Below are 55558 nucleotides of genomic sequence, written 5' to 3'. Positions count from 1 at the left end.
GGCGGCGGCTGCCGGCCCGCGGCCTTCCCGGCCGCCCGGGTTTCGGTTATAAAGTGAGCTGACGATCAGCTCAACAAGGGATGGAGACGAATTCGATGGGCAAGCACCCGAACACCGTGGCACGCCGTGCCTTCCTTGGCCTGGCGCTCGCGGCCTCGCTGTCGGCCCTGGCGCCGCGCCCGGCCCACGCAGCCGACCTGCTGGCCGACGCGAAGGCGCGCGGTACCCTGCGCATCGCGATGGAAGGCACCTACCCGCCATTCAACTTCAAAGACCCGAAAAACGGCCAGCTGGCCGGCTACGACGTCGACGTCGCGCGCCTGGTGGCGGGCAAGCTCGGATTGAAGCCCGAATTCGTCACCACCGAGTGGGCGGCGATCCTGGCCGGCCTGGCCGCCGGCAAGTACGACGTGATCGTCAGCCAGGTCGGCATCACGCCCAGGCGCGAACAGGCTTTCGACTTCTCGCGTCCCTATACGTATTCCTTCCCGCAGCTCATCGTGCGCAAGAACGACCGCGCCAGCTACGCCAGCCTGAACGACCTGAAAGGCCGCAAGATCGGGGTGGGGCAGGGCAGCGTGTTCGAGCAGCAGGCCAAGGCGGTGCCGGGCATCGAGGTCAAGAGCTACCCGGCGGCGCCCGAGAACCTGCAGGACCTGGCCTTCGGACGCATCGACGCGGCCCTGAACGACAGCCTGATGGTGGCCTACCTGCTGAAGAATTCGCAGCTGCCGATCAAGGCCGGCGCCCGCGTCGGCGCGCCCGAGCGCATGGGCATCGCCTTCCGCAAGGGCAGCCCGCAGTTCAAGGCGGCGGTCGACAAGATTCTGCTCGATGCCACCAACGACGGCAGCCTCAAGGCCCTGTCGCTCAAGTGGTTCGGCACCGACGCCAGCCGTCCGGCCCAATGATTGGGTTTGCGGGAACGACCGCGTGGAACTGATCGCGCTGCTGCGCGAAGCGGCGCCGACCCTGCTCACCGGCGCCGGCTACACCCTGCTGTTCGCGCTGGCTTCGATGATCGGCGGGCTGGCGATCGGCGTGCCGGTCGCGCTGATGCGGATCTCGGCGTGGGCGGCCGTGCGCCTGCCGGCCAGCCTCTACGTCAGCGTGATGCGGGGCACGCCGCTGCTGGTGCAGATCTTCGTGATCTACTACGGCTTGCCGAGCGTGGGTATCGAATTCACGCCGGTCACGGCGGGCGTGCTGGCGCTGTCCCTGAATGCGGGCGCCTACCTGTCCGAGAGTTTGCGCGGCGCGATCCGCGCGGTAAGCGAAGGGCAGTGGCGCGCCAGTTTCAGCCTGGGCCTGGGCTATTGGCAGACCCTGCAGCACATCGTGCTGCCGCAGGCGCTGCGCATTGCGGTGCCCTCGATGAGCAACACGCTCATCAGCCTGATCAAGGATACCTCGCTGGTGTCGGTCATCACCATGACCGAGCTGATGCTCGCCACCAAGGAAGTGATCGCCGTGAGCTTCCAGCCGCTGCCGCTCTACATCGCGGCGGCCTGCATCTACTGGGCCCTGAGCCTGTTCTTCGAAGCGATCCAGCGCCGCGCGGAGCGGCGCCTGAACCGGGCGCACGCCGCGCGCTGAACGCGGCGCCGTCCGGGGTGGGATGGCTCAGCGCTTGTCGCGCTCGCTGTTCTGCTGGTCGAAGGCCTCGGATGCCTGGCGCGCGCTTTCGCCCTGCTGGCGCTGATCCAGGTCGTCCAGCGCCGGGGTGCCGCCGGAGGCGTGCTGGCCGCCGTGCTGCTGACTACCCTGCTGGCCCGATTGCTGGCTGCCCTGCTGGCGCTGGCCCGACTGTTGGCCGCCTTGCTGCTGGCCGGACTGCTGATTGCCCTGTTGCTGGCCGGATTGTTGACTGCCCTGTTGCTGGCCGGACTGCTTTCCCTGGCCTGCGGTGGCGGTCAGGTCCTTCATCGGATCGTTCACTTGCTTATCCGGCATCGACTGTTTCTGTACCATGATCGTCTCCTTGCTTCGGTAAGTGAGCAACCATCTTACTCCTCTGGCCGACACTCGCAATCAGCCTGGACCCGGCTGTCACGTAGGACCGGTCGCACGCAATGGTCCAGGAGCATGCTTGCGTCCGCACCAAAAAGCGACGCGCACCGTGGGGCCGTGGCCCGCGCCGGTGCGCGTCGCTGGGAGGTGATGCGCGCCTGAAGCGCCCGGGTTCAACGATTGCCGCGCTGCTGGTCGCCCTGGTCCTGGCTCCAGGCCTGCGAAGCCTCCTGGGCGGATTCGCCCTGGCGGGAACCCAGGTCGTCGAGTGCCGGGGTACCGCCGGAGGCATGTTGACCACCGTGTTGCCGATTCCCCTGCTGGCCCGACTGCCGGCTTCCCTGTTGCTGTCCCGATTGCTTGTTACCTTGTTGCTGCTGTCCCGTTTGCTGCCTGTCGCCCTGGGCGACCGTGCCGCTCGCGGTGTTGCTGCCGAGCTCGTCCACGTCGTTGTCGTGGCGCGGCCCCTTGATGCCATGTCCTTTGTTTTCACCCATACGGTTCTCCTTGTTTGAGTGCCGATGTCCCGATCATAGACCTCTGGCAGGAACGGGCAATCGGAATGGCGGAGGAGCTGCCGTAGGACAGCTCGCACAAAGTCATCAGTAAAAAAGGGAAGGCTAGCGCTTGTCTCGCTCGGAAGGCGGCTTGGGAGGCTGCTCCGCCGACTGTTGCGAACCGGGATGCCGGTCGGTCTGCAGATGGTCGGGCCGGCTGCGTTCCAGCCGTTCGCGCTGGCGGTTCACGTCGAAATCGTCGAGCTGGACGTCGCTCAGGCTCCGGTCGCCGGCATCCTTGTTTTCAGGCATGCTCGCCTCCTTGCGTCAGATGTGATGGAAGTCTCATCTTAGGCTGTTTGGCGCAAACGGGGCGCCGCCGCATGGGATGCGGCGGCCGGCGACCGGGAACGACTCAGGGCTGCGCCGGTGCGATACCGAGGCCGCGCAGGAAGTCGCGTGCCGCCTCGAAGGCGGCCACCTGCTCGGCGGGCGCGAATCCGCCGTGCCCGCCACCCTTGACGGTGTACAGCACGTTCTTCACTCCGGCCTTGTCCAGCGCCGCCTTCAGGCGCACGCCGTGCGCATACGGTACCAGCGGGTCGGCGTCGCCATGGACCGTGAACACGGGCGGTCCGCCCGCGCGCACGTAGCTCAGCGGCGACAGCGCGCGCGCCAGTTCCTGGCGCCCGGGCAGGCTGCCGAACCAGGCCACCGCATAGGACCGCTGGTTCGGCCCCTGCAGCATGTCGGCGACGTCGGTGATGCCGAACCAGTTGACCACGGCCGCCACCTTCGGCGCGGGGTTGCGGTACGGCCCGCTCCAGGTGGGTTCGTTGGCCGCGCACTGGTGGGTAAAGGGCGAATCGGCCGGGATCATCGCGGTGGCGAGCGCCAGGTGGCCGCCGGCCGAATTGCCGGTCGTGACCACCTTGGACAGGTCGAAGTTGTACTTCTTGGCGTTGAGGCCGACCCACTGCAGCGCGCACAGCGTGTCCTCGACCGCCGCCGGCGCCAATGCGGTATTGCCGAGCCGGTAGCTGACGTTCACCACCGTGAAGCCCATCTGCATCCAGGGCAGCACCGACAGCGCCGAGCTTTCGCGGCTGCCCGCGACCCAGCCGCCGCCATGGAAGCGCAGCACCACGGGACGCGGCTGCGCGCCGCGATCGTCCGGCAGGTAAACGTCGAGCTTGAGCTCCTGGCCGCTCGCCTTCAGGTACGTGACGTTCGCGTCGACCCCGTGCAGGTGGTCGAGCAGGACCGTCGCGCGCAGGCCGTCGTCGGCCGCCTGGACGGCAAGCGGGAAGGCCAGCGCCAGGGCGCCGGCCAGCAACATGCAGGGAGAGCGCATGGCGGCCCTTACATGTTCGGGTAGTTCGGGCCGCCGCCGCCTTCCGGCGTCACCCAGACGATGTTCTGGGTCGGATCCTTGATGTCGCAGGTCTTGCAGTGCACGCAGTTCTGCGCGTTGATCTGCAGGCGGTCCTTGCCCTCGTCGGTCTTCACGAATTCGTACACGCCGGCCGGGCAGTAGCGCTGTTCCGGACCCGCATACTTGGCCAGGTTGACGTCCACCGGAATGTTCGGGTTCTTCAGCGTCAGGTGGACCGGCTGGTCTTCGGTGTGGTTGGTGTTGGAGATGAACACCGAGGACAGGCGGTCGAAGGTCAGCTTGCCGTCCGGCTTTGGATACGCGATCGGCTGGAACTGCGAGGCCGGCTTCAGGCACTCGTGGTCGGCGTGCTTGTGGTGCAGCGTCCACGGCGCCTTGCCGCGGAAGACCATCTGGTCGATGCCGGTCATGAGGGTGCCGAGGTACAGGCCCTTGCTCATCCACGGCTTGAAGTTGCGCGCCACGTGCAGTTCTTCGTGCAGCCAGGACTGCTCGAAGGCGGCCGGGTAGGACGCCAGTTCGTCGTGCTGGCGGCCTTCGCCCAGCGCGGCAAACGCGGCATCCGCGGCCAGCATGCCGGTCTTGATCGCGGCGTGGCTACCCTTGATGCGGCTGGTGTTCAGGAAGCCCGCGTCGCAGCCGATCAGGGCGCCGCCCGGGAACACGGTCTTCGGCAGGGATTGCAAGCCGCCTGCAGTGATGGCGCGCGCGCCGTAGGAGATGCGCTTGCCGCCTTCGAAGTACTTGCGGATTTCCGGGTGCGTCTTGTAGCGCTGGAATTCCTCGTAGGGCGACAGGTAGGGGTTCTGGTACGCCAGGCCCACCACGAAGCCGACCGCCACCTGGTTGTTCTCCAGGTGGTACAGGAAGGAGCCGCCGTAGGTGTCGTTGTCGAGCGGCCAGCCGGCCGTGTGGACCACCAGGCCCGGCTTGTGCAGGGCCGGGTCGATCTCCCACAGTTCCTTGATGCCGATGCCGTAGGTCTGCGGATCCTTGCCCTTGTTCAGGTCATACTTGGCCATCAGCTGCTTGCCGAGGTGGCCGCGCGAGCCTTCCGCGAACAGGGTGTACTTGGCGTGCAGCTCCATGCCGAGCTGGAAGTCGCCGCCCGGCTCGCCGTCGCGCTTGACGCCCATGTTGCCGGTGGCGACACCCTTGACCGAGCCGTCCTCGTTGTACAGCACTTCGGCCGCCGGGAAGCCCGGGAAGATCTCGACGCCCAGGGCTTCGGCCTGCGTGCCGAGCCAGCGCACCACGTTGGCCAGCGAGATCACGTAGTTGCCGTGGTTGGTCAGCATCTTCGGGACCATGAAATTCGGCGTGCGGAGCGCCTTGGTCTCGGTGAGGAACAGCACCTGGTCCTCGGTGACCGGGGTGTTCAGCGGCGCGCCTTTTTCCTTCCAGTCCGGGATCAGCTCGTTGAGGGCGATCGGGTCCATGACCGCGCCGGAGAGGATGTGCGCACCCAGCTCGCCGCCTTTTTCGAGCACGCAGACGGAGACCTCCTGGCCTTTTTCCGCAGCCAGCTGCTTGAGCCGGATCGCCGCGGACAAGCCGGCAGGGCCGCCGCCGACGATGACCACGTCGTACTCCATGGCTTCGCGCGGTCCGTATTGTTCGAGAAGGTTGATTGCCTCAGTCATGGTTTTTTAATAATAGTTAGAAAATTTAAGCACGAGTGTGCACTTTTTCACTGCCGAATGCAATGTTGGCCGCCATTTTACGGACATTATTAGATGGGGCAATCTAATACTGATGATTTGTGTAATCATGACGGCATCGCAATTGCACAAGAAGGGGAGCCGCGTGGGCATCGAAGTCAATTACGAAGGGAAGATCGCCATGGTGACCGGCGCCTCGAGCGGCCTGGGAGCGCGCTTCGCGAAGGCGCTGGCCGGGGCCGGGGCCCAGGTCGTGCTGGCCTCGCGCCGGGTCGAGCGGCTCAAGGAGCTGCGCGCCGAGATCGAGGCCGAGGGCGGCGCCGCCCATGTGGTGCGGCTGGACGTGACCGACCTGGGCTCGATCAAGGCGGCCATCGCGCACGCCGAGACCGAGGCCGGCCCGATCGACATCCTGGTGAACAACTCGGGCGTGTCGAGCACCCAGCGCCTGCTGGACGTGGGCGAGGACGACTACAACTACATCATGGACACCAACCTGCGCGGCGCCTTTTTCGTCGCCCAGCAGACCGCCAAGCGCATGATCCAGCGCGCCAAGGGCGACCCGCGCAAGCAGCACCGCATCATCAACATCGCCTCGGTGGCCGGCCTGCGCGTGCTGCCCCAGATCGGCGTCTACTGCATGAGCAAGGCCGGCGTGGTGCAGATGACCAAGGCGATGGCGGTGGAGTGGGGCAAGTACGGCATCAACGTGAACGCCATCTGCCCTGGCTACATCGCGACCGAAATGAACGAGGACTACTTCGACACCGAGCAGGGACGCAAGCTGATCGACATGCTGCCCCGCAAGCGCCCGGGCCGCCCGGAAGACCTCGACGGCCTGCTGCTGCTGCTGGCGGCGGAAGAGGCCCACTTCATCAACGGCGCCATCATCACGGCCGACGACGGCATGACGGCGCAGTAGTTTTTTTGTCAGTCACAGTAAGGAAGCAATGAGCAGCAAGCAGTTCGTACCGCAGTTCGTCCATTCGATGAGAATCCCGATTCGCTGGGGCGACATGGATGCGATGGGTCACGTCAACAACACCGTCTATTTCCGCTACATCGAATCGGCCCGCATCGCCTGGCTGGAGCAGGTGGGGGCGCTGCCCGACCCGAGCGCCTCCGGCGAAGGGCCGGTGATCGTCAACGCCCACTGCAGCTTCCTGAAGCAGCTGACCTATCCGGGCGAGATCGAAGTGCGCACCTTCGTCGGTGCGCCGGGCCGCTCCAGCATCGAAGTCACGCACGAGATCCGCCTGGTCGGCCCTGACGGCCAAGCCGGCGCGCTGCATGCCGAAGGCGGCGCCAAAGTCGTGTGGATCGATTTCAAGGCCGAGAAGTCGCGCCCGCTGCCGGAGCGCCTGCGGGCGCTGCTGCCGGCTGTATGAGGGCCGCGCGTGCCGTATGCTTCGATGAAGGCCGGCTGAGCATCGAAGACATCGTCGACATCGCGCGCGCGCAGGCGCGTCCCGTGTTGTCCGACGATCCAGGCTTCCGTGCCCGCATCGCGCGCGGTGCCGACTTCCTCGACCGCCTGCTGCGCGAAGAAGGCGTTATCTACGGCGTAACCACCGGCTACGGCGACTCGTGCACCGTGGCGGTGCCGCTGCACCTGGTGCCCGAACTGCCGCGCCAGCTCTATACGTACCACGGCTGTGGCCTGGGCGCCGATCTCGACGCGGACCAGGTGCGCGCGGTCATGGCGGCGCGGCTGGCATCGCTGTGCAAGGGATATTCCGGCGTCAGTATCAGCCTGCTGGAGGGAATCGTGCGCCTGTTCGACGCCGGTCTGGTGCCGCGCATCCCGAGCGAAGGCTCGGTGGGCGCAAGCGGCGACCTGACGCCGCTGTCCTACCTGGCGGCGGTGCTGTGCGGCGAGCGCGAGGTCCTGCTCGACGGGGAGCGGGTGCCGGCAGCCGACGCCCTGCGCGTAGCCGGTATCGCGCCGCTGTGCCTGCGGCCGAAGGAAGGGCTGGCGCTCATGAACGGCACCGCCGTCATGACGGGACTCGCCTGCCTGGCCTGGGACCGCGCATCCTACCTGACCCGGCTGGCAACGCGCATCACCGCGATGGCCTCGTTCGCGCTGGACGGCAACGCCCACCACTTCGACGCTACGCTGTTCTCGGTCAAGCCGCACGCCGGCATGCAACAGGTGGCGGCGTGGCTGCGTGAGGATCTGGACTACGCCGGACAAGGGGAGCGCAACGGCAGGCGCCTGCAGGACCGCTATTCGATCCGCTGTGCGCCGCACGTCATTGGCGTCCTGGCCGATGCGCTGCCGTTCTTCCGCGCCACGATCGAGAATGAGCTGAACAGCGCCAATGACAACCCGATCATCGATCCCGACGGCGAGCGCGTGCTGCACGGCGGCCACTTCTACGGCGGCCACATCGCCTTTGCCATGGACAGCATGAAGAACGCCGTAGCGAACCTGGCCGACTTGATGGATCGCCAGCTCGCGCTACTGGTCGACCCGCGCTACAGCAACGGACTGCCGGCCAACCTGTCGGGCATGGAAGGCGAGCGAGCCGCGATCTCGCACGGCTTGAAGGCGCTGCAGATCAGCGTGTCCGCCTGGACCGCGGAAGCCTTGAAACTGACCATGCCGGCCTCGGTGTTCTCGCGCTCGACCGAATGCCACAACCAGGACAAGGTCAGCATGGGTACGATCGCGGCGCGCGACTGTCTGCGGGTGCTGGAGTTGAGTGAACAGGTGGCGGCCGGAATGCTGATTGCAGTTCGGCAGGCGGTATGGTTGCGCATGCGCTCCACGGGTGCGGCGAGTGCGCCTGCCACATTGGTCCCCATGCTGGCGCTGCTGGGCCGGAAAACTGATGTGGTAATCGAAGACCGCCGCCTGGACATGGACCTGCTGCGATTGCTGGGCGCAATACAGGTGAAGGAGTGGGAACTATACGCCTGAGTCTAACATATACACAAGATATATAAGATATACAAGATTTTGCGGGTGCCCGCATGATGTGCGACGGCTTCAAACACATGCCACGTTCTTTTGGTATCCGCACTGCATGAAGTAGTGGTTCGAGGCAAGAAAAGATTGTCGTACGGAGAAATCCTTATTATTGTGGGCGCGCTTGACAGCAGCTGTCAGGCCTTAACCCACAATACAAAATTAGGGATTACATGAAAAAGCAAATTCTGGCAGGCGGCGCGATGCTGCTCGCTCTGGCACTGACTGGTTGCGCGAGCGTCGGCAGCGAATCCTTGCGTAAGGAGACCGAAACCAGCGTCTCGCAAAAGCTGGTTCAGGGTAAGACGACCAAGGCTGAAGTGCGCGCCATTTTCGGCTCGCCGACCAAGACCAGTTTCACCGATGGCGGCCTGGAGATCTGGAACTACGACTTCACCAACGTCTCTGCGGATGCGATCAGCTACGTGCCGATCGTGGGCATGTTCGGTGGTAGCGCCAGCGGCAAGAAGAAGGAACTGGTTGTCATGTATGACGAGAAGGATATCGTCAAGCGTTATGCGATGAGCGAAGCGGACGTTCATCAAAAGACTGGACTGTTCAACCGTTGAGTCCGCAGTCCCCGGCCTTGGCCGGGGCATCCTCAGGAAGACATTTCGCACACTTGAGCGGCGCGCCTTCTTGTACAGCCTGCTGGTTAAGTCATGCTCGATGACCATGCCGCGCGCGCGTCAGTGCTGTCTTCGTGATCCGGGTTGATGCGCCTGATGCTGCGCCTTACCGGTGGCGAACTGGCGACCATCGACCTGATCTTCCTGCTCCTGATTGCAGGCGCAGCCTTGAATGCGGTTGGCGTGTACGGGGCGGTGACCGAAGGGGCTGATTCCGAGCGCCGTGCTGGTGCTGTGGGACTACGCCCTGAACGCCGTCAGCTACTGCTTCCGTTTCATCAAATGGCTGATCTCGGTGCCGCCGATTCCGGTGGTCCGCTGCCTAAAGCTCCTGCGGCGCAACACGCCGCGCACATTCCCGTTCGAAGACAAGCTGATGTGCTCACTGTGGCAGCAGGAGATTTCCAGCTTCGGTGCGATGAAGCTCGCCTGCACCGAAGGCGAGGGCGCGCTCACCATCATGCGCCGTGAGCGCCAGAAGTAGCCTCGCCTTCAGCGCCCGCCAACCAGCTTGTGCACCAGCTCCGACGAGGTCGAGGCGGCGAACTTGCGCATCAGGCTGGCCCGGTGCATCTCCACCGTGCGCGGGCTCAGGTCGGTATCGCGGGCGATCATCTTGCTGGTCTTGCCTTCGACCAGCAGGGCGGCGATCTCGCGCTCGCGCGGCGTCAGCTCGGCCGACACCGGCCGCTTTTCGCTCACGTCCTCGAAGGTCCACACGCCGGCGCCGAGCGGCTGGCTGGGATCGAGCGCGCGTCCGGCCACGTGGCACCAGAACAGCTCGCCGCTGGCGCGGCGCATGATGCGCTCGTCCGAATAGCGTCCCTTGGCGTTCATGATCGGCACGATGCGGTCCCCGGTGCGCAGGAATTCGTCCATGGTGGGGTAGAGCACGCTGAAGGACTGGCCGTGCAGTGCGCCCTCGGCATAGCCGAACATCGCGGTCAGTGCGCGATTGCAGGACTGGATCACGCGATTCGCCGAGACGCACATGCCCACCGGCGCCTGCTGGAAGATCATTTCGTAATCGATGGCGCCAGGAGTGTTCGCTTGACTTGGATCGACTGCTCGGTTCATGAAAGGGGCGGCCCGTATTTCTACGGTATTGTTATTCGGTACAGCGTATTTTATGCTGAGAATCGACTCTTGGAGGAAACATCGGCGCGCCCCGCGGTGCGCCGGGTTCTGGAAGTTAAAAAAGCCTGTGGGCTCAATCGATAAAAGGGACGGGTATGAACAAAGTGTATCCTGATGCGAAGTCGGCGCTGGCCGACATCGTGGCAGACGGCCAGACCATCGCGGTGGGTGGCTTCGGCCTGTGCGGCATTCCGGAGGCGCTGATCGCGGCGCTGCGCGATTCCGGCGTCAAGAATCTGACGGCCATTTCGAACAATGCGGGCGTGGACGGCTTCGGCCTGGGCCAACTGCTCGAAACCCGCCAGATCAAGAAAATGATCTCGTCCTACGTCGGCGAAAACAAGGAATTCGCACGCCAGTTCCTGGCCGGCGAACTCGAACTCGAATTCACCCCGCAGGGCACGCTGGCCGAGAAGCTGCGCGCCGGCGGCGCCGGCATCCCGGCGTTCTTCACCAAGACCGGCTACGGCACCATCGTCGCCGAAGGCAAGGAAACCCGCGAATTCGACGGCGAACACTACGTCATGGAACGCGCGCTGTTGCCCGACGTCTCGCTGGTGAAGGCCTGGAAGGCCGACAAGGCCGGCAACCTGCTGTACCGCAAGACGGCGCGCAACTTCAACCCCAACGTGGCCACCGCCGGCAAGATCTGCATCGTCGAAGTCGAGGAACTGGTCGAGATCGGCGAGATCGATCCGGACCAGGTGCACACCCCGAGCATCTTCGTGCACCGCATCGTCCACAACCCGACGCCGGAAAAGCGCATCGAACAGCGCACCGTGCGCGCCAATTAAGACTAGAGCGGAGACAGAACATGGCATGGACTCGTGATGAAATGGCCGCACGCGCGGCGAAGGAACTGCAGGACGGTTTCTATGTGAACCTGGGTATCGGCCTGCCGACCCTGGTAGCGAACTACGTACCCAAGGATATCGAGGTCTTCCTGCAGTCGGAAAACGGCCTGCTCGGCATCGGCCCCTTCCCGACGGAAGCAGAAGTCGACGCCGACCTGATCAACGCCGGCAAGCAGACCGTCACGGCGCTGCCGGGCGCGGCCTACTTCAGCTCGGCCGATTCCTTCGGCATGATCCGCGGCGGCAAGATCAACCTGGCGATCCTGGGAGCGATGCAGGTGTCCGAGCGCGGCGACCTGGCCAACTGGATGATCCCGGGCAAGATGGTCAAGGGCATGGGCGGCGCGATGGACCTGGTGGCCGGCGTCAAGCGCGTGGTCGTGGTGATGGAGCACGTCGCCACCGCCAAGGATGGCAGCACCTCGCACAAGATCCTCAGGAAATGCGACCTGCCGCTGACCGGCGTGGGCGTGGTGGACCGCATCATCACCGACCTGGGCGTCATGGACGTCACCGACACCGGCCTCAAGCTGGTGGAGCTGGCGCCGGGCGTGGACAAGGAACAGGTGCTGGCGGCGACCGGCTGCGAGCTGGACGTGTCGGCAGTGTAAAAAAACGCGGGGCCGTATTCCGGCCCCGCGTTTGCACAGGAGAGCCCGCAGAATCGCCTGCGGGCTTTTTTTATTTGAGAGCGTCCAGGCGCTTGCGCAGGCGCTGTGCATGTTCCTCGTCGGCGGGCGATGTCAGAAGCTCGGCGATGGCCAGGCGCTCGGCCGTGCGCAGCGCGTCGTCGGCCGCGACCCGCACGTCGGGGACGACGCCGCTTGAGATAGTTCGCGATCATGCGGTCCATCTCCGGCGACTGCTTTGGGCGGCCGGCCAGGTCCGGAACCGGCTTGGCGCTGTAGCGCACGCCCAGGTGCTTGTCGCCGGTCGTGACGCGCCGGGCGCCTAGTCGAGCGACCAGACGTACTGGACGGCGGTCCATGCCTCGACCGGCTTGTCCTTGGCGGTGGCCGGCTTGAACGGGCATTTCGCCAGCGCGGTGCGCGCAGCCTCGTCGAGCGCCGCATGGCCGGACGACTTGGTGACCTTGGCCTGTTTGACCTTGCCGTCTTTCGTCACCAGGAAACCGAGGGTGACGGTCCCGGTATGTTTCTGCTTGAGCGATTCGGCCGGATAGTGCGGCTTGTCGCATTGTTCGAACAGGGCGACCGCATGCTTGTCGGCTTCCGCCGGCTTGGCGGCCGGCGCCGCGTGGGCGAATACCGCGGCGCTCATGGCAGCCAGTCCCAGTACGGGAATGGCTGCCTTCCAGTTCAGTGCCTGTGTGTCTGGGCGAATCAAGCGTTTGATGCGTGACATGAGATCTCCTCCGTTGGCCGCCTGGGCCAGGTGGTGGGTGGAAAACTGGAGTTTCTCCAGTTCGGAAAGGGCCAGGGCCAGGCGCCGCGGTTCGCCCAGTTGCCGTGCCGCGAAATCGTCGGCGATCTGTTCCCGCTCCACGCGGATGCGGCCGGAAATCCACCAGACCGCCGGGTGGTAGAAGAACAGGGTCTCGACCACGTTCTGGCCGAGGTTGACCAGGTAGTCGTGGCGCTTGACGTGGGCCAGTTCGTGGGCCAGCAGCGCCTCCAGCAGGTGCGGCGGCATGCCGGACACCAGCGCGGCCGGCACCAGCACGACCGGGCGCCACCAGCCGGCCGTGACCGGGCTGCCGAGCCGTTCCACGATGCGCAGGCGCACGCTACGGTCGATGCCGAATTGCACCGCCATGCGCTCGATGCGCGCCTGCCAGGCCGAATCGATGGCTTCGTTGGCGGCGGCGCGGCCGATCCACAGCAGGCCCGCCGCCATGCGCAGGGCCATCGCCAGGGCGCACACGGCCCAGGTGGCCACGATCGGCGTCAGCTGGTCGGCCAGCAGGGCGCCCCAGCTGTCGTCCACCGGCGAACCGGTCACCAGCCCCGCGGCGAACAGCACCGTGACGTCGCCGCCGCTGCCGCCGCCATCCAGCAGGCGCAGGGCCAGCTCGGTCGCCGGCCAGGCCAGGCACAGGAACAGGCCGGCGCAGGCGACCAGGTAGCGCAGCTGCGGCTTGTCATTGCGCAGCAGCATCAGGAACACGGCGCTGGCGCAGCCGATCAGCGCCCCCTGCCACAGGAAATGGACCAGGGTCCAGCCGACGCTGGCGATGACGTCGGCAGCGCTCATGGCTTGTCCTCCGGCTTGTCTTCGCGCAGCAGCTGTTCGATTTCTTCCCGTTCCTTCTTCGAGATGCCGCTCTTGAGTGCAGCCAGCACCAGGGCCTTGGCCGACCCGGCGAAGGCGCGCTGCATCAGGTCCTTGAGCAGATTGGTCTCGACCGAATCCTGGGCGTGGACCGGGCTGTAGACGTGCGAGCGTTCGCTCTCGTCGCGCATCAGGAGGCCCTTGCCGTGCATGATCTGCATCAGGCGCAGCACGGTGGCATAGGTGACCTCGGGCTTGGTCTTCTGCATTTCCTGGTGCACCTGCTTGGCGGTGCCGGAGGCCATCGGCCATAGTACTTGCAGCAGTTCGAGTTCGGCCGGGGTCGGCTTGGGGGTATCGGGTTTGCGTGGCATGAGCGTCCTCATTGGCGATGAAGCCTAGAATAGACTGTCTAGACACGTATGTCTACGATTTTCGCGCACGGCGCGCGTTTCATGCGCGTAGCATGGGGACGAAAAAAAACCGCATCCGGAGATGCGGTTTCTTGCAGGGCGGGTAGCCGAATCAGGCGGCGGCGCGCACCGCGACCAGGTCCTTGTCCGATTCCATGCCGGCATCGGCCGGCAGGCGGTCGTGCAGGACGTCGTCCATGCGCTGCATGTCGAGTTCGTTTTCCCATTTCGACACCACGACCGTGGCCACGCCGTTGCCGACGAAGTTGGTCAGGGCGCGGGCCTCGCTCATGAAGCGGTCGATGCCCAGGATCAGCGCCATGCCGGCCACCGGGATGGTCGGGACCACGGCCAGGGTGGCGGCCAGGGTGATGAAGCCGGCGCCGGTGATGCCCGAAGCGCCTTTCGAGGTCAGCATCGCCACCGCCAGGATGGTCAGTTCCTGCATCAGGGTCAGGTCGGTGTTGGTCGCCTGGGCCACGAACAGGGCTGCCATGGTCATGTAGATGTTGGTGCCGTCCAGGTTGAACGAGTAGCCGGTCGGGACCACCAGGCCGACCACCGGCTTGGAGCAGCCAAGGCGTTCCAGCTTGCGCATCAGGGCCGGCAGGGCGCTTTCCGACGAGCTGGTGCCGAGCACGATCAGCAGTTCTTCCTTGATGTAGCGGATGAAGCGGAACACCGAGAAGCCGGTGAACTTCGCGATGGTGCCCAGCACCACGGCCACGAACAGGAAGCAGGTCAGGTAGAACGAGCCCATCAGCTTGGCCAGCGGCAGCAGCGAATCCAGGCCGTATTTACCGATGGTGAAGGCCATGGCGCCGAAGGCGCCGATCGGGGCGGCTTTCATGACGATGTTCACCACGCCGAAGATGGCGTGCGAGAAGTCGTCGATCATCTTCGTCACCGGACGGCCGCGCTCGCCCAGCATCGACAGCGAGAAGCCGAACAGCAGCGCGATGAGCAGGACCTGCAGGATGTCGCCCTTGGCGAAGGCATCCACGAAGGTGTTCGGGATGATGTTCATGATGAAGTCGACCGTGCTCTGGTCCTTGGCCTTCTCGGTGTACTTGGCGATCGAGGAGGCGTCCAGGTGGGCGACGTCGACGTTGAAGCCGGCGCCCGGCTTGATCACGTTGGCCACCACCAGGCCGATGGCCAGGGCGAAGGTCGAGACGACTTCGAAGTAGAGCAGGGCCTTGCCGCCGACGCGGCCGATCTTCTTCATGTCCTGCATGCCGGCAATGCCGGCGACCACGGTACAGAAGATCACCGGGGCGATGATCATCTTGATGAGTTTGATGAAACCGTCTCCCAGCGGCTTCATCTTGGCGCCCAGTTCAGGGTGGAACACCCCGAGCAGCACGCCAAGCACGATGGCGAACAGCACCTGGACATACAGGATCTTATAGAAAGGCTTTTTCATGGCAACTCTTCGAAGAGAAGTTTATGGTGTTGCCATCATCGTGGAAGCCTGGCGCGGCATCTATTGTGGATATCCGCAGGCCTTATAACTTGTTATCCGATATGCCCATGCCTTATTCCGTGGTATTTCCGGAACGACTGTCGCTCACTGCGGTCGGAACACCAACCCGCCTTTCATCACGAAGCCTACCTTGGCGGCGGCCCCGATGTCGCGGGTCGGGTCGCCGTCCACCGCCACCACGTCGGCCAGCATGCCGGCCTTGAGCTGCCCCAGGTCCTTCCTGCCGAGTATGTCGGCGGCCACCACGGTGGCCGCGCGCATCGCCTCCAGCGGCGACATGCCCAGCTTGACCATCCATTCCAGCTCGCGCGCATTGGTCCCGTGCGCGAACACGCCGACGTCGCTGCCGTTGCCGATCGTGACCCCGATTCTGCGCGCCAGCGCGAAGGCGCGCTGCGCCTGCTGCATGGCCGGCGTGGGCGCACCGCCGCGCACGTGCTTCTGAAAGTACTCCCCGGTCGCTTCCGGCGCCGTCAGGGTCGGGATGTAGGCGGTGCCGCGCTCCTTCATCAGCTTGAACGTGGCTTCCGACGCGCCGTAGCCGTGCTCGATGGTGTCGGCGCCGGCCAGCACCGCCATGCGGATGGCGTCGTCGCTGCTGGCGTGCACCGCCACCTTGCGGCCGGTGACGTGGGTGGCGGCGACCATCGCCTTCATCTCGTCCATCGTGAAGGTCGGGCGCGCCGTGCCGTCGATGCCGGTGCGGTAGTCGCCGTAGATCTTGATCCAGTCCGCGCCGCGCGCCGACTGCTCGCGCACCGCCTTCGTGACCTCGTCGATGCCGGTGGCCGGCTGCGCGCCGTAGGGCAGCTCCATGTCGGGCCGGTAGCTCTTCTCGGCCGGGCCGTAGCTGTAGCTGGCCACGATGGCCTTCGTGGCGACCAGCAGGCGCGGTCCCGGCGCCACGCCCTCGTCGATGGCGCGCTTGATGCCGACGTCGGCGTAGCCGGCGCCCTCCGTGCCGAGGTCGCGCAGGGTGGTGAAGCCGGCCTGCAAGGTGGCGGCCGCATGGCGGCCGGCCAGCATGATGCGGTAGGCGACCGGTTCCTTGATGACCTGGTCGTCCCAGGTGGTCTCGTTGTAGGGATGTAGCAGCACGTGCGAGTGCAGGTCGATCATGCCGGGGATCAGGGTCTTGCCGGGCAACTGGATGCGTTCGACATCGGGCGGCAGCGTCATCCTCTCCTGCGGGCCGACGGCCTGGATGCGGCCCTGGGCCACCAGCACGCTCCAGCCCGTGTGTGGCGTGCCTTCGCCGGTCCAGACCCGGTCGGCCGTGATCAGGACCGGGCCGGGCGGCCCGGCCTGGGGGGCGGCCTGGGCTTGAACCTGGCCAAGGCCGGCGAGCGCCGTCGAGATGAAAAGGGCGAGCTGCGTGGCGCCGATCCGCATGGGTGTCTTCCTCTTGTCTTTATGGTTTGGAAAGACGCCATCATAACGGCGCCGATGTGCGTTGCCCTCCCTTGCGGGCAGCCGGGTAAAAGGGCCGCCCGGGCCTCAGCCCTGCAGGTCTCCCAGCGACTGCTCGACCCCGCGCTGCAGGTCGCGCAGGAAGGCGCCGCCCTGGTCGGACAGGGCAATGCTGGGCGCGGCCAGCTCGACCAGGCACACCAGGGTCTGGCGGAACCATTCCATGTCGGTGCCCATGAGGGGCAGGGCGTGGGCGTCGATCAGGTAGTAGACCGCGCGCGTCAGGAGGTTGGGGTCGCGCCCGGCGCGGGCGATGCCGGGCGCGAAGTCGAGCACTTCGCGCTGGAAGCGGTCGGCCAGGGTCTCGAGGATGTCGTTCGAGACCTGCGGCTGGCCGGCGGCGAGCACCACCCGGGCCAGGTCCAGGCAGGCGTTCTGGAGTTCCTGTTCGTCGAGGCGCTCGCTCATGACGGCCTTATTGCGCGGCCCAGCCGCCGTCCATGTTCCAGGCCACGCCGCGCACCTGGTCGCCGGCCGGCGAGCAGAAGAACACGGCCAGCGCGCCCAGTTCCTCCGGCGTGACGAATTCGCCGGAAGGCTGCTTTTCGCTCAGCAGGGCCTTCTTGGCCTGCTCGTTGCTGATGCCGTCGCGCGCGGCGCGGTCGTCCACCTGCTTCTGCACCAGCGGGGTCAGGACCCAGCCCGGGCAGATCGCGTTGCAGGTCACGCCGGTGTGGGCGTTTTCCAGCGCCGTCACCTTGGTGAAGCCGACCAGGCCGTGCTTGGCCGCGACATAGGCCGACTTGCCGCTTGACCCCACCAGGCCGTGCACCGAGGCCAGGTTGATGATGCGGCCCCAGTTCTTCTGCTGCATGCCGGGCAAGGCCAGGCGGGTCGTGTGGAAGGCCGAGGTCAGGTTGATCGCGATGATCGCGTCCCACTTCTCCGGCGGGAACGCGTCCACGGTGGCCACGTGCTGGATGCCGGCATTGTTGACCAGGATGTCGACACCGCCGAACTTCTCGGCAGCGAATTTCATCATTGCCTCGATCTCGGCCGGCTTGCTCATGTCGGCGTTGTGGTAGGCCGTCTGCACGCCGAATTCGCTGCCGGTGTCGGTGTAGAGCTTCTCGATCTGCTGGGCGTCGCCGAAGCCGTTGAACACGATGTTGGCGCCCTGTTCCGCCAGCGAGCGGGCTATCCCCAGGCCGATGCCCGAGGTCGAACCGGTCACGAGTGCTGTTTTACCGCTGAGCATACTGGATTTCATTGCGTCCTCTAGTTTGGTGGTAATCGGGTTGCTTCCTCAGAATTGGTAGAATTCTAATCGCAACGCCCGTTAGAATGGAAAAAGCGTGGTGCATTGCGCAAGAAGAAAAGACAATATTGCCATGACGGAGCGGGAGTGGGGGGAGAATATGGGCGAAGCCAGATTGAAAAGCGTGCAGTGCAGTTCGCCCGCCGGCCTGCACCGCGTGGCCTACAAGGAGTGGGGCGACCCGCTCAATCCGAAGGTGCTGGTGTGCGTGCACGGCGTCACCCGCGTGGCCGACGATTTCGACGGTCTGGCGCGCGCCCTGTGCGACGAGTACCGCGTGGTGTGCCCGGACGTGGTCGGGCGCGGCCGGTCCGGCCGGCTGCGCGATCCGCAGTACTACACGGTGCCGCAGTACGTGGCCGACATGGTCACGCTGATCGCGCGCGCCACCGCCGCCGACGACAGCAACGCCGGCGTGCACTGGTTCGGCACCTCGATGGGCGGCCTGATCGGCATGATGCTGGCCTCGCTCGAGGACACGCCGGTGCGCAAGCTGGTGCTCAACGATATCGGCCCGGTGCTCGACCAGGGCGCGCTCGCCCGCATCGGCGAATACATCGGCCAGGATATCCGCTTCCCCGACTTCGATACCGGCGCGGCCTATGTCAAGGCGGTGTCGATGTCCTTCGGACCGCACACCGAGGAAGAATGGTTCAAGCTGGCAAGCGACGTGCTGCGCCCGGACGGGCAAGGCCAGTGGGTGCGCCACTACGACCTCGGGCTGGCCGAGCCCTTCCGCGCCATCACGCCGCAGCAGATCGCGGGCGACGAGGCGATGCTGTGGGCGGCCTGGGACGCGATCCGCTGCCCGACCCTGCTGGTGCGCGGCGAGCAGTCCGACCTGCTGTCGCGCGCCACCGCGCTGGAAATGTGCGCGCGCGGACCGAAACCGCGGCTGGTGGAAATCCCGGGCGTGGGCCATGCGCCCACCTTCGTCCGTGCCGACCAGATCGCGATCGCACGAGAATTTTTAGTCGGCGGGACCTGATTTTTCCATCATGTCCCGTCACGTTTTATAGAAAGTAGCCATGGAAATCAAACGACACCACGTTGGCAAGCGCCTCTCCGAAATCGCCATCCACAACGATACCGTCTACCTGGCCGGCCAGATCGCCGAAGACACCACCCAGGGTATCGAAGGCCAGATGCGCGAGGTGCTGGGCCACGTCGACCGCCTGCTCAACGAAGCCGGCAGCGACAAGTCCTGCATCCTGATGTGCCAGATCTTCATCTCCGACATGGCGCATTTCGCCGGCATGAACAGCGTCTGGGACGAGTGGGTGCCCCAGGGCCACACCCCGCCGCGCGCTACCGTGGAAGCCAAGCTGGCCAACCCCGCATGCCTGGTCGAGGTCTGCGTCACCGCGGCACTGCGCTAGTCGACATACATGGTATCAACCGCTTTACTGGGTGACGCCAGCACCCAGCTGGTCCACGGACTCAGCGTGGAAGACGGCGCGCGGGTCCGGGCCGCGCTCGATTACGCCGGCAGCGCCTACGGCGAGCGCATCGCCGCCACCGGACAGAACGCGTTCGAGTTCTCGCTCGCCGTGGCCGGCACGCTGTCCTACCTGCGCACCGACGCCGAGACCCGCATCGCCGGCCTGCTGTTCGAGCTGGCGATGGTAGACCCGCAGGTGGCCGGCTCGCTCGAGGAAGGCTTCGGCAAGGAAGTCTCCGACCTGGTGCAGGGCGTGTACCAGCTGGTCAAGCTGCGCGACCTCACGGCCGGCAAGGAACACCTCGCAGGCGCGAAGACTGCGGGAAAAAACGCCGCCCAGCAGGCCGCGGCCCAGGTCGAGACCCTGCGCAAGATGCTGCTGGCGATGGCCTCCGACATGCGCGTGGTGCTGATGCGCCTGGCTTCCTGCGCCGCCACCCTGCGCTGGTTCGCCGAGCAGAAGCGCTTCGACGAGGTCACCCGCGCCTACGGACGCGAGGTGCTCGACTTCTATGCGCCGCTGGCCAACCGGCTCGGCATCTGGCAGCTCAAGTGGGAGCTGGAAGACCTGTCCTTCCGCTTCATCGAACCGGATACCTACAAGCAGATCGCCAGGATGCTCGAAGAGAAGCGCATGCAGCGCGAAGGCTTCGTCGAGGCATCGATCGAGCGCCTGCAGTCCGAGCTGCACGACGCCGGCATCAAGGCCGAGGTCTCGGGGCGGCCGAAGCACATCTACAGCATCTGGAAGAAGATGCGCGGCAAGGAGCTGGACTTCAGCTCGCTGTACGACGTGCGCGCCTTCCGCGTGATCGTCCCCGACGTCAAGACCTGCTACACGGTGCTCGGCATCGTGCACAACATCTGGACCCCGATCCCGAAGGAATTCGACGACTACATCTCGCGCCCGAAGCCGAACGGCTACCAGTCGCTGCACACGGTCGTCACCGCCGAGGACGGACGGCCGCTGGAAGTGCAGATCCGCACCCAGGAGATGCACAACTTCGCCGAGTACGGCGTCGCCGCGCACTGGCGCTACAAGGAAGAAGGCGGCTCGAATTTCAAGAGCCAGAAGTACGACGAGAAGATCGCCTGGCTGCGCCAGCTGCTGGCCTGGAAGAGCGACGTGGCCGGCGTGGTCGCCGGCCAGGAAGACCTGCAGAAGGAATGGGTCGAGAAGCTCAAGGCCACCACCCTGGACGACCGCATCTTCGTGCTGACGCCGCAGGCGCGCGTGCTGGAACTGCCGCAGGGCGCCACGCCGATCGACTTCGCCTACCACCTGCACAGCGAGGTCGGGCACCGCTGCCGCGGCGCCAAGATCGACGGCGTGATGGTGCCGCTGAATACGCCGCTGAAAAACGGGCAGACCTGCGAGATCATCACCGCCAAGGGACCGGTCGGCAGCCAGGGTCCGTCGCGCGACTGGCTCAGCCCCGGCTACACGGTCAGCAGCCGGACCCGCTCGAAGATCCGGGCCTGGTTCCACGCGCAGGAACAGGCCGAGACCCTGGCGCAGGGGCGCGCGCTGGTCGAAAAATCGCTGCAGCGCGAGGGCAAGACCGCGGTCAACCTGGAAGCGCTGGCGCAGAAGCTGGGCTTCCCCAAGGTGGACGAGCTGTTCATCCAGGTCGGCAAGGAGAAGTTCAGCCTGCGCCACGTGGAAGCGGCCCTGCACGACACGCCCGAGGCCGCGCCCCAGGTCGACGAGGCGGTGGTCAACAAGAGCCGCGCCTCGAGCGTGGAGCAGGGCGCCAAGTCGGGCGTGCTGGTGGTCGGCACCGAGGGCCTGATGACGATGCTGGCCAAGTGCTGCAAGCCGGCGCCGCCGGATCCGATCTGCGGCTTCGTCACGCGCGGCAAGGGCGTCTCGATCCACCGCCTGAGCTGCAAGAACTTCGCCGAGATGCGCGCCAAGGCGCCCGAGCGGGTGATCCAGACCGAATGGGGCGCGGCCGGGCTGGAGACCGTGTATCCGGTCGACCTGTTCATCCTGTCGATGGACCGCCAGGGCCTGCTGCGCGATATCTCGGACGTGTTCATGCGCGAGAAGATCAATGTGATCGGGGTGAATACCCAGAGCAGCAAGGGGCAGGCGCGCATGGTGTTCACGGCCGAGATCGGGTCGACCGGGCAGCTGCAGAAGGCGCTGGCGGCGATCGCGGAGGTGAAGGGGGTGATGGAGGCGCGGCGGCAGTGACGCGCGTGGGCGGCATCCGACATTGGTTCGCAGAGCAAGCACGACAGTATCAATTTGATACAAAAACCGGGCACAAGCACAAAAATTTGTATCATATCGACACCATGCGCCGAACCCTCAACCTCTACGCCCGCCCCAGCCTGTGGGGCCTTGCCGTCGTGCGCTACCTGCGCAGCTGGTGGTACATGGTGCACCTGGGCGCGGTGGCGCTGGTGATGGCGCTGTCGCCGTCGACCTACAACCGCGGCAACCGGCTGGCGGCGGCGCGCCACATCTACGCCAGCACCTGGCAGGTGCTGCCCGGATTCTCGCTGGCCTCGACGCTGATCAGCCTGGTCATCATCCGCATCGTGCTGGTCACCGCCAAGAGCTACGGGCTGTCGCACTTCGCGCTCGAGATGGTGGTGCGGGTGCTGGTGCTGGAACTGATTCCGCTGTCGGCCGCGATGTTCGTCGCCCTGCGCGCCAGCATGGCCTTCGACGCCTCGGCCCTGGGCCTGGCGCGCGCCGGCCTGTCGCCGCAGGCCGCCAACGACGAAGCCCTGCGCCGCCTGCGGCGCGACATGGTGCCGCAACTGCTGGCGAATTCCGTGGCGGTGACCAGCCTGGCCATGGTCACCAGCACCATCGTGCTGGTGCTGGCCTACCTGAACGTGTACGGCCTGCTGCCCTGGGGGATCGCGGACTATACCCGTACCGTCGGCCGCGTGTTCTCGCCCACGGTGACGATCGGCTTCGTGCTCAAGACCGTCTTCTTCGGCCTGGCCGTGGCCCTGATTCCGACCGCCGCCATCCTCGAGCTGCAGCGCTATCCGCGCCGCGTCAACTCCACCGTGCAGCCGGGCGCGCTGCGCCTGCTGTTCGTGCTCCTGGTGATCGAGGCCGCCTCGCTCGCCCTCAAGTACATCTGAACCCAAACAACAAGAACAGGACACCATGACCGAAGCTTTGCCGGACGAACCGAAACATGTCGAACTCAAGGCGATGATCCTGCTGGTGGCGATCGGCATCCTGGTCGCCGCCTTTTTCGGCTACGTGATGCACGCGCGCGGCGTGTTCGAGCCGACCCAACGCCTGATCCTCGAGACCGACGATTCGTCCGGCGTCATCCCCGGCATGGACATGAGCTTCGCCGGCTTCCCGATCGGGCGCGTCAGCCAGGTCGAACTGTCCCCGGAAGGCAAGGTGCGCATCCTGGTCGACGTGCAGAGCAAGGACGCCAAGTGGCTGCGCACCTCGAGCGTGTTCACGCTGGAGTCGAGCATCGTCGGCGAGACCCGGCTGCGCGCCTTCACCGGCCTGCTGAACGACCCGCCGCTCCCCGCCGGCGCCACGCGCCAGGTGTTGCGCGGCGACGCCACCGCCGAGATCCCGCGCATCGTCGCCACCGCCCGGGCGCTGCTGGAGAACCTGGAAACGATGACGGCCAACGATTCCGACATCAACGCCAGCCTGGCCAACATCAATGCCGTCACAGGCCGCATGAACGGTCCCGGCGGCGTGCTGGGCGGGGTGATGGGCGGCGATGCCGAGGCGCGCAGGCTGCGCGAGGCGCTCGACCGCATCAATTCCCTGCTCGGCAAGACCGAGCAGCGCGTCTATGGCAAGGACGGCGTCATGGACGACACCCAGGCCGCGATCCGCCAGCTGCACGTGGTGCTGCAGGACGCCAGCACCACGCTCAAGAAGGCCGACGCGGTGCTGGTCGAGGCCCAGGCCGTGGGCAAGAACGCGCGCATGGCCACCGAGGACCTGGGCGCGCTGCGCGCCGAGGTCGACGCCAGCCTGCGCAAGGTGAACCGCCTGGTCGACGAGATCAACCGCAAGTGGCCGTTCGCCCGCAAGAACGAGGAGATCAAGCTGCCATGAGAATTCTGAGCCTGGTTGCGCTGCTGGCCCTGTCCGCCTGCGCCAGCAAACCCCTGCCGCCCGACTGGCAGCTTGATGCCAAGGGCGCCCTCGACGGCTCGGTCGAGGACTACCTGAAGGGCCGCAGCGCCGCGGCCGCCGCCGAATTCCGCAGCGCGCGCAGCGCCACCACCAGCACCGGCCGGGCCGACTACGTGGCCCAGGTCGAGCTGGTGCGCTGCGCGGCCCAAGTGGCCAGCCTCGATTTCGACGACTGCCCCGGCTACGCCGCGCTGGCCCCTGATGCGACGCCGGAACAGCGCGCCTACGCCGACTACCTGTACGGTCGCTGGCAGGGCCTGAATGCGACGCTCCTGCCCGAGCAGCACCGTCCCGTGCTCGCCACGGGGCAGGTGGCGGCCGTGGCCGATCCGCTGGCGCGCCTGGTGGCGGCCGGGGCGGCCTTCAAGGCCGGGCGCATCACGCCCGACGGCATTACGCAGGCGATCGACACCGCCTCCAGCCAGGGCTGGCGCCGTCCGCTGCTGGCCTGGCTGGGCGTGCAGGCGCAGCGCGCCGAAGCCGCCGGCGATGCACAGGAAGTGCAGCGCATCCGGCGCCGGATCGCGCTGGCGTCGGGCTGAACCGGAAGTGAGCCGGGGCCGGCCGGAATAAACAGCGTCTTCCTCGGCCCAAGCGATAGTTTCCGGTGCACAATGCAAGTGTATCCACTACGCATACGCGCCATGACTGCTCCCGTCTCCGCGCCGGTCGCCTGCGACGATCCCGGCGTTTATCGCACCCTGCTCGAGTCGACCAAGGCCATCCCCTGGCGCATCGACTGGGCCACCATGCGCTTTACCTACATCGGGCCGCAGATCGAGGCGCTGCTCGGCTGGAGCCCGGCCAGCTGGCAGACGGTGCACGACTGGGCCGACCGCATCCATGTCGATGACCGCGAGAAGACCGTCAACTTCTGCGTGGCCCAGTCGCAGGCGGGGGCGGACCACGAGGCCGACTACCGGGCATTGCGGCCGGACGGGGATGTCGTCTGGATCCGCGACGTCGTGCACGTGCTGCGGCGCCAGGACGGCAGCGTCGAGGCGCTGGTCGGCTTCATGTTCGACATCACCGAGCGCAAGCAGGCCGAGGACAAGATCCTGCAGCTGCAGCGCGAACTCGAAGTACTGTCTTACCGCGACAGCCTGACCGGCGTAGCCAACCGGCGCATGTTCGACACCCTGTATCCGGTCGAATGGGCCAAGGCGCGCGCCACCGGCGCACCCCTGTCGGTGCTGATGGTCGACATCGACTACTTCAAGCAGTACAACGACCACTACGGCCACATGCAGGGCGACGAGTGCCTGCGCGAGGTGGCGGCGGCGCTCGATGCGGGCGCCTCGCGCACGCGCGACCTGTGTGCGCGGCTCGGCGGCGAGGAGTTCGTCCTGCTGCTGCCGGCCACCGACGCCGAATCGGCGCGCACCGTGGCGGAACGCTGCCGCAAGCTGCTGGCGCAAAAGAAGTTGCCGCATGCGCGCTCGGGCGTGGGGCGGCTGGTCACGGTGAGTATCGGTGCAGGGACGATCGTGCCCGGCTTCAAGGACGATCCGGCGGTGTTCCTGGACCGGATCGACCGCCGCCTGTACCAGGCCAAGTCGGCCGGGCGCGATCAGGTCTGCGACACTGAGACTTGACCCTGCGAGACTGCACCCTGCGAGTCTTGACCCTGTGAGGCCTGGCGCGCCGCGGCTTGATCGGGCGCGGTCCGCAGCGCCCATGGCAGCATGTTGTGGATGGTGGTCGCCGCCAGCGCCGCCTGGCCGGTCGCCACGGCGATCTGGTTCAGCCCGCGGGTGACGTCGCCGACCGCGAACAGGCCCGGCACCGTGGTGCGGCAATGGTCGTCCACCAGCAGCTTGCGGCACTCCACTGTTTCCGCGCCCAGGGAGCTGGCCAGGTCGGAGCGCGCGTTTTCGCCCAGCATCGGGTAGAACACGTCGCAGCGGTAGTCTTCGCCGTCCCGCGTGTGCAGGATCGGTTTCATGTCTTCGCTCATGGTCACGCCGGCCAGCGGCGAATCGATGTAGCGCACATTGGCGGCCGCCAGGCGCTGGCGGTCCTCGTCGTTGAGCGTCGGTTCGGGGCCGCGCTCGAACAGCAGCACGTCGGTGCTGAAGGTGCGCATGAACAGGGCGTGGCCGACCGGGTTGGCCTCGGAAGTGACCACGCCGATGCGCTTGTCGATCACGTCCCAGCCGTCGCACACCGGGCACAGGCGCACGGCGCCGCAGCGCACCGCCTCGTCCCAGCGTTCGACCGGCATGCCGGCGTCGGCCACGCCGCTGGCCAGCAGCACGGTGAGGGCACGGATCTGGCAGGGCGCGGCGTCGCCGGCCGGGGCATAGTCGGCCACGAAGACGCCGTCCTCCAGGCGCAGGTCGAGGATTTCGCCGGGCATCACGCTGCCGCCGTAGTTGGCGAGCTGGGCGCGCAGGTTCTCGAGGAGCTGCATGCCGTTGATGCCTTCCGGGAAGCCCGGGTAATTGTGCGAGACCGGAATCCAGGACAGGCGGCTATTGCCCTTGTCGACCAGGGCGACATGGCGGGTGAAGCGGCGCAGGTAGACCGCGGCCGTGAGTCCGGCCGGGCCGCCGCCGATGATCAGGGTGTCGAATACTGTGCGGGAGCAATCCATGGGAGGGATTATGCTGGCCGCGCAGGCCCGCGCGTATCGGCGTGCCGGCCTGCCGCAGGTAAGAACGGGCTTACAAGAAGGCTGCGCTGGCTACAGCGACTTGCCGCCGGCCGCTTCCGGCTGCAGGGTCACGTGGTCGATGCCGTGCTTTTCGCGCAGCATCGCGCGCACCTCGTCCAGCACGGCCGGCCAGCGTTCCAGGCTGGCGATTTCGAGGTGGCCGATCAGGGCAGGGTGGCCCGGCGACATGTCCCATACGTGCAGGTCGTGCACGTCGAGCACGCCCTCGACCGCCTTCAGGTCGGCGCCCACCACCATGTAGTCGATCTCGTGCGGCACGCCCTCCATCAGGAAATGGTAGGACTCGCGCAGGATGCCGCTGGTCGAGCGCAGGATCAGCAGCGCCACGAAGATCGACAGGATCGGGTCGACCCGCACCCAGCCGGTGAAGTAGATGATGGCGCCGGAGGCGATCGCCGCGATCGAGCCGAGCAGGTCGCCCATCACGTTGATGAGTGCGGCGCGGGTGTTGATGCTGTGGTTGTCGCGCGACAGGATCCAGGCCACCAGCAGGTTGATCGAGGCGCCGATGGCGGCCACCACCAGCACCACGCCGCCCTGCACGTCTTCCGGATGCAGTAGGCGCTGCACCGCTTCCCAGGCGATCCAGGCCACCAGCGCCAGCATCGCCAGGCTGTTGACGAACGCGGCCAGCGCTTCGGCGCGCACGAAGCCGAACGAATGGCGGCTCGACGGCGGGCGCTTGGCAATGGCCTGGGCCAGCAGCGCCAGGCCGAGGGCGGCGGCGTCGGTGACCATGTGGCCGGCGTCCGAGATCAGGGCCAGCGAGTTCGACATGAAGCCGGTGAAGACTTCGATGACGGCGAACAGCATGGTCAGGCCGAGCGCCATCGCCAGCGCCGCCTGGCTGCGCCCCTCGATCACGTGGGTATGGCTGGCGTCGCCGTCGAGGTGGGCGTGCAGGTGCTCGGAAGAGGGTTCGGCTTGCTTGGTAGGCATCATGTGGCATGGCGATTTATACAAGCTTCCAGTGTAAAGCAAAGCCTTGCCGGAGGCGCTGGCAGGCTCGCCAGGAAACTTTTTCTGTGACAAGCCTTGCTTAAGGCGGGCGCGCTCCCTATAATGGCGGCATCGGGCGGTTAGTTCAGCTGGTTAGAATACTTGGTCGACATCCAAGGGGTCGCAGATTCGAATTCTGCACCGCCCACCAGAACACTCAGTAAGATTTGGTAAGAGCGAGAAAGGCATCGACGGTTATGACACCGCGAACTACGACTATGTTGTGGGGGAATCGCTAGACGCGGTACGGTGGTCTTTTGTCCAAAGAAGCTCGACAACACTGAAGAAAACGCGCCTGGAGCGCGTTTTTTTTCGTCCAGATCGTCCGGCTTTCAATATTTTCAACATTTCACGGCGCGCTGCGCCACATTGGAGAACAGCAATGCTCAACGTTCGACTTCCAGATGGCTCCAGCCGCCAGTTCGACGGCCCTGTCACCGTCGCCCAAGTGGCCCAGAACATCGCGCCGAGCCTGGCCAAGGCTGCGCTGGCGGGCAAGGTCAACGGCAGGGTCGTCGATACTTCCTTCCTGATCGAGGAGGACGCCGACCTGGCGATCGTCACCGACCGCGATCCGGACGGCCTCGAGGTCATCCGCCACTCGACCGCCCACCTGCTGGCCCATGCCGTCAAGGAGTTGTTCCCGGAAGCCCAGGTCACCATCGGCCCGGTGATCGAGAACGGTTTCTACTACGACTTCTCGTACAAGCGCCCGTTCACCCCGGATGACCTGGCGGCGATCGAGAAGAAGATGGCGGAACTGGCCAAGAAGGACCAGCCGGTCACCCGCAAGGTGCTGCCGCGCGACGAGGCGGTCAGCTACTTCAAGTCGATCGGCGAAGACTACAAGGCCGAGATCATCGCCTCGATTCCGGCGGGCGAGGACGTGTCGCTGTACGAGCAGGGCGGTTTCACCGACCTGTGCCGCGGCCCGCACGTGCCATCGACCGGCAAGCTGAAGGTCTTCAAGCTGATGAAGCTGGCGGGCGCCTACTGGCGCGGCGACTCCAAGAACGAGATGCTGCAGCGCGTGTATGGCACCGCCTGGACCAGGAAGGAAGACCAGGAGCAGTACCTGCACATGCTGGAGGAAGCCGAAAAGCGCGACCACCGGAAAATCGGCAAGCAGCTGGACTTCTTCCACTTCCAGGACGAGGCCCCGGGCCTGATCTTCTGGCACCCGAAGGGCTGGACCATCTGGCAGCAGGTCGAGCAGTACATGCGCAAGACTTACCAGACCACCGGCTACAACGAAGTCAAGGCGCCGCAGATCATCGACGTCACCCTGTGGCAGAAAACCGGCCACTGGGACAACTATCGTGAAAACATGTTCACGACCGAGTCCGAGAACCGCACCTACGCCCTGAAGCCGATGAACTGCCCGGGCCACGTGCAGATCTATAACGCCGGCCTGCGCTCCTACCGCGACCTGCCGCTGCGCTACGGCGAGTTCGGCCAGTGCCACCGCAACGAGTCCTCGGGCGCGCTGCATGGCCTGATGCGCGTGCGCGGCTTCACCCAGGACGACGGCCACGTGTTCTGCACCGAAGAGCAGATTGCGCCGGAAGTGGTCGCCTTCCACGCCCAGGCGATGAAGGTGTACGAGGACTTCGGCTTCGAGAACATCGACGTCAAGATCGCCCTGCGTCCGGAAAACCGTATCGGTTCAGACGAGGTGTGGGACCAGGCCGAAGAGGCGCTGCGTTCGGCGCTGCGCGGCTGCGGCGTGGAATGGACCGAGCTGCCGGGCGAGGGCGCCTTCTACGGCCCGAAGATCGAGTACCACCTGAAGGACAGCCTGGGCCGCCCATGGCAGGTCGGCACCATGCAGGTCGACTTCTCGATGCCGGGCCGCCTCGGTGCGGAATATGTTGCAGAAGACAACACCCGCAAGGTGCCGGTCATGCTGCACCGCGCGATCGTCGGCTCGATGGAGCGCTTCATCGGCATCCTGATCGAGAACTACGCCGGTGCGCTGCCGCTGTGGCTGGCGCCGGTGCAGGTGGCGGTCTTGAATATCTCGGATGCGCAGGCAGATTATGTGAAGCAGGTCGAAGCCAAGCTGCGCGCGGCCGGCATCCGTGTTCACGCTGATTTGCGGAACGAGAAGATTACTTATAAAATTCGCGAGCATTCTGTCCAAAAACTGCCGTACATTCTGGTTGTTGGCGATAAAGAACGTGAAGCAAACACCGTGGCCGTGCGTGCCCGCGGCAATGTCGATCTCGGCGTGATGCCGGTCGACGCGCTCGTGGAGCGCCTGGTTGGCGAAGTTGCCGCCAAGGCGAAATAATACCGCCGGTCTACTTTCATACTTTCAAAGGAAACGACATAGCTACTGACAAACAGCATCGCATCAACGGCGAGATCACCCATCCCGAAATGCGCCTGAACGGTGTGGATAACGAACCACTGGGCATCGTGAGCCTGGCGGAAGCGTTCCGCATGGCCGAGGAAAAGAACGTCGACCTGGTCGAGATCGCGCCGAACGCGGTCCCGCCGGTCTGCCGCCTGATGGACTACGGCAAGTTCAAGTACTCCGAGCAGAAGAAGGCGCACGAAGCCAAGCTGAAGCAGAAGATCATCCAGGTCAAGGAAGTCAAGTTCCGTCCGGGTACCGATGAAGGCGACTACAGCATCAAGCTGCGCAACCTCATCAAGTTCCTGGAAGAGGGCGACAAGACCAAGATCACGCTGCGCTTCCGCGGCCGTGAAATGGCGCACCAGGACATCGGCATGCGCATGCTCGAGCGCCTGCGCGGCGACCTGGAAGAATTTGGCCAGGTCGAGCAGTTCCCGAAGCTCGAGGGGCGCCAGATGATCATGGTGGTTGCGCCGAAGAAAAAGAAGTAATCCCCAGGGATACTTCGCCGACGTCAGATTGGCCGGCCGGGTCCGGGCTCCAGCGCAAGCTGGGCCTGGGCCCGGCCTTTGTTCGTTTGTACGGCTCGCGTCGGTCCGTGCAAGCGCGTCGTTCCGGCGCAGGCCGGAACGCGGGCTTCGAAGCCGCGCCGCCGGTGATGTGGGTGTGCAGCAAAACCCGCGGCAAGCTTGGGCCATTTCGGCAGAAACTGTGCTATCATCTGCGGTTCCTGTTTTTAACAAGCAGGTTGTAGTCGGCAGGTAGTGGCGTCGGCTGCAAGACAAGTGAAAGCAGGCATCCAAGAGCAGCGTTGCCGCCACCTGCAATCCTGTCGTATAGAGGCTGTCCGTAACAGGGCAGAATACTATGCCAAAAATGAAAACCAAAAGCTCCGCGAAGAAGCGTTTTCGCGTGCGTCCGGGTGGTACCGTCAAGTCGGGTATGGCGTTCAAGCGTCACATCCTGACCAAGAAGACCACCAAGAACAAGCGTCAACTGCGCGGCACCCGTAACATCAATGCGTCGGACGTCACCAGCGTCTACCGCATGATGCCTTCCGCTTAATCTCACTAATCATCTACAAAGGGAGCTAATATGCCTCGAGTAAAACGTGGGGTTACTGCACGTGCCCGTCACAAGAAGGTCCTTGAACTTGCCAAAGGCTACCGTGGTCGCCGCAGCAAGGTATTCCGTATTGCCAAGCAAGCAGTCATGCGTGCTGGCCAGTACGCATACCGCGACCGCCGCAACAAGAAGCGCGTCTTCCGCGCACTGTGGATCACCCGTATCAACGCGGCATCGCGTTCGCACGGCATGACCTACAGCGCCTTCATGAACGGCCTGAAGAAGTCCGGGATTGAACTGGACCGTAAAGTCCTGGCCGACATGGCAGTGCACGACAAGCCGGCATTTGCCGCGATTGTCACCGCCGCCAAGGCCAAGCTGGCTGCCTAATCAGTCAGTTAGCTAGCAAGACCAGCGCCGGACTTTCGGGTCTGGTGCAAAAAGAGCGGGGCACGGTTGAACAACCTGTGCCCCGTTTTTGATTGTGGCTCCTGCCACCACCCAAACAGGAAAAGAACAAGCATGCAATCGCTGGAAGATCTCGTCTCCGCCGCACAGGCCGATTTCGCCGCCGCCGCGGACGCCGCCGCGCTCGAAAATGCAAAAGCCAAATACCTGGGCAAGACCGGCCAGGTCACCGACCTGATGAAGGGCCTGGGCAAGCTCGACCCCGAACAGCGCAAGGCGCAGGGCGCCCTGATCAATGCCGCCAAAGAAAAAATCGAACAGGCACTGACCGCCCGCCGCGACGCCCTGGCCAATGCCCAGCTCGAAGCGCGCCTGAATCTGGAGGCCATCGACGTGACCCTGCCGGGCCGCGGCCGCGCAAAGGGCGGCATCCACCCGGTGATGCGCACCTGGGAGCGCGTCGAACAGATCTTCCGCTCGATCGGCTTCGACGTGGCCGACGGCCCCGAGATCGAGACCGACTGGACCAATTTCACCGCACTGAACAGCCCGGAAAACCACCCGGCCCGTTCGATGCAGGACACCTTCTACATCGAAGGCAAGGACAGCACCGGCAAACCGCTGCTGCTGCGCACCCACACCAGTCCGATGCAGGTGCGCTACGCGCGCACCCACACCCCGCCGATCAAGGTGATCGCACCGGGCCGCACCTACCGCGTCGACAGCGACGCCACCCACTCGCCGATGTTCCACCAGGTCGAAGGCCTGTGGATCGGCGAGGACATCAGCTTCGCCGACCTCAAGGGCGTGTACCTGAACTTCGTCAAGGCCTTCTTCGAGACCGACGACCTGCAGGTGCGCTTCCGCCCGTCCTACTTCCCGTTCACCGAACCGTCGGCCGAGATCGACATCGCCTTCGGCTCCGGTCCGCTCAAGGGCCGCTGGCTCGAGGTCTCGGGGGCCGGCCAGGTGCACCCGACCGTCGTCCGCAACTTCGGACTGGATCCGGAAAAGTTCATCGGTTTCGCGTTCGGCTCCGGCCTCGAGCGCCTGACCATGCTGCGCTACGGGATCAACGACCTGCGCCTGTTCTACGAGGGCGATCTGCGATTCCTGAAGCAGTTTAATTAATCCGGGTGCTGATTCAGTACGCTCAGTCATAAATATAAGTCACGCGCTGACGAGGTAAAAAGAACATGCAATTCTCCGAAAACTGGCTCCGTTCCATGGTCGATCCGAAGATGACTTCGGATGAACTGTCCCACCTCTTGACCATGTCCGGCCTCGAAGTCGAGGAAGTCGAAGCGGTCGCGCCGCCGTTCACCAACGTGGTGGTGGCCGAGGTCAAGGAAGTCGCCAAGCACCCGGACGCCGACCGCCTGAACGTCTGCCAGGTAGACGTCGGCAGCGGCACCCTGCTCAACATCGTGTGCGGCGCGCCGAATGTGCGCGCGGGCATGAAGGCGATCTGCGCCAAGGCCGGCGCCGTGCTGCCGCCGGGCGCCGACGGCAAGCCTTTCGCGATCAAGGTCGGCAAGCTGCGCGGCGTCGAGTCGCAGGGCATGATGTGCTCGGCCAAGGAACTGAAGATCTCGGAAGAGAGCAGCGGCCTGATGGAACTGCCGGCGGACGCACCGGTGGGCGCCGACATCCGCGACTACCTCGGCCTGGACGACCTGAAGTTCACCATCAAGCTGACCCCGAACAAGGCGGACTGCCTGTCGGTGCTGGGCGTGGCGCGCGAAGTGGCGGCCCTGACCGGCACCCCGCTGCACGTACCGACCACCAAGCAGGTGGCGGTGAGCACCGATGAGGTCCTGCCGGTGAAGATCTCGGCCCCCGACCTGTGCGGCCGCTTCTCGGGCCGCGTCATCCGCGGCCTGGATGCGCGCGCCGCGACGCCGGACTGGATGAAGCAGCGCCTCGAGCGTAGCGGCCAGCGTTCGGTGTCGGCCCTGGTCGACATCTCGAACTACGTGATGCTGGAAGTCGGTCGTCCCTCGCACGTGTTCGACCTGAACAAGATCCACGGCGGCCTGGACGTGCGCTGGGGCAAGAAGGGCGACACCCTCAAGCTCCTCAACGGCAATACCGTCGAGGTCGACGAGTGGGTCGGCGTGATCGCCGACGACAAGGAAATCGAATCGCTGGCCGGCATCATGGGCGGCGATTCCACTGCCGTCACCCTGGACACCACCGACATCTACCTGGAAGCCGCGTTCTGGTGGCCGAACGCCATCCAGGGCCGCGCCCGCAAGTACAACTTCTCGACCGACGCGGCGCACCGCTTCGAGCGCGGCGTGGACTATGCGACCACGGTCGAGCACCTCGAGCGCATCACCGCCCTGATCGTCGAGATCTGCGGCACCGGCGCTACCCGCGTCGGTCCGGTCGACGACCAGGCCGTCAAGCTGCCGCAGCGCCAGCCGGTGGCCATGCGCACCGCCCGCGCCGCCAAGGTGATCGGCGTGCCGCTCACCGACGAAGTCGTGGCCGACATCTTTACCCGCCTGCAGCTGCCGTTCACCTTTGAAGCAGGCGTGTTCCACGTGACCTCGCCCTCGTACCGCTTCGACATCGAGATCGAGGAAGACCTGATCGAGGAAGTGGCGCGCGTGTATGGCTTCGAGAACATCCCGACCCGTCCGCCGGTGGCGCCGACGGCGATGCTGATCGAGCCCGAAAACACCCGTTCGCTGTTCGCGATCCGCCACCAGCTGGCCGACCTGGGTTACCAGGAAGTGGTGAACATGAGCTTCGTGGAAGCGCAGTGGGAGCAGGATTTCGCGGCCAACGCCGATCCGATCCGCCTGCAGAACCCGATCGCCAGCCAGCTGAGCGTGATGCGCTCGAACCTGGTGGGCAGCCTGCTGGCCAACGTGCGCTACAACGTCAACCGCAAGGCCGGCCGTGTGCGCGTATTCGAAGTCGGCGCGGTATTCAAGCGTAACCCGCAAGCCCAGGACGGCCCGCTGTCGGTGGCCGGTTTCGACCAGCCCAAGCGCGTCGCCGCCATCGCCTATGGCCCCTTCGTCGACGAGCAGTGGGGCGAGAAGACCCGTGCGGTCGACTTCTTCGACGTCAAGGCCGACCTGGAGGCGCTGTTTGCCCCGGCCGTGCTGCGCTTCGTGAAGGGCGAGCATCCGGCGCTGCACCCGGGCCGCAGCGCCTTCGTCGAACTGGGCGGCAAGCAAATCGGTTTCATCGGCGAACTGCACCCGCGCTGGCTGCAGAAGTACGACCTGCCGCAGGCGCCGGTCCTGTTCGAGGTCGACGCCGAGGCGCTCTGCCTGCGCGCCGTGCCTGCCTACACCGAGATTTCCAAGTTCCCGGGCGCGACCCGCGACCTGGCGCTGGTGGTGAAGCAGGGCGTGTCGGCCCAGGAAGTGCTGGACACCTTCCATGCCGAAATCGCCGCGCATCCGGGCGGCAAGATCGTGCAAGCCGTTGTTTTGTTTGATGAATACCGCGGCAAGGGCCTGGAGACGGATGAAAAAAGCCTTGCTTTCCGCTTTGGCTTGCAAGATACTCAATCGACGCTGCAGGACGACGCGGTGGACGCCATCATGGCGGCCGTGGCCCGTGCGGCACAAGAAAAAGTCGGCGCAAAGCTGCGTGCATGATGTGCTGAAAGGGCGCTCCCCGGAGCGCCTCACATCGTTCCAAAACATCGTTTCTTGAAGGTAGGGCTTCAAAATTAATAACAACGACCTTGATTCGGCCGTGTTCCAGGAAGCACTGGCGGCCGATCTGCATCGCGCGACGCAAGTGGCGCGGATGCGGAAGGAAGCTGAGAAAGAACTGCCGACCCTGACCAAGGCCGAGCTGGCGGAACTGCTGTTCGAGCAGGTCGGCCTGAACAAGCGCGAAGCCAAGGACATGGTCGAGACTTTCTTTGACGAGATCCGCAACGCGCTCGAGCGCGGCGAAGCGGTCAAGCTGTCCGGCTTCGGCAACTTCCAGTTGCGCGACAAGCCGCAGCGGCCCGGCCGCAACCCGAAAACCGGGGAAGAGATCCCCATCACGGCGCGCCGCGTCGTGACTTTCCACGCCAGCCAGAAGCTCAAGGGAATGGTCGAGGAGACCAGTCCTCCAAGTAACTCGCTGGCCCGAGCTGCCTGAGTGCCAGATTAGATGAGCGACCGACCGAACAAGCCTGAACCTGTTGTCCTGCCGCCGATTCCGGCGAAGCGTTATTTCACGATCGGTGAAGTCAGCGACTTATGCGGCGTCAAGCCGCACGTGCTGCGTTACTGGGAGCAGGAATTTACCCAGCTAAAGCCGGTCAAACGCCGAGGTAACCGTCGTTATTACCAGCACCACGAGGTGCTGCTGATCCGCCGCATCCGCGAACTGCTCTACGAGCAGGGCTTCACCATCAGCGGTGCACGCAATCGCCTCGACGGCCGCGTCCATGAACTGGCCAGTGCGCACGAAGCCGAACTGCCGCCGCCGGCGCCTGCCGTCGACATCGAGGCGGTGCGGGCCGAATTGCTGGACATCCTCGCGTTTCTCAAGCACGGCAGCAGCGCCAGCGCCGCCTGACGGGGCGCCCGCGTGCCGTTCGGTGTGTGGGTGCGCGGAAGCCTGGTCGCGTTTGTCCTCGTCAAATTCATCGATTCGACCCTGTGCGGCCTGTCTTCACACGCCGCGCATAACTCAGCAAGTGTGTGCTGTTGATGCCCCGCGCCATAGTGATAGAATGTCACCTGCGGTCATGCTGACATCAACGCATGCAAGCCGGGGCGTTAGCACGGACCTGGCACTTTCCTGACAAGGGAAAATTTAAGGGAAGACAATGATACGCGTTGCCATTTGTGACGATCACCAAATAGTTCGAGCAGGATTCAAACAGATTTTCTCGTCGTCGGGCGAATTCGAAGTCGTCGCCGAAGGCGCTACCGGGCGCGAAGCCCTCGACATCGCCCGTCGCGAGATCTGCGACGTGCTCCTGCTCGACATCGCGATGCCCGACCAGAGCGGCATCGACATCCTGCGCACCATCCGCCAGGGCCAGCCCAATTTGCCGGTGCTGATCCTGTCCGGCTATCCGGCGCAGCAGTACGCGCTCAACCTGTTCAAGATGGGCGCGAACGGCTACCTGAACAAGGAATGCGAGGCCGACGAGCTCAAGACCGCGGTGCGCACCGTGTACCAGGGGCGCCGCTACGTAAGCTCGACCGTGGGCGAGTTGCTGGCGCAGAGCTTCGACCGCGATCCGAACACGGCGCTGCACACCGAGCTGTCGGACCGCGAGTTCCAGGTCTTCCTGCGCCTGGCCAAGGGGGCGACCGTGTCGGACATCGGCAATGCGCTGTCGCTGTCGATCAAGACCGTCTCCACCTACCGCACCCGCATCATGGAAAAGATGGGCCTGCAGTCGAATAGCGACCTGACCTATTACGCCATGAAGAACAACCTGCTCGACTGAGTTGCCTTCCGCACGCGCCGGCCTGCCGGCGCGTTGACTGTCCTCCCGCCGCCGGTCGTCCGCACCGCAGCTGAACTCGCCAGCCGAGCTCGCCGTTTGTTTCCAAACCTTACAAAAATTTCGCTGCGGTGCAACATTTGTATTGCATACCGCCCCGTATGCGCGCACACTTGCAGGCGTCGGCCACCCAGCATTTGCGCATTCATCGAGGCTGGCATGCGCGTAACGTTTCACGGGTTTTGACTGCGCTGCACTGTCGCGCTAACGCGACTATAATCGGCGCGGACGGCATAAGTTGCGCGAAAGGAAGCCCATGTACTTTTCCACTGCCTTCGATGGCAAGCGGTTGCGCGGCCTGCCGCTCTCCAAGACCCTGTTGTGCGTGGCCTGCGTGGTCATCCTGGTCATCAACGCGGTGTTCCTGATCCGCAACCTGGACGACTTGCGCTCGGCCAACGCGCTGCAGGCCCAGACCGCGCGCGTGTCCGACGAGCTTCAATTGCTCAACCTACTGGTGACCGACGCCGAAAGCGGATTGCGCGGCTATTTTCTGTCCGGCTCGGAAGTGAACCTGGGCCCGCTGCATGCGGCGCCCCAGCAGATCGACAACCAGCTGCGCGCCCTCGGCGTGCTGCTCGCCGACAATCCCTCGCAGACCAGGAACCTGAACCAACTGCGCAGCCTGGTCCAGCGCAAGCTCGGCCTGATGCACCAGGCGCTCGAGGTTTACCGCCGCGGCGGGCTGGTCGACATCGTGGCCATTTCCGCGGCGGCCGACGAGCGCGGCCAGATGGACGAGATCCGCCTGCAGGTCGTGATCATGACGCGCGAACAGAACGAATTGCTGGCCGCGCGCACCCATGCCTTCTACGAACAGTCGCGCCGCACCGTGCTGCTCGGCGTCGGCATCAATGCGGCCGCGATCCTGGTGATCCTGCTGTTCCATAACCTGGTGCAGCGCAGCTTCGGCCTGCGCCTGGAGGCCGAGCGCGCGCTGCAGCTGACCAACGACAGCCTGGAAGCCATCGTTGCCGAGCGTACCGAACAGCTGTCGGTCCTGTCGCGTCACCTGATCAAGGTATCGGAAGAAGAAAAATCGCGGCTGGCGCGCGAACTGCACGACGAGATGGGCGCCAACCTGACCGCCATCGGCATGGACATGACCACGGTCAGCGAACAGCTCAGGGCTTCGCATCCGGAACTGGTGGCCATGCTGGGGCGGGCGCGCCGGACCCTGGTCGATACCGTCCAGCTGAAGCGCCGCATCATCGAGAACCTTCGCCCCAGCCTGCTCGACAACATGGGCCTGTCGGCCGCGCTGCAGAGCTATTGCGCCGATTACGCGCGCGTCACCGCGCTCGACTGCGACGCGCTGATCGACGCCGAGGCCGATCGTGCCGGCCCGATGCAGGCGATCGCGCTGTTCCGCATCACCCAGGAAGCCCTCAACAACATCGCCAAGTACGCCCAGGCGCGCACCGTGATCGTCAACCTGACGCGCGAACCGGGCGGCTGGGAACTGGAAATAACGGACGACGGCATCGGCATTCCCGCCGACGCGATGGCGCGCTCGAAATCGCACGGCCTGCTCGGAATGCGCGAACGGGCGCTGCTGCTGGGCGGCACCCTCAGCGTCGAGCGCGGCGTGAATGGGGTCGGCACCTGCGTGCAGGCCTGGATTCCGGCGGCGGCGCCGGGCGGCGACGGCGCCCATGGGGTAGCGCCGATCATGGCGAGCGTGGAAACGACAACGCCGTCCCGGATGGCGGGAACGGCGTTGGAAGGGCAATCGGGCAAGGCGCCCGACGGGGCCCGGGTCAGTTCTTAGCGCGCCACATCCGACAGCAGGCGATCGTATTCCGACTTGGCGACCTTGTAGCATTCGCCGGCGTATTCTTCCAGGCCTGCGCGGTCGAGGACGGTGATGTTGCCGCGGCGGTACTGGATCAGGCCTTCGTCCTGCAGCTTGCCGGCGGCGGCGGTGATGCTTTCGCGGCGCACGCCCAGCATGATCGAGATGAGTTCTTGGGTCACCTTCAGCTCGTTGCTGGCCGAACGGTCCAGGCGGTCGAGCAGCCAGCGGCACAGTTTCTGCTCGATCGAGCTGTGGCGGCCGCCGACGGCGTTCTGGGCCATCTGGGCGAACAGGGCGTTGGTGTAGCGCATCAGGAGCTGCGGCAGGGCGCCGCCCTTGTTGAAGGCGTCACGCAGGAACTGGGTCTTGAGGCGGTAGCCGTAGCCGGCGCTCTGCACCACGGCGCTGCAGGTAGCGCGCTCGCCCATGAACAGCGATACGCCGACCGCGCCTTCGTGGCCGACCACCGCGATCTCGGTGGTGGCGCCATCTTCCATCACATACAGCAGCGACACGATTGCGGTCGTCGGAAAATACACGTATTCCAATTTGCTGCCATACTCGAATAACTCTTTGCCAAATGGCAGTGGGACAAGTTCCAGTTGCTCGAACAGGCTTTCCAGGTCTTGGCGGGGCAGGGCGGCGAGCAGTTCGTTCTGCTGGGTGCCGCTGTAGCTGACAACGGGGCGGGACGCGGCTTTCACAGTCTCACTCGTGGCTGGGATCTTGTGCTGCGCTTTGTGCGTACCACCAAGTTGAGTGTTGTTCATTTTCTGTCCTCTTATCTCTAACATGCGTCGGTTTGCGATTGTTTGAGGTCTTGTTTTCGTTTCCTCATCGCGATGTGTGTACATTAAAGCTATAGTCCGCTGCCGAACATAAGATTAGCAGTCGCACCTGTGTAGGCTTGGCGCAGGCGGTTTTGTCAGTCCAGTCCTACTAGGCAGATGTCGTTCTGTCATGGCCTTTTGTTTTGCCAAGGAAACGCCTGTGCGCGGAATTCCCGCATAATGTGACTTTCCTATTTTCCTGACACGACATGTCCTTGTCCCTGCTGCTGGTCGAAGACGACGCCCTGCTGGCCGACGGCCTGGTGCGCACGCTGGAGGCGCACGAGATGCAGGTCGAACTGCTGCGCGACGGCCTGGGCGCCGACGCCCGGCTGCAGGGCAGCCTGCCCACGCTGGTGGTGCTCGATATCGGCCTGCCCGGCATCGACGGCTTCGAAGTGCTGCGCCGCCTGCGCGCCCGCGGCGCCACCATCCCGGTGTTGTTGCTGACCGCGCGCGATGCGGTCGAGGACCGCGTGCGTGGGCTGGAAAGCGGTGCCGACGACTATCTGGTCAAACCCTTCGCCACGGCGGAACTGGTGGCGCGCATCCGTGCGCTGGCGCGGCGCGTGGCGCCCGCGCCCCGCCAGGTCGGGCTCGGGCGCCTCAGCCTCGACAGTGCCACCCGCCGTGCCCGCGTAGGCGAACGCCCGCTCGAACTGTCGGCGCGCGAGTGGGGCGTGCTCGAATATCTGCTGCAGCATGTGGGGCGCGTGGTGTCGAAGCAGCAGATCATCGACGCCATCGCTCCCTGGGGCGACGACCTGACCCTGAATGCGGTCGAGGTCTACGTCTCGCGCCTGCGCCTGAAGCTGGAAGGCGCCGGGGTGGCGATCCGCACCATCCGCGGCTTCGGCTACCTGCTCGAAGCAACGCCGCCCGCCCACTGAGCGCGATGACCAGCATTCGCCTGCGCCTGCTCAAGTGGCTGGTCGCTCCCATCCTCGTGTTCAACCTGCTGGCCGCCAGCCTGACCTACCTGCTGGCCTGGACCCCGGCCCAGCTGGCCTTCGACCAGGGCTTGCTGGACGCCGCCGCCGGCCTGGCCGCGCGCCTGCGGCCCGGCAGCCCGGCCATGGGGCTGGAACTGCCCGCGGTCCATGCGCTCGGCGCCGCTGCGCCCGATGCCAGCTGGTTCGTGGTGCGTGCGGCCGATGGCCGGGTGCTGGCCGGCGATCCGGCCTTTCCGCGCCGCACGGCCGGGGAGCCGGTGCGCGACGCGCGCATGCATGGCCAGCCGGTGCGCATCGCCAGCCTCTTGGTGCCGGGTGCAAGCGGCCCGGTCGAGGTCGGCGTGGCGCGCACCCTGAGCCAGCGCCACCAGGTCCGTTCGGCCATCGTGCGCGCCCTGGTGCTACTGGAAGTGCTGTTCAGCCTGGCATTGGTGGGCCTGGTCTGGTTCTCGGTCGGCAACGGCCTGGCGCCGCTGGCGCGCCTGCGCGCCCGCCTGGACGCACGCGGCAGCCATGACCTTGCGCCGCTGGACGACAGCGCCATGCCGCGCGAAATTGCGCCGCTGGTGAGCGCCTTCAATGCGCTGCTGGGACGGATCGCGGCCGGCGCCCGGGCCCAGGACGATTTTCGCGCCAACGTCGCGCACCAGCTGCGCACGCCGCTGGCCGGGCTGCGCCTGCAGCTGGAGTGGCTGGCCGGCCGCCACCGCGACGATCCCGAGACGGTGCGCACGGTCGAACTGCTGCTGCAGGCCAACGAGCGCATGATCCGCCAGGCCAACCAGTTGCTCTCGCTCGAACGCGCCGGACCGGACCGCTTCGAGCAGGCGGCGCTGGTGCCGCTCGACCTGTCGGCGCTCGTGGCCGAGGCGGCCCAGGGCTTCGTCGAGCAGGCGCTGCGCAAGGACATCGACCTCGGCTTCGAGCTCAGCCCGACGCAACTACGCGGCGAGCGCCACATGCTGCGCGACCTGGTCGACAACCTGGTCGACAACGCGCTGCGCTACACGCCGTCACAGGGCACGGTCACCGTACATTGCCAACCGACGCCGGACGGCGTGCTGTTCGCGGTCGAGGATTCCGGGCCCGGCATCCCGCTCGAGAAGCGGGGCCGGGTGTTCCAGCGCTTCGTGCGCCTCGATCAGCACAGCCAGGGCTCCGGCCTGGGCCTGGCGATCGTGCGCGAGATCGCCGCCGCGCATGGCGCCCAGGTGGAACTGGGCGATGGCCTGGCCAATGGCGCAGGCGGGTGGGGGCTGCGGGTCGCGCTCCGGTTTCCTGCGCTGTAGCGCCAACGGAAAAGCCCCGCGACGCGGGGCTTTCCTCATGCAGCCGTGCGGGATGCTGCGCCGTTCTTACTTGCTGACCTGCACCGAGGTGGTGGACACGTTACCGGCAGCATCCTTGGCAAGCGCTTTCACGGTGTGCGTCCCTTTTGCCACCTTCCGGGTGCTCCACTTGTAGGACAGGCTCGCTCCCTGGTTGCTGGCAACCAGTACGCCATCGATATACAGCTGGTTGGTGATGCCCGCCGCGCCGCTGTCGTCGGACGATTGCACCATGACCGTGACCGTGCCGCTGACGCGCCCGCCAGTCGGGCTGGCGATCCGCACCGTCGGCGGGGTGACATCCGCGATCGGGGTCGGGGCGGGAGCCGGGGCCGGTGCCGGCGCGGTGGTGGCGACCGCTTCGTAGGCGCCGATATCGAGCGCGCCGCTCACCGGCCGCAGTTCGCTGCCTGCGCTGTGCTTGTATTGTGCGCTGGGGACCAGCGACAGTCCGGTCAGCGAGGTACCGGGATTGGTGCCGGCGTCGATCATCAGCGCGCCGGCGGCCGGACGCAGGTCGTAGTTGGCGCGGTCGACGAAGCTCGGGGCCAGCGAGCGGTAGTTGCTCTTGTCGAGCGCAGCCGCCTGGGTGCTCATCGTGCCGGTGCCCGCGAAGATGTTGTTCTGCAGCAGGACCGGGGTGCTGACGCCGCTGCCCACCATCACGAAGGTGCCGCGCGAGCCGTCGTCGTTCAGGAAAGTATTGTTGACCACGTACAGACTCTGGCCCGGATTGGTCGCGCCTTCTTCGCCAAAGGTGAGCATGCCCGGGTTCTGGTTGGCCGAGGGCTGCTGGATCACGTTGCCGATCACGTAGGCAATGCCGGCGTTCGGCAGGTTCACCTCGTAGCTCGGCTGGCCGCTGGCGGTGGTGTTCGGCTGGCCCACCGGGGTGCTCGAGAAGCGGTTATAGGCGATCGTGTTGGTCTGTGCGCGCGACTTGAGGTTGTGGCCGACGTTGGCGTCGTGCGAATAGTTGTAGCGGAACGTCAGGCTGCGGACGTTGCCGATGTACAGGTTGTGCGAGTAGCCGTCGCCGTAGCCGTTGTGGCCGAATTCGGAGTTTTCGATCACGATGTCCGAGGCAGTATTCGCGCCCGACAGGATGCCGTTCTCGTTATCGTGCAGGAAGCTGCGGCGCAGGGTGAAGCCGGTGCCTTCCAGGCGCAGGGCCGCACCGTTGCGGTCCGCCACGCGCGCGCCGAACATCTCGACGTTCTCGATGGTGATGCCGTTGCCGACCACCACCCAGGTGCCCTTGCCCATGGCATTGGCGCCACCGGCGTCGATCTTCGGACGGCCGTTGACGCCACGGATCACCAGGTTGCTGGGGTAGATGCCGCAGACATCGCCCACATAGGCGGTGCCGGCATCGATTTCGATCACGTCACCGGCGGCCGCGGCAGCGAAGGCCTTGCAAGGCGTCGCGAAGGCCTTGCCGGCGCCCACCGTCAAGGTGGCGGCGAAGGATGGGGCCGCGGCGGCGGAACACATCAGCACGGCGGCGGCGACCGACTGGCGCAGGGAAGGCAGGGACATCATGGTGCGACCACGGCTGGACATTTGCTACTCCTGTGTTTTCATCGAGAAATGGAACAAATAGTCTCCCACAGGAAATTTGGTTCCAATCGGAAAAATATTCTTTAGATAAACCTATTTCTCGAGAAAACGTTGGGCAGGCGCAACGGGTGCGGACTGTGCGGGGCGCAGTCCGCTTCCCGGCTTTATTCGGCGCCGGAGGTGTAGCTGTAGGAGCGCTTGCGTTTCGAGCTGATCGCCGGCCGGATTTTCTGCGGCGCGATCGGCACGCTGGCGCCGACTGCGCCGTTCGACCCCTTTTGCACCGCGCCGATCACCACCGTGGTGGCCTTGCCGGCGATCGGTACGCCGTTGGCCAGCACCGGGGAGGGCGGCAGGCCGCCGCCCACGAAGGGCGAGGAGCGCTGGCCGCCGCAGGTGCCGCCCACGCCGATCGCGCCGGAACCGTTGAGCAGGTTGACCCAGTAGCCGCGCGCCTCGCCGAGCGTGGTCGAGCAGGTACCGGCCGCCGGCGGGATCGGGCGGTTGGTGCTGAAGGTGACCATGCCGCCGGCGATCAGGGCCGAGGTCACGACCTGCTCGCCCGCGCCGTTCTGGTTGAGGTCCATGAACCAGCCCTTCAGGGTGCCGGCCGGCAGCACCGGCGCGTTCTGGCAGCTATTGGTGCTGCTGGCGCTGTAGTTTTCCAGCGCATCGAGGTTGACCGGCTCGGCGTCCTGGGCGGCCAGCAGGCTGTCCTTGTACACGTACAGGCGGTTGGTGACCCCGGTGAACGGATAATTGCTGGCCAGCGGATGCTCGCGGTCGCCGCTGCCGATCGCCACGTAGACGTTGTCCGGCGCCGGCAGCAATGCCGGCGCGAACAGGAACTTGCGCCCGCTCCCGCTGGTGTAGGCCACCTTGCGGCTGCGCCAGGAAGCGCTGGCCAGGGCCGCGTGGTTGCTGCCCACGAAGTCCACCCGGTACAGGTTGCCGCCGGTGTCGGCGGCGTAGGCATAGTCGGGCATGGCGTCGTTGTCGATGTCGACCATCGCGATGTCGGCCGCCACCGAACGGGTGGTCGGGAACGAGCGTACGATCGCGCCGGTATCGGCGTCGAGGATGTAGATTACGCCGCCCTTGGGATTGGCGCAGTTCGGGGTCCGGGTATCGGCATCCTCGCAGCTGTCGTAGCCGCCGCCCACCACCAGCACCGGCTTGGTGCCTTGCTCATAGCCCTTGATGAAGGCCACGCTCGGGGTCGACCAGGTCTGGCCGATGCCGGACATCCCCGCGGTGCAGCCGGTGTCGTCGGTCAGGTTCGGGCAGCCCACCTTCCACTTGAAGGCAGGGCTGCCGACGGTGCTGACGTCGAGTGCGTAGATCATGCGGCCGCCGCGGCGCATGGTCGGGTAGATCCAGACGGTCGAGCTGGTGGCGTCCTGGTAGAGGCCGGTCGAACCGTCGAAGAAGTAGTCCTTCTTGGTCGGGGTGATGTCCAGGTCCGGCATGTTCGGATAGGCGACCAGCGGCGAATTGCTCTTCAGGCGCGACAGGCGCACGTTGAATTCCGGCGCCACGAAGGCCCAGCGTTCGACCCCGGTGGCGGCGTTCAGGGCGCGCAGGGTGCCGTCGTTGGCGCCATAGAACACCGTCACGCCGCCCTTGTCGCTGCCGTAGTTGACCGGCAGCGGACGAGAATGGATGACGTCGCCATGGATCGAGGGCCGCGTGGTAGTCGACGGCCCGCCGCCTTTTTCGTTATTCGTGTCTTCGCCGCGGATGAACTTCACCAGGTTGGCGTCCATGCCGCTGTTGGCCGGGCTCAGGTCGGTCAGGCCGACCCCTGCCACGTGGGTCAGCACCTTGCGGTTCACGGCGTTCGAGGTCGAGGTGCCGGCGGCGACGTTGCCCTGCCTGAGGATCTGCGCCGCCGCGCCTTTTTCCACGAAGGGGCCGTCGGGGGCGTCCGAATACGGGTCGAAGCCGCTGGTCGTACAGGTGCCGGCCGGGTCGGGCGTCAGGCCCAGGCCGCTCCAGTAGGTGCCGCTGTCGCTGCTCCAGTAGCTGGTGGCGCAGGGCGTCACGAAGCCCGTGACCGAGTTCACGGCCTGCTTGCCGGCGGCGTCGCCGAGGTCGATGTTGCCGTTGCTGTCGATCAGCTGGTAGCGCTTGAGGTTGCCGAACCAGCGCGGCTTGGCGTCCGGATCGGGGCGGAACATGCCGATGAAGACCTGGTTTTCGTTCTGCGAACGGTTGGTCGCGTTCACCGGCAGGCTGGTGGAGGCAAAGGTGGTGTTGACCGCCTGGATCTCGACCAGGATTTCCTTGAGCGCGTCGACGATCGCTTCCTCGTTCTTGGCGGCGAAGTACTTGCCGCCGCCGGCGCGCGCCATGCTCAGCATCAGCGAGGTATGCGTGCCGTTCTGCTGGGCATTGTAGACGTCGATGGTATAGGTGGTGACGTTGGGACGGATGGTGCTGCCTGCCAGGGGTACGCCGCGGTCATGCAGCAGGCGCGCCCATTCGTCGGCGTTGCGCGGGCCGGTGTCGGTGCTGTAGCTGCCGGTCGGCACGTTGGTGATGATGGTGTCGGTGGCGATCACGCTGTACTGGCTGTTCGGCGCGGTGCACACGCCGGCCGCGCTGGGGACGGCACTGCCGATCTTGCAGCCGTCGGTGTAGTCGGCGCAGGTTGCGCTGAAAGCGGCCAGTCCGGCCTCGGCGGCGGTGGCGCTGCCGTAGCAGGCCGCCGTGTTGCCGATCGTGGTCGGCGTGCTCACGGTGCGGCTGCTGAAGTTCGGCAGGCCGAGCTGGGTGACCGGCGCGCCGTTGAGGGTGTTGAGCAGGGCGGTATTGGCCGAGCTATCCGCGGATGGGCCGCTGGCGTTCGGATTGCCGATGAAGATGACGAAGGTCTTGCCACACAGGTTGTCGGTGGTCAGGGGCGACCTGAATTTCGTGAAAGGGGTCGTGTAGCCGCTCGTATCGGCCTTGCTCGCAACCACCCCGGCAGGCGAGTAGGAATTCTCGTTCGCGAAGTAGTTGTACACGTCGTACATCAGGTTGCCGTACGGGGTGTTCGAGTTACGCTTCTCGTTCGGGTCGTTGATGTTGTTGTAGATCGTGGTCAGCTCGGCGCTGAAGGCGGCCTTGTTGTCGGCCGTCATCGGCCGGATCGTGCGGCGGATGAAGCCGCCGTTGTCGTTGGCGTTGCCGCCGGTGACGAATTCCATCAGGCCCAGGCTGACCGAACCATTGAGATCGGCAAGGACGCGCTTGATCGCATTCGCTTCCGACTGGCCCTGGGTGACGCCGCCGGGCCATTTCTGGTTCTGGCGCGCCCAGTTCGAGGTGTTGTCGAGCACGATCAGGATGCGCGGATTGACGTTGGTCCCGGCCGAGGCGCCGGTGAAGATGTCAATGTCGTCGGCGCCGGCCGGCTGCGACAGGACCAGCAGGGCGCACGAGAGACCCAGCGCCAGGCGCGGGGCGCGGGCACGGAAGGAAGCGGAGCGGGAGATGCGGAACATGGTGGAATCCTTCTGGGCTGCTCAGGTGGTCGGACAATTGTTGGTGACGTCGTCGCGCGCTACACGCACGGCCACGCCCTGTGTGACCTGGACCTGGGCTTCGGTCTCCATGTCGGTGGCTTCGGCCCGGATTTCCCAGATGCTGTCGGCGCAGGCGGAATTGCCGTCCACCGCGCCAGCCACGCCGAAGCTCTGCGAACTGCCCATGCTGCACACCTGGTCCTCGGCCCTGGCCAAGTCGAGCGCGGTGTTCTTGATCACCGGCGCCTTCACGCATTTCGGGCGCTGCGCGATCCGCACGCGCACGTCGTCGCGGCCGTCGCCGTTGCTGTCGACGCAGCGCTGGTTGGGGGCGCCGCAGGGGTCGGCCAGCACGTGGTCGGGGGTGGCGCTGAAGCGGGTGGTGCTGATCGCTTCCTCGATCACTTCGCGCGCGGCGGCGGCGGCTTCGTCGCGCTGCTGCATGTTGCTGACGATCTGCAGGTTCGACTTGCCGACATTGAAGGTGGTCAGTGCGATCAGGGTCAGCAGCACCAGCATCACCAGGGCGGTGACCAGGGTGACGCCGCGCTGGCGCCCGGGATGTACGTGGTTCATGGTAGTCTCCGTCCGGCCGGGTTGGGCAGCTCCACCTGGGTCTGGAACACGTGGCGCTTGTAGCCGTCGTTGGCGGGTTCGATGCGGTGCTCCTCGCCGTCGGCATCCAGACCGAGGGTATAGCTCTTGGTGTCGGTGTAGCCGGGGGTGGCCTGGGTATTCCGAGCGAGCAGGTGGATGCGCACCGCGACCGCGCTGCGCCAGTTGCCCACCGCGCAGGCCGCGTCGGTGCAGCCGTTGGCGGTCGCCGGGTCGGCGGCCGTGAGGTCGGCGACGCCGTCCTTGGCCAGGTCCAGGCCGTATTCGAGCTGCAGGTTCTCGATGCCTTCGGCCAGCGGCACCGCCGGCCAGGTGGGCGCCGTTCCGGTGCTGCCCAGCTCCAGGCGCTTCAGGGTCGGAATGCCGTCGCCGGCGCGGTTGTTGTTGGCGATGTAATAGATATGGGTGCGGTAGCGGCGCACGTCGGCCAGGGTACCGCTGGCGGGCGTCGGGCTGCAGTCGCGCCCGTGGCGGTTCAGGTTGGCGGTCGACAGGCTGAGCGCATAGAAATCGGCCACGTTCGGCGAATCGAGCTCGGTGGCGTTGTTGCACAGCGAGGCCTGGAAGAACGGACCCCCGGCGGATGTCGCGGCGCAGTTGCCGATGCCTGCCACGCAGGTGGCGGTGCGGCGCACCACCAGCACATCGGTGCCGGCGCGCAGGTCGGCCAGGCAGGCCGGCATGGCGGCGCCGCCGTCCAGTCCCTGCACCGGCAGCACCAGGCCGGCCTTGAGGCCGTCCAGGTTGGCGGCGCACAACGCCGGCAGGGCGGCGGGACTGGCCAGCACGCTGGGATCGAACTCGGCATAGTAGCCGGCATTGCGCAGGTCCACCGTTAGCAGGTCGATCGCGTAGCGGCCGTTCTCGACCTGGCGGTGGGCCTGTTCGATCTCCTGCTGGGCCCGGGTATTCTTCACGAACATGGTGGACAGTGCGGCCAGGATGGCCAGGCCGATGGCCGAGGCCACCATCAGCTCGACCAGCGAAAAGCCGCGGGCCCGGTGGCGGGAGGGGAGGGAAGGCAGGGTAGGCATGCGGGGTCCTGGTGCGCAGATCAGATGCAGCCCGGCAGGCCGACGGCCACGCGCACCGACACGGCGCGGCGGTGGGTGTCTTCGCCGTACAGGTCCTTGCCGCAGGCCTGGGCCGGGGCGCGGGTCGGGTGCATGCCCTGCCAGGCGACGGTGACGAGGTAGACGGCCGGGGTGCAGACCCCGGCGGCTTCGTTCTTCGCCTGCACTTCGGCGATGCAGCCGCGCGCGTCCTGCATCGCGCCGACATTGCTGGTGCTGGTCCCGGTGCCGCGCTGCTCGGCCGCGCCCTTCAGGGCGGCGCTCCATTCGCACAGGTCGCGCGCGCTGCCGGCCGCTTCGGCGCTGCAGTCCTCGCCCACCTCGCTACCGGCGCCGAGTGGCTCGTCGGTGGTGTAGTCGGCGGCATGCGCGCTGTTGCCGGACAGGCGAGACTGCATGTCCTGCAGCAGCACCGCGGCCTGGGCGCGCTGGTAGGACTCGAGCGTGCCCACATGGGCCTTGGCCTGGAAGGCGGCCAGGCCCAGCAGGCCGAAGGCCAGCACCACCAGGGTGATCAGCACTTCGACCAGGCTCAGGCCGCGGGCATGCCGGGTTGGGGGGAATGATGGCGTCGTGGGCAGCATGGCGTCAGCAGCGGGAGTGGGTCAGGTTCGGGCGGCCGGACAGGTCTGCCTTCACGCAGCGGCGTTCGTCGCCGCTCGCGGCGGCGATATCGAAGGCAGGCAGCGTGCTGCCCCGGATGCGGCCGCTCGGCAGGTAGGTGACGCTGTCCGGGCCGTCGATGCTCACGCCGGCGAGCGCCGGGTGGTCGTGCAGCAGGCGGTCGGCGTCGCCCGGTGCGGCGATCTGCCAGCCGGCCTGCCAGCCGTCCTCGTTCGCGGCCAGCGTGACCTCGGCGTTGCGCTTGATCGCTTCGCTGCGCGCCAGGTTCAGGGCCATGTGCAGGTCGGTGCCGGCGCTGCGCGCGCGGCTCGAGGCGACCCAGTCGCCGTAGGCCGGCGCCGCCATCGCCCCCAGCACCGCCATGATGACCAGCACGGTCATCAGTTCGGGCAGGGTGAAGCCGCGCGCCGGCGTTTTCATGCTTACCATTTGTCGCCCGGCGTGCGGGTGCCGGCCTGGTTGATGCTCAGTTCGCCATCCTCGACCTGGGCCGAGCCCTCGCGCGGGGTGGCGGTGATGGTATAGGCCTGCGGCGGGCCGTCCTCGAATTCGATGGCGATCTCGTACTTGGCGCCGACATTGTCCGGCACCGGCAGGTTCAGGTCGTCGACCGAGGACGCATAGCTGCGGCTGTCCGCCATGTACTGGGCCTGGGCCTGGGCCAGGTCCATCAGGTAGGCCTGGGCCGCGGTGCGGTTGCTGCGCACGATATATTGGCTGTAGGCGGGCAGGGCGATCGCGGCCAGGATGCCGACGACGGCTACCGCCACCATCAGTTCGACCAGGGTAAAGCCGGGCTGGCGCCGGATAGCTCGGGAAAACATAGTTTCCTCATGGAATCATTAATGTTGCCGAGTATAAACACTGAAGCTGTCAAATTGCTGAATCAAAGCTGACAAAGTGCTGACAAATTGCTGGCAAGCTGCGCTGGCTGCGGGGAGAACGATGCGCGCCGTCCACACAAGGCGGCCTGTAACCGGTAAAATCGCCGGTTTTGCAGAACCCAGATTGGCCGAGACCATGTCCACCGATACCGCAGCAGTAACGCCAGAAGAATCCAACCTCGATGCCGCTTCCGCTGCGTCGGCAGGCAAGCCGGCCGCCGTGATCGCGCGCGAAGTCGCGCGCCGCCGCACCTTCGGCATCATTTCCCACCCCGACGCGGGTAAAACCACGCTGACCGAGAAGCTGCTGCTGTTCTCGGGTGCGATCCAGCTCGCCGGCACCGTCAAGGGCCGCAAGAGCGGCCGCCACGCGACCTCGGACTGGATGGACATCGAGAAGCAGCGCGGCATCTCGGTCGCGTCTTCGGTGATGCAGTTCGAATTCCGCGATCACGTCATCAACCTGCTCGACACCCCGGGCCACCAGGACTTCTCGGAAGACACCTACCGCGTGCTGACCGCGGTCGACTCGGCCCTGATGGTGATCGACGCCGCCAAGGGCGTGGAAGCGCAGACCATCAAGCTGCTCGACGTCTGCCGCATGCGCGACACCCCGATCGTCACCTTCATGAACAAGCTCGACCGCGAGACCCGCGACCCGCTCGAACTGCTCGACGAGGTCGAGTCGGTGCTGAAGATCGAGTGCGCGCCAGTGACCTGGCCGATCGGCATGGGCAAGAACTTCCGCGGCGTGTACCACCTGCTGAAGGACGAGATCATGCTGTTCAAGGCCGGCGAAGAGAAGGCCGACGGCGCCTTCGAGATCGTCAAGGGCATCGACAACCCGAAGCTGGCCGAGATGTTCCCGCTCGAGATCGAGCAACTCAAGATGGAAGTCGAGCTGGTGCACGGCGCCTCGCACGTGTTCGACCTGGAGCGTTTCCTGTCGGGCGTGCAGACCCCGGTGTTCTTCGGCTCGGCGATCAACAACTTCGGTGTGCGCGAGATCCTGTCGGCACTGGTCGACTGGGCGCCGGCCCCGCGCGAACGCGACGCCACCGTGCGCGCGGTCGCGCCGACCGAACCGAAGTTCTCGGGCTTCGTCTTCAAGATCCAGGCCAACATGGACCCGGCCCACCGCGACCGTATCGCCTTCCTGCGCGTTTGCTCGGGGCGTTTTGAAAAGGGCATGAAGGTCAAGCACCTGCGGCTCGGCCGCGAGGTGAAACTGTCCTCGGTGGTGACCTTCATGGCATCCAGCCGCGAGCAGGTGGAAGAAGCCTATGCCGGCGACATCATCGGCTTGCCGAACCACGGCAACATGCAGATCGGCGACAGCTTCTCGGAAGGCGAGATGCTCACCTTCACCGGCATTCCCTACTTCGCGCCGGACCTGTTCCGCACGGTGCGCATCCGTAATCCGCTGAAAGTGAAGCAGCTGCACAAGGGCCTGCAGCAGCTGGGCGAAGAGGGCGCGGTGCAGGTGTTCAAGCCGGTGCTGGGATCGGACCTGATCCTGGGCGCGGTCGGCGTGCTGCAGTTCGAAGTCGTGGCCAGCCGCCTGTTGAACGAATACGGGGTCGACGCCGTGTTCGAGAGCAGCAGCATCAGTAGCGCGCGCTGGGTGTCGAGCGACGACAAGAAGGCCTTGTCCGACTTCGAAAATCAGCTCGGCCACCAGGTCGCCTACGATGCGGCCGGCAACCTGGCCTTCCTGGCCACCTCCGGCGTCAACCTGCGCCTGACGCAGGAGCGCTGGCCGAAGCTGACCTTCCACGCGACCCGTGAGCACGCCGCCAAGCTGGCCTGATTCCCCGGTCCGTCGTGTCATCCAGGGTGCCCGCCGGACGGCGGCGCACCCTGTTTTTTATTAGAAGCCGATCCCGACGCTTCCGCGCAAGCCGCTGGCGTTCGAAGCCTTGCCGAACTGGCTGGCGCTGCCGTTCATGATGTATTCGCCCTTGACGGTGGTCTTGTCGTCGAGCTTGTACTGGGCGCCGACGGCGCCGTACGGTCCGGTGCTGGTCTCGCTGCCGAACTCGCCGACCGGCTTGCCGGCGACCCGGTCCGCCACCTGCTGCGGGCTGATGAATCCATCGTTGTTCACCCGGCTGTGCGCGATGCCGAACTTGCCGTAGGCGCTGAGGCGTTCGTTGACCGGCAGCGTGATCTTGGCGGCCACATAGGTGGTGTTGCTGGCGGCGCCCAGCGCGCCGGCGCCGATCGCGGCATCGGCGGCGGCCGCCTTCGGGTTGAAGGTGTCGAGCTTGTGGAAGCCCTGGTCGCGTAGATGCGCGTAGCCGGTTTCCAGCGACAGGTAGGGATTGATGGCGTAGCCGAGCACGAGCCTGGGATCGGTGCGGAAGCCCGGGAACAGGCGGTCGTTGGGATTGGCGGTCTCGTTGCCGCCGTAGACCGGCGAGTAGCGCTTGAAGCCCTTTGCCAGCGGACCGAAGCGTCCGCCCGGCTCGGCTTCGAGCCGAGCCGGCGTCTCGGCCAGCTGTGCCTGCGCGTTGGCGGCGACAAGAAGTATGGTAGCCAAGACGATGACTCTGGCGTTCATGCGAATCTCCTTCGTGAGCTGCTTGTTCGGATCGACCTGAAGGATACAAGATGCCAGGCTGCCAACTGTCTTGAATTGGTAAGTTTCTGTTACACAATGCATATGTCTGTTGGTTTGACCACGAAGACGGGGGCCGATCTGAGCGACCGCAAACCGGCCCAGATTGAACCGCGTAGATTCATCAAATGCATTTAGGAAATTGAATACAGCACTGAACATTCATCCCCAGGGAGGCATCATGCTGGTTCGGTCGCAACCTTCCCACGTCCACACTTCTTCGCGCGGCGCCTGAGCCATGCTGTCGCGCCTGAAGATCGGTCCCAAGCTGCTGCTCGCGCCCGGCGTCGTCCTGTTGCTGCTGGTGCTGCTCTCGAGCGGCGCCTACTATGCGATGGTGCGGCAGCACCAGTCCCTGCAGGCCATCGTCGGCCCGCGCGCGGTGCAGATGCGCAGCGCCACCGAGCTGGTTGCCCAGGCCCAGCGCGTGCATGCGGACACCTACAAGCTGCTCACCTGGCTCGGCAGCAGCATTTCGCGTACCCGCATCGACTTGCTGATCGCCGACATCCACCGCCAGCACGGTGCGATCGCCCGTTCCTTTGGCGAGCTGGCGCGCCAGCCCGCGTCCGACGAACTGGAACGGCGCCACGTCGAGCAGGCGGCGCAGGCGCACCGGCTGTACGTGCGCGCGGCGCGCGAGGTGGTCGAGCTGGCGCACGCCGACCAGACCATCGGCGCGAATGCCATGATCAAGCCGGAAGCCGCGTTCTCGACGCTGGTGGAACGCATGACGATGCTGGCCAGGCTCGAGCGCGAGCTGTCCGAAGAGGCGTCCAACGGCGCCGCCGCCGACTTCCGGCTGACGGCCGGCATGATGCCGGTGGTGGTGCTGCTGGCGGTCGGGGTGTCGCTGGCCATCACCATGGCCGTGCGGCGCGCCCTGCTGCAGCAAATCCGCGGCATCGGCGCGGCGGCGCTGGGCCTGGCCAGCGGCGACCTGACGGTGGCCGAGCGCACCTATGGCGACGACGAGATCGGCGAGACCTCGCGCGCGCTCGATGCCGGCATCCGCAACCTGAACGGCGCCCTGCGCACCGTGCTGGAATCGGCCCGCAGCATCGGCAGCGCTTCGCGCGACATCAGCCTGGGCAAGCTGAGCATGCACAGCCGCGCCGTGTTCCGCAGCCGTTCGCTGGAAGACACGGCGGCCAGCATGCAGCAGTTGGCGGAAACCGTCACCGTGACCGCCACCAGCGCGCTGGCGGCGAACCGGCTGGCGCAGTCGGCGTCGAGCAGCGTCCGTGACGGCGGACAGACCGTGGAACGGATGGCGGCCACGCTGGCCGCCGTGAAGGAGGGCGCCGCCCGGGCGGCCGAGGTGGCCGGTGCGATCGATGCCTTCGCCAGCGAGGCCGGTGCGCTGGCGCTGAATGCCGCCCTGGCCGCGGCGCGCAAGGGCGAGGGCGGCGCCGACTTTGCCGACGCCGCCAACGGGGTGCGGTCGCTGGCCCAGCGCGCGGCCGGCGCGGCGCGCGAGGTACGCGAACTGGCGGCGCGTTCGATTGCCGAGATCGACGGCTGCGCGGCCTGGGCGCTGCAGGCCGGCGCCAGCATCGAGGACGCGGCCGGCGCGGCGCGGGCGATGGAAGATGCGGTCGGCCGTATCGGCAGCGCCAGCGCCGGCCAGGCCGGCAGCCTGGCCAAGGTCAACCAGGCGATCGTGCGGATGGACGAGGTGACCCAGCAGAACTGCGCGCTGGTCGAGGAAGCGGCGGCGGCAGCGCGCACCCTGCAGATGCAGGCGCTGGCGCTGTCGCGCGCGGTGGCGGCATTCCGGCTCGGCGAGCCGGAGACGGCGCCGGCCCCGGCGCAGCCGGAACCGGAGGCGCAAAAGGAAAGCGGCGTCACCCGGGACCTGCCCAGGGAACGCCGCCGTCATGATCGCGCTCACTTGCGGCTCGCTTCGAGCCGCAAGTAGGGTGGGCGGGGTCTTTCTGGGCAATGCCCGGAACGACAAGCGCCCACGCGGTGATCGCTAACGGCTCCGCTCTCGTGCCGGATGACCTTGCCGCAATTTATCACCGCGTGGGGTGATCTGGTCCAGCGGACCAGATCACGAGCGGCCCACCCTGCATTTACTCGTAGTCGCTGATCGGCGCGCAGCCGCAGAACAGGTTACGGTCGCCGTACACGTTGTCGGCGCGGCCGACCGGCGGCCAGTACTTCTTCTTGCGCAGCGAGGCCACCGGGAAGGCCGCCACTTCGCGCGAGTAGGTGTGGGCCCACTCGTCGGCGGTGACCACCTCGGCGGTGTGCGGAGCGCCCTTGAGCGGGTTGTCCATCTTGTCGTACTCGCCGCGCTCGACCTTCACGATCTCGGCGTGGATGGTGATCATCGCTTCGATGAAGCGGTCCAGCTCCGCCTTCGATTCCGACTCGGTCGGCTCGATCATGAGGGTGCCCGGCACCGGGAAGCTCATGGTCGGGGCGTGGAAGCCGAAATCCATCAGGCGCTTGGCCACGTCCTCGTTCGAGATGCCGGTCTTGTCCTGCAGCGGGCGCAGGTCGATGATGCACTCGTGCGCGACCAGGCCATCGTGGCCGGTGTACAGCACAGGGTAGTGCGGAGCCAGGCGGCGGGCGATGTAGTTGGCGTTCAGGATCGCCACTTCGGTCGCTGCGGTCAGGCCCGAGGCGCCCATCATCGCGATGTACATCCACGAGATCGGCAGGATCGAGGCCGAGCCGTAGGCCGCCGCGCTGACCGCGCCGATGCCGGCTTCGTTGCGGACGTAGCCGGTCGACAGCTGGTTCGGCAGGAACGGCGCCAGGTGCGCGCCGACGCCGATCGGGCCAACGCCCGGTCCGCCGCCGCCGTGCGGGATGCAGAAGGTCTTGTGCAGGTTCAGGTGGCTGACGTCGCCGCCGAAGGCGCCCGGCGCGGCCACGCCGACCATCGCGTTCATGTTGGCGCCGTCCACATAGACCTGGCCGCCGTGCTGGTGCACGATCTCGCACAGTTCCTTGATGCCCTCTTCGAACACGCCGTGGGTCGACGGGTAGGTGACCATGACGCAGGCCAGGTCCTTGCTGTACTGCTCGGCCTTGGCCTTCAGGTCGGCCAGGTCCACGTTGCCGTTTTCGTCGCAGGCGGTGACCACGACCTTCATGCCGACCATGCTGGCCGAGGCCGGATTGGTGCCGTGCGCCG

54 protein-coding genes and 1 tRNA gene (1 of these 55 running past the window's edge) are annotated in these 55558 nt (G+C 65.9%); 31 read left to right on the top strand and 24 right to left on the bottom strand.

The window, feature by feature from the left end:
- The first annotated feature begins 95 nt into the window (after positions 1-95).
- Together AB3347_RS19005 and AB3347_RS19000 are read left to right on the top strand one after the other, a co-directional pair.
- On the top strand, positions 96-911 hold the full coding sequence (locus AB3347_RS19005; RefSeq protein ID WP_369093272.1) for a transporter substrate-binding domain-containing protein: 816 nt from the start codon (positions 96-98) through the stop codon (positions 909-911).
- A gap of 22 nt (positions 912-933) precedes the next feature.
- Positions 934-1596, top strand: a complete 663-nt coding sequence (locus AB3347_RS19000) for an amino acid ABC transporter permease (protein ID WP_369093271.1) — start codon at positions 934-936, stop codon at positions 1594-1596.
- Positions 1597-1623: 27 nt separating this feature from the next.
- Here AB3347_RS19000 and AB3347_RS18995 read toward each other — a convergent pair whose 3' ends face one another.
- The 5 genes from AB3347_RS18995 to AB3347_RS18975 all read right to left on the bottom strand — a co-directional run bounded on the left by AB3347_RS18995 (position 1624) and on the right by AB3347_RS18975 (position 5546).
- Positions 1624-1971, bottom strand: coding sequence for a hypothetical protein (locus AB3347_RS18995; protein ID WP_369093270.1), 348 nt, complete (start codon positions 1969-1971; stop codon positions 1624-1626).
- A 212-nt stretch (positions 1972-2183) separates the two neighbouring features.
- On the bottom strand, positions 2184-2507 hold the full coding sequence (locus tag AB3347_RS18990; protein WP_369093269.1) for a hypothetical protein: 324 nt from the start codon (positions 2505-2507) through the stop codon (positions 2184-2186).
- A 123-nt stretch (positions 2508-2630) separates the two neighbouring features.
- Entirely contained in the window at positions 2631-2819 is a 189-nt protein-coding gene (locus tag AB3347_RS18985) for a hypothetical protein (RefSeq protein ID WP_369093268.1), read from the bottom strand.
- A 103-nt stretch (positions 2820-2922) separates the two neighbouring features.
- Positions 2923-3861: an alpha/beta hydrolase fold domain-containing protein gene (locus tag AB3347_RS18980; RefSeq protein ID WP_369093267.1), complete on the bottom strand. Its 939-nt coding sequence runs from the start codon at positions 3859-3861 to the stop codon at positions 2923-2925.
- An 8-nt stretch (positions 3862-3869) separates the two neighbouring features.
- Positions 3870-5546 carry an electron transfer flavoprotein-ubiquinone oxidoreductase gene (locus AB3347_RS18975; RefSeq protein WP_369093266.1) on the bottom strand — a complete coding sequence of 559 codons (1677 nt, stop codon included), beginning with the start codon at positions 5544-5546 and terminating at the stop codon, positions 3870-3872.
- Positions 5547-5709: 163 nt separating this feature from the next.
- On the opposite strand from AB3347_RS18975, the gene AB3347_RS18970 reads away from it, so the two are divergent.
- The 5 genes from AB3347_RS18970 to AB3347_RS18950 all read left to right on the top strand — a co-directional run bounded on the left by AB3347_RS18970 (position 5710) and on the right by AB3347_RS18950 (position 9651).
- The gene (locus AB3347_RS18970; RefSeq protein WP_369093265.1) at positions 5710-6486 is read left to right on the top strand and encodes an SDR family oxidoreductase; all 777 of its coding nucleotides are present in this window, start codon (positions 5710-5712) and stop codon (positions 6484-6486) included.
- Between the two features lie 28 nt (positions 6487-6514).
- On the top strand, positions 6515-6952 hold the full coding sequence (locus AB3347_RS18965) for an acyl-CoA thioesterase (RefSeq protein WP_369093264.1): 438 nt from the start codon (positions 6515-6517) through the stop codon (positions 6950-6952).
- Positions 6949-8490: a histidine ammonia-lyase gene (hutH, locus tag AB3347_RS18960; protein ID WP_369093263.1), complete on the top strand. Its 1542-nt coding sequence runs from the start codon at positions 6949-6951 to the stop codon at positions 8488-8490. Before AB3347_RS18965 ends, hutH begins: the two co-directional genes overlap by 4 nt.
- Before the next feature lie 221 nt (positions 8491-8711).
- The gene (locus AB3347_RS18955) at positions 8712-9107 is read left to right on the top strand and encodes a hypothetical protein (protein ID WP_369093262.1); all 396 of its coding nucleotides are present in this window, start codon (positions 8712-8714) and stop codon (positions 9105-9107) included.
- Positions 9108-9390: 283 nt separating this feature from the next.
- Positions 9391-9651 carry a hypothetical protein gene (locus tag AB3347_RS18950; protein WP_369093261.1) on the top strand — a complete coding sequence of 87 codons (261 nt, stop codon included), beginning with the start codon at positions 9391-9393 and terminating at the stop codon, positions 9649-9651.
- 8 nt (positions 9652-9659) lie between these two features.
- Here the strand turns inward: AB3347_RS18950 and AB3347_RS18945 are convergent, their stop codons facing one another.
- Positions 9660-10187: a LuxR C-terminal-related transcriptional regulator gene (locus tag AB3347_RS18945; protein ID WP_369093260.1), complete on the bottom strand. Its 528-nt coding sequence runs from the start codon at positions 10185-10187 to the stop codon at positions 9660-9662.
- A gap of 212 nt (positions 10188-10399) precedes the next feature.
- Here AB3347_RS18945 and AB3347_RS18940 point away from each other — a divergent pair, with 212 nt between their 5' ends.
- Together AB3347_RS18940 and AB3347_RS18935 are read left to right on the top strand one after the other, a co-directional pair.
- On the top strand, positions 10400-11098 hold the full coding sequence (locus AB3347_RS18940; protein WP_369093259.1) for a CoA transferase subunit A: 699 nt from the start codon (positions 10400-10402) through the stop codon (positions 11096-11098).
- 20 nt (positions 11099-11118) lie between these two features.
- Positions 11119-11769, top strand: a complete 651-nt coding sequence (locus AB3347_RS18935) for a 3-oxoacid CoA-transferase subunit B (protein ID WP_369093258.1) — start codon at positions 11119-11121, stop codon at positions 11767-11769.
- A 340-nt stretch (positions 11770-12109) separates the two neighbouring features.
- On the opposite strand, the gene AB3347_RS18930 is transcribed toward AB3347_RS18935, so the two are convergent.
- From AB3347_RS18930 to AB3347_RS18905, 6 genes are all read right to left on the bottom strand, one after another.
- Positions 12110-13372 carry a M56 family metallopeptidase gene (locus AB3347_RS18930; RefSeq protein WP_369093257.1) on the bottom strand — a complete coding sequence of 421 codons (1263 nt, stop codon included), beginning with the start codon at positions 13370-13372 and terminating at the stop codon, positions 12110-12112.
- Entirely contained in the window at positions 13369-13764 is a 396-nt protein-coding gene (locus tag AB3347_RS18925) for a BlaI/MecI/CopY family transcriptional regulator (protein WP_369093256.1), read from the bottom strand. The genes AB3347_RS18930 and AB3347_RS18925 overlap by 4 nt, the downstream gene beginning before the upstream one ends.
- Before the next feature lie 151 nt (positions 13765-13915).
- Positions 13916-15229 carry a dicarboxylate/amino acid:cation symporter gene (locus tag AB3347_RS18920; protein ID WP_369093255.1) on the bottom strand — a complete coding sequence of 438 codons (1314 nt, stop codon included), beginning with the start codon at positions 15227-15229 and terminating at the stop codon, positions 13916-13918.
- 144 nt (positions 15230-15373) lie between these two features.
- A complete protein-coding gene (locus tag AB3347_RS18915) occupies positions 15374-16681 on the bottom strand; it encodes an amidohydrolase family protein (protein WP_369093254.1) in 1308 nt (435 codons plus the stop codon).
- 105 nt (positions 16682-16786) lie between these two features.
- Positions 16787-17167, bottom strand: coding sequence for a hypothetical protein (locus tag AB3347_RS18910; RefSeq protein WP_369093253.1), 381 nt, complete (start codon positions 17165-17167; stop codon positions 16787-16789).
- A 7-nt stretch (positions 17168-17174) separates the two neighbouring features.
- Entirely contained in the window at positions 17175-17969 is a 795-nt protein-coding gene (locus tag AB3347_RS18905) for a 3-hydroxybutyrate dehydrogenase (RefSeq protein ID WP_369093252.1), read from the bottom strand.
- 148 nt (positions 17970-18117) lie between these two features.
- On the opposite strand from AB3347_RS18905, the gene AB3347_RS18900 reads away from it, so the two are divergent.
- The 7 genes from AB3347_RS18900 to AB3347_RS18870 all read left to right on the top strand — a co-directional run bounded on the left by AB3347_RS18900 (position 18118) and on the right by AB3347_RS18870 (position 25203).
- Entirely contained in the window at positions 18118-19005 is an 888-nt protein-coding gene (locus tag AB3347_RS18900) for an alpha/beta fold hydrolase (protein ID WP_369093346.1), read from the top strand.
- A gap of 40 nt (positions 19006-19045) precedes the next feature.
- Positions 19046-19396: a RidA family protein gene (locus tag AB3347_RS18895; protein ID WP_369093251.1), complete on the top strand. Its 351-nt coding sequence runs from the start codon at positions 19046-19048 to the stop codon at positions 19394-19396.
- Between the two features lie 9 nt (positions 19397-19405).
- Positions 19406-21658 carry a bifunctional (p)ppGpp synthetase/guanosine-3',5'-bis(diphosphate) 3'-pyrophosphohydrolase gene (locus AB3347_RS18890; protein WP_369093250.1) on the top strand — a complete coding sequence of 751 codons (2253 nt, stop codon included), beginning with the start codon at positions 19406-19408 and terminating at the stop codon, positions 21656-21658.
- 104 nt (positions 21659-21762) lie between these two features.
- Complete coding sequence (locus AB3347_RS18885) at positions 21763-22569, top strand: MlaE family ABC transporter permease (protein ID WP_369093249.1); 807 nt, start codon at positions 21763-21765, stop codon at positions 22567-22569.
- A gap of 25 nt (positions 22570-22594) precedes the next feature.
- On the top strand, positions 22595-23527 hold the full coding sequence (locus AB3347_RS18880) for an MlaD family protein (protein WP_369093248.1): 933 nt from the start codon (positions 22595-22597) through the stop codon (positions 23525-23527).
- Positions 23524-24150 carry a hypothetical protein gene (locus AB3347_RS18875; protein WP_369093247.1) on the top strand — a complete coding sequence of 209 codons (627 nt, stop codon included), beginning with the start codon at positions 23524-23526 and terminating at the stop codon, positions 24148-24150. Before AB3347_RS18880 ends, AB3347_RS18875 begins: the two co-directional genes overlap by 4 nt.
- Positions 24151-24252: 102 nt before the next feature.
- On the top strand, positions 24253-25203 hold the full coding sequence (locus AB3347_RS18870) for a diguanylate cyclase (protein ID WP_369093246.1): 951 nt from the start codon (positions 24253-24255) through the stop codon (positions 25201-25203).
- Here the strand turns inward: AB3347_RS18870 and AB3347_RS18865 are convergent.
- Positions 25179-26204: an NAD(P)/FAD-dependent oxidoreductase gene (locus AB3347_RS18865; protein ID WP_369093245.1), complete on the bottom strand. Its 1026-nt coding sequence runs from the start codon at positions 26202-26204 to the stop codon at positions 25179-25181. The genes AB3347_RS18870 and AB3347_RS18865 overlap by 25 nt on opposite strands.
- 90 nt (positions 26205-26294) lie before the next feature.
- Positions 26295-27224 carry a cation diffusion facilitator family transporter gene (locus AB3347_RS18860; RefSeq protein ID WP_369093345.1) on the bottom strand — a complete coding sequence of 310 codons (930 nt, stop codon included), beginning with the start codon at positions 27222-27224 and terminating at the stop codon, positions 26295-26297.
- Between the two features lie 134 nt (positions 27225-27358).
- On the opposite strand from AB3347_RS18860, the gene AB3347_RS18855 reads away from it, so the two are divergent.
- The 11 genes from AB3347_RS18855 (at position 27359) to AB3347_RS18805 (ending at position 38378) form a co-directional block, all read left to right on the top strand.
- Positions 27359-27435: transfer RNA gene (locus AB3347_RS18855), tRNA-Val, on the top strand.
- A gap of 231 nt (positions 27436-27666) precedes the next feature.
- The gene (gene thrS / locus AB3347_RS18850; RefSeq protein ID WP_369093244.1) at positions 27667-29577 is read left to right on the top strand and encodes a threonine--tRNA ligase; all 1911 of its coding nucleotides are present in this window, start codon (positions 27667-27669) and stop codon (positions 29575-29577) included.
- On the top strand, positions 29577-30137 hold the full coding sequence (gene infC / locus AB3347_RS18845) for a translation initiation factor IF-3 (protein ID WP_369093344.1): 561 nt from the start codon (positions 29577-29579) through the stop codon (positions 30135-30137). The genes thrS and infC overlap by 1 nt, the downstream gene beginning before the upstream one ends.
- Before the next feature lie 376 nt (positions 30138-30513).
- Positions 30514-30711, top strand: coding sequence for a 50S ribosomal protein L35 (gene rpmI / locus AB3347_RS18840; protein ID WP_026354218.1), 198 nt, complete (start codon positions 30514-30516; stop codon positions 30709-30711).
- A 30-nt stretch (positions 30712-30741) separates the two neighbouring features.
- Positions 30742-31101 carry a 50S ribosomal protein L20 gene (gene rplT / locus AB3347_RS18835; RefSeq protein WP_027865360.1) on the top strand — a complete coding sequence of 120 codons (360 nt, stop codon included), beginning with the start codon at positions 30742-30744 and terminating at the stop codon, positions 31099-31101.
- Between the two features lie 132 nt (positions 31102-31233).
- Positions 31234-32250, top strand: a complete 1017-nt coding sequence (gene pheS / locus AB3347_RS18830; RefSeq protein ID WP_369093243.1) for a phenylalanine--tRNA ligase subunit alpha — start codon at positions 31234-31236, stop codon at positions 32248-32250.
- A gap of 65 nt (positions 32251-32315) precedes the next feature.
- Positions 32316-34742, top strand: coding sequence for a phenylalanine--tRNA ligase subunit beta (pheT, locus tag AB3347_RS18825; protein ID WP_369093242.1), 2427 nt, complete (start codon positions 32316-32318; stop codon positions 34740-34742).
- 154 nt (positions 34743-34896) lie between these two features.
- On the top strand, positions 34897-35241 hold the full coding sequence (locus AB3347_RS18820) for an integration host factor subunit alpha (protein ID WP_227802631.1): 345 nt from the start codon (positions 34897-34899) through the stop codon (positions 35239-35241).
- A 12-nt stretch (positions 35242-35253) separates the two neighbouring features.
- Entirely contained in the window at positions 35254-35664 is a 411-nt protein-coding gene (locus AB3347_RS18815) for a MerR family transcriptional regulator (RefSeq protein WP_369093241.1), read from the top strand.
- Positions 35665-35917: 253 nt separating this feature from the next.
- Complete coding sequence (locus tag AB3347_RS18810; protein WP_027865355.1) at positions 35918-36550, top strand: response regulator transcription factor; 633 nt, start codon at positions 35918-35920, stop codon at positions 36548-36550.
- Positions 36551-36863: 313 nt separating this feature from the next.
- On the top strand, positions 36864-38378 hold the full coding sequence (locus AB3347_RS18805; RefSeq protein WP_369093240.1) for a CHASE3 domain-containing protein: 1515 nt from the start codon (positions 36864-36866) through the stop codon (positions 38376-38378).
- Here AB3347_RS18805 and AB3347_RS18800 read toward each other — a convergent pair.
- Complete coding sequence (locus AB3347_RS18800) at positions 38375-39175, bottom strand: Crp/Fnr family transcriptional regulator (protein ID WP_369093239.1); 801 nt, start codon at positions 39173-39175, stop codon at positions 38375-38377. The two genes, AB3347_RS18805 and AB3347_RS18800, sit on opposite strands and share 4 nt — an antisense overlap.
- Before the next feature lie 269 nt (positions 39176-39444).
- Between AB3347_RS18800 and AB3347_RS18795 the strand changes: the two genes are divergently transcribed.
- Both AB3347_RS18795 and AB3347_RS18790 read left to right on the top strand, forming a co-directional pair.
- Positions 39445-40125, top strand: coding sequence for a response regulator transcription factor (locus tag AB3347_RS18795; protein WP_369093238.1), 681 nt, complete (start codon positions 39445-39447; stop codon positions 40123-40125).
- 5 nt (positions 40126-40130) lie between these two features.
- Complete coding sequence (locus AB3347_RS18790; RefSeq protein WP_369093237.1) at positions 40131-41477, top strand: sensor histidine kinase; 1347 nt, start codon at positions 40131-40133, stop codon at positions 41475-41477.
- 66 nt (positions 41478-41543) lie between these two features.
- On the opposite strand, the gene AB3347_RS18785 is transcribed toward AB3347_RS18790, so the two are convergent.
- The 7 genes from AB3347_RS18785 to AB3347_RS18755 all read right to left on the bottom strand — a co-directional run bounded on the left by AB3347_RS18785 (position 41544) and on the right by AB3347_RS18755 (position 49724).
- Positions 41544-43079 (bottom strand): Ig-like domain-containing protein, encoded by a 1536-nt coding sequence (locus tag AB3347_RS18785; RefSeq protein WP_369093236.1) that lies wholly within the window; start codon positions 43077-43079, stop codon positions 41544-41546.
- Positions 43080-43240: 161 nt separating this feature from the next.
- Positions 43241-46567 (bottom strand): pilus assembly protein, encoded by a 3327-nt coding sequence (locus AB3347_RS18780; RefSeq protein ID WP_369093235.1) that lies wholly within the window; start codon positions 46565-46567, stop codon positions 43241-43243.
- A 21-nt stretch (positions 46568-46588) separates the two neighbouring features.
- Positions 46589-47164: a hypothetical protein gene (locus AB3347_RS18775; protein WP_369093234.1), complete on the bottom strand. Its 576-nt coding sequence runs from the start codon at positions 47162-47164 to the stop codon at positions 46589-46591.
- A complete protein-coding gene (locus AB3347_RS18770) occupies positions 47161-48237 on the bottom strand; it encodes a PilW family protein (protein WP_369093233.1) in 1077 nt (358 codons plus the stop codon). The genes AB3347_RS18775 and AB3347_RS18770 overlap by 4 nt, the downstream gene beginning before the upstream one ends.
- Before the next feature lie 20 nt (positions 48238-48257).
- On the bottom strand, positions 48258-48860 hold the full coding sequence (gene pilV, locus AB3347_RS18765; protein ID WP_369093232.1) for a type IV pilus modification protein PilV: 603 nt from the start codon (positions 48858-48860) through the stop codon (positions 48258-48260).
- A gap of 4 nt (positions 48861-48864) precedes the next feature.
- The gene (locus tag AB3347_RS18760) at positions 48865-49329 is read right to left on the bottom strand and encodes a GspH/FimT family pseudopilin (RefSeq protein WP_369093231.1); all 465 of its coding nucleotides are present in this window, start codon (positions 49327-49329) and stop codon (positions 48865-48867) included.
- Positions 49323-49724, bottom strand: a complete 402-nt coding sequence (locus AB3347_RS18755) for a type IV pilin protein (protein WP_369093230.1) — start codon at positions 49722-49724, stop codon at positions 49323-49325. Before AB3347_RS18755 ends, AB3347_RS18760 begins: the two co-directional genes overlap by 7 nt.
- A gap of 196 nt (positions 49725-49920) precedes the next feature.
- Between AB3347_RS18755 and AB3347_RS18750 the strand changes: the two genes are divergently transcribed.
- The gene (locus tag AB3347_RS18750; RefSeq protein ID WP_369093229.1) at positions 49921-51594 is read left to right on the top strand and encodes a peptide chain release factor 3; all 1674 of its coding nucleotides are present in this window, start codon (positions 49921-49923) and stop codon (positions 51592-51594) included.
- A gap of 60 nt (positions 51595-51654) precedes the next feature.
- On the opposite strand, the gene AB3347_RS18745 is transcribed toward AB3347_RS18750, so the two are convergent.
- On the bottom strand, positions 51655-52347 hold the full coding sequence (locus AB3347_RS18745; RefSeq protein ID WP_369093228.1) for an outer membrane beta-barrel protein: 693 nt from the start codon (positions 52345-52347) through the stop codon (positions 51655-51657).
- Between the two features lie 295 nt (positions 52348-52642).
- Between AB3347_RS18745 and AB3347_RS18740 the strand changes: the two genes are divergently transcribed.
- Positions 52643-54325, top strand: coding sequence for a methyl-accepting chemotaxis protein (locus AB3347_RS18740; protein ID WP_369093227.1), 1683 nt, complete (start codon positions 52643-52645; stop codon positions 54323-54325).
- Between the two features lie 157 nt (positions 54326-54482).
- On the opposite strand, the gene gcvP is transcribed toward AB3347_RS18740, so the two are convergent.
- On the bottom strand, positions 54483-55558 hold the 3' end of the coding sequence (gcvP, locus tag AB3347_RS18735; RefSeq protein ID WP_369093226.1) for an aminomethyl-transferring glycine dehydrogenase. Its footprint extends 1816 nt past the window's final position; 1076 of the gene's 2892 nt are visible here — the last part of the coding sequence; its start codon lies off the right edge, out of view; it ends in the stop codon at positions 54483-54485.

Source organism: Massilia sp. X63 (assembly GCF_041023745.1).
Lineage (GTDB): Bacteria > Pseudomonadota > Gammaproteobacteria > Burkholderiales > Burkholderiaceae_D > Telluria.
Note: the sequence above shows the minus strand (reverse complement) of the source record. Positions and strands in the feature narration are given on the sequence as shown.

Excerpts from the sequence above, each read along its gene's own strand:
- AB3347_RS18800 (WP_369093239.1), bottom strand. The coding sequence starts at position 39,175 with ATGAACAACACTCAACTTGGTGGTACGCACAAAGCGCAGCACAAGATC.
- AB3347_RS18785 (WP_369093236.1), bottom strand. The coding sequence starts at position 43,079 with ATGTCCAGCCGTGGTCGCACCATGATGTCCCTGCCTTCCCTGCGCCAG.
- hutH (WP_369093263.1), top strand. The coding sequence starts at position 6,949 with ATGAGGGCCGCGCGTGCCGTATGCTTCGATGAAGGCCGGCTGAGCATC.
- AB3347_RS18745 (WP_369093228.1), bottom strand. The coding sequence starts at position 52,347 with ATGAACGCCAGAGTCATCGTCTTGGCTACCATACTTCTTGTCGCCGCC.
- AB3347_RS18880 (WP_369093248.1), top strand. The coding sequence starts at position 22,595 with ATGACCGAAGCTTTGCCGGACGAACCGAAACATGTCGAACTCAAGGCG.
- AB3347_RS18925 (WP_369093256.1), bottom strand. The coding sequence starts at position 13,764 with ATGCCACGCAAACCCGATACCCCCAAGCCGACCCCGGCCGAACTCGAA.
- AB3347_RS18915 (WP_369093254.1), bottom strand. The coding sequence starts at position 16,681 with ATGCGGATCGGCGCCACGCAGCTCGCCCTTTTCATCTCGACGGCGCTC.
- AB3347_RS18985 (WP_369093268.1), bottom strand. The coding sequence starts at position 2,819 with ATGCCTGAAAACAAGGATGCCGGCGACCGGAGCCTGAGCGACGTCCAG.
- AB3347_RS18875 (WP_369093247.1), top strand. The coding sequence starts at position 23,524 with ATGAGAATTCTGAGCCTGGTTGCGCTGCTGGCCCTGTCCGCCTGCGCC.
- AB3347_RS18890 (WP_369093250.1), top strand. The coding sequence starts at position 19,406 with ATGGTATCAACCGCTTTACTGGGTGACGCCAGCACCCAGCTGGTCCAC.
- AB3347_RS18990 (WP_369093269.1), bottom strand. The coding sequence starts at position 2,507 with ATGGGTGAAAACAAAGGACATGGCATCAAGGGGCCGCGCCACGACAAC.
- AB3347_RS18980 (WP_369093267.1), bottom strand. The coding sequence starts at position 3,861 with ATGCGCTCTCCCTGCATGTTGCTGGCCGGCGCCCTGGCGCTGGCCTTC.
- AB3347_RS18740 (WP_369093227.1), top strand. The coding sequence starts at position 52,643 with ATGCTGTCGCGCCTGAAGATCGGTCCCAAGCTGCTGCTCGCGCCCGGC.
- AB3347_RS18795 (WP_369093238.1), top strand. The coding sequence starts at position 39,445 with ATGTCCTTGTCCCTGCTGCTGGTCGAAGACGACGCCCTGCTGGCCGAC.
- AB3347_RS18770 (WP_369093233.1), bottom strand. The coding sequence starts at position 48,237 with ATGCCTACCCTGCCTTCCCTCCCCTCCCGCCACCGGGCCCGCGGCTTT.
- AB3347_RS18760 (WP_369093231.1), bottom strand. The coding sequence starts at position 49,329 with ATGGTAAGCATGAAAACGCCGGCGCGCGGCTTCACCCTGCCCGAACTG.
- AB3347_RS18885 (WP_369093249.1), top strand. The coding sequence starts at position 21,763 with ATGCGCCGAACCCTCAACCTCTACGCCCGCCCCAGCCTGTGGGGCCTT.
- AB3347_RS18775 (WP_369093234.1), bottom strand. The coding sequence starts at position 47,164 with ATGAACCACGTACATCCCGGGCGCCAGCGCGGCGTCACCCTGGTCACC.
- thrS (WP_369093244.1), top strand. The coding sequence starts at position 27,667 with ATGCTCAACGTTCGACTTCCAGATGGCTCCAGCCGCCAGTTCGACGGC.
- AB3347_RS18965 (WP_369093264.1), top strand. The coding sequence starts at position 6,515 with ATGAGCAGCAAGCAGTTCGTACCGCAGTTCGTCCATTCGATGAGAATC.
- AB3347_RS18755 (WP_369093230.1), bottom strand. The coding sequence starts at position 49,724 with ATGTTTTCCCGAGCTATCCGGCGCCAGCCCGGCTTTACCCTGGTCGAA.
- AB3347_RS18750 (WP_369093229.1), top strand. The coding sequence starts at position 49,921 with ATGTCCACCGATACCGCAGCAGTAACGCCAGAAGAATCCAACCTCGAT.
- AB3347_RS18895 (WP_369093251.1), top strand. The coding sequence starts at position 19,046 with ATGGAAATCAAACGACACCACGTTGGCAAGCGCCTCTCCGAAATCGCC.
- AB3347_RS18935 (WP_369093258.1), top strand. The coding sequence starts at position 11,119 with ATGGCATGGACTCGTGATGAAATGGCCGCACGCGCGGCGAAGGAACTG.
- AB3347_RS18870 (WP_369093246.1), top strand. The coding sequence starts at position 24,253 with ATGACTGCTCCCGTCTCCGCGCCGGTCGCCTGCGACGATCCCGGCGTT.
- AB3347_RS18940 (WP_369093259.1), top strand. The coding sequence starts at position 10,400 with ATGAACAAAGTGTATCCTGATGCGAAGTCGGCGCTGGCCGACATCGTG.
- pheS (WP_369093243.1), top strand. The coding sequence starts at position 31,234 with ATGCAATCGCTGGAAGATCTCGTCTCCGCCGCACAGGCCGATTTCGCC.
- pilV (WP_369093232.1), bottom strand. The coding sequence starts at position 48,860 with ATGCTGCCCACGACGCCATCATTCCCCCCAACCCGGCATGCCCGCGGC.
- AB3347_RS18815 (WP_369093241.1), top strand. The coding sequence starts at position 35,254 with ATGAGCGACCGACCGAACAAGCCTGAACCTGTTGTCCTGCCGCCGATT.
- AB3347_RS18810 (WP_027865355.1), top strand. The coding sequence starts at position 35,918 with ATGATACGCGTTGCCATTTGTGACGATCACCAAATAGTTCGAGCAGGA.
- AB3347_RS19005 (WP_369093272.1), top strand. The coding sequence starts at position 96 with ATGGGCAAGCACCCGAACACCGTGGCACGCCGTGCCTTCCTTGGCCTG.
- AB3347_RS18820 (WP_227802631.1), top strand. The coding sequence starts at position 34,897 with ATGCGGAAGGAAGCTGAGAAAGAACTGCCGACCCTGACCAAGGCCGAG.
- AB3347_RS18790 (WP_369093237.1), top strand. The coding sequence starts at position 40,131 with ATGACCAGCATTCGCCTGCGCCTGCTCAAGTGGCTGGTCGCTCCCATC.
- rpmI (WP_026354218.1), top strand. The coding sequence starts at position 30,514 with ATGCCAAAAATGAAAACCAAAAGCTCCGCGAAGAAGCGTTTTCGCGTG.
- AB3347_RS18945 (WP_369093260.1), bottom strand. The coding sequence starts at position 10,187 with ATGATCTTCCAGCAGGCGCCGGTGGGCATGTGCGTCTCGGCGAATCGC.
- AB3347_RS18900 (WP_369093346.1), top strand. The coding sequence starts at position 18,118 with ATGGGCGAAGCCAGATTGAAAAGCGTGCAGTGCAGTTCGCCCGCCGGC.
- AB3347_RS18905 (WP_369093252.1), bottom strand. The coding sequence starts at position 17,969 with ATGAAATCCAGTATGCTCAGCGGTAAAACAGCACTCGTGACCGGTTCG.
- AB3347_RS18930 (WP_369093257.1), bottom strand. The coding sequence starts at position 13,372 with ATGAGCGCTGCCGACGTCATCGCCAGCGTCGGCTGGACCCTGGTCCAT.
- AB3347_RS18995 (WP_369093270.1), bottom strand. The coding sequence starts at position 1,971 with ATGGTACAGAAACAGTCGATGCCGGATAAGCAAGTGAACGATCCGATG.
- rplT (WP_027865360.1), top strand. The coding sequence starts at position 30,742 with ATGCCTCGAGTAAAACGTGGGGTTACTGCACGTGCCCGTCACAAGAAG.
- AB3347_RS18920 (WP_369093255.1), bottom strand. The coding sequence starts at position 15,229 with ATGAAAAAGCCTTTCTATAAGATCCTGTATGTCCAGGTGCTGTTCGCC.
- AB3347_RS18805 (WP_369093240.1), top strand. The coding sequence starts at position 36,864 with ATGTACTTTTCCACTGCCTTCGATGGCAAGCGGTTGCGCGGCCTGCCG.
- AB3347_RS18865 (WP_369093245.1), bottom strand. The coding sequence starts at position 26,204 with ATGGATTGCTCCCGCACAGTATTCGACACCCTGATCATCGGCGGCGGC.
- pheT (WP_369093242.1), top strand. The coding sequence starts at position 32,316 with ATGCAATTCTCCGAAAACTGGCTCCGTTCCATGGTCGATCCGAAGATG.
- AB3347_RS18910 (WP_369093253.1), bottom strand. The coding sequence starts at position 17,167 with ATGAGCGAGCGCCTCGACGAACAGGAACTCCAGAACGCCTGCCTGGAC.
- AB3347_RS18955 (WP_369093262.1), top strand. The coding sequence starts at position 8,712 with ATGAAAAAGCAAATTCTGGCAGGCGGCGCGATGCTGCTCGCTCTGGCA.
- AB3347_RS18780 (WP_369093235.1), bottom strand. The coding sequence starts at position 46,567 with ATGTTCCGCATCTCCCGCTCCGCTTCCTTCCGTGCCCGCGCCCCGCGC.
- AB3347_RS18975 (WP_369093266.1), bottom strand. The coding sequence starts at position 5,546 with ATGACTGAGGCAATCAACCTTCTCGAACAATACGGACCGCGCGAAGCC.
- AB3347_RS18860 (WP_369093345.1), bottom strand. The coding sequence starts at position 27,224 with ATGCCTACCAAGCAAGCCGAACCCTCTTCCGAGCACCTGCACGCCCAC.